The organism is Paenibacillus protaetiae, assembly GCF_004135365.1.
In the GTDB taxonomy this organism is placed as follows: domain Bacteria; phylum Bacillota; class Bacilli; order Paenibacillales; family Paenibacillaceae; genus Paenibacillus_AP; species Paenibacillus_AP protaetiae.
Window position 1 is genome coordinate 2455343 of sequence record NZ_CP035492.1, and the last position, 56599, is coordinate 2511941.

General features: G+C 53.1%; 56 protein-coding genes, 2 pseudogenes and 2 riboswitches (2 of these 60 cut by a window edge). Of the genes and pseudogenes, 24 read left to right on the top strand and 34 right to left on the bottom strand.

Features of this window, described 5'->3' with window-relative positions:
* A protein-coding gene (locus ET464_RS11430; protein WP_129440990.1) for a sensor histidine kinase crosses the window boundary here: on the top strand, nt 1–2148 show its 3' portion. The gene continues 36 nt to the left of window position 1, outside the view; only the last 2148 of its 2184 coding nucleotides appear in the window; its start codon lies off the left edge, out of view; it ends in the stop codon at nt 2146–2148.
* A 136-nt stretch (nt 2149–2284) separates the two neighbouring features.
* Here the strand turns inward: ET464_RS11430 and ET464_RS11435 are convergent, their stop codons facing one another.
* The 3 genes from ET464_RS11435 to ET464_RS11445 form a co-directional block, all read right to left on the bottom strand.
* Nucleotides 2285–4291 carry a copper amine oxidase gene (locus tag ET464_RS11435; RefSeq protein ID WP_129440992.1) on the bottom strand — a complete coding sequence of 669 codons (2007 nt, stop codon included), beginning with the start codon at nt 4289–4291 and terminating at the stop codon, nt 2285–2287.
* A gap of 234 nt (nt 4292–4525) precedes the next feature.
* On the bottom strand, nt 4526–5401 hold the full coding sequence (locus ET464_RS11440) for a DUF8832 domain-containing protein (protein WP_129440994.1): 876 nt from the start codon (nt 5399–5401) through the stop codon (nt 4526–4528).
* Between the two features lie 171 nt (nt 5402–5572).
* Nucleotides 5573–6157, bottom strand: a complete 585-nt coding sequence (locus tag ET464_RS11445) for a TetR/AcrR family transcriptional regulator (RefSeq protein WP_129440996.1) — start codon at nt 6155–6157, stop codon at nt 5573–5575.
* A gap of 149 nt (nt 6158–6306) precedes the next feature.
* On the opposite strand from ET464_RS11445, the gene ET464_RS11450 reads away from it, so the two are divergent.
* A complete protein-coding gene (locus tag ET464_RS11450) occupies nt 6307–7788 on the top strand; it encodes a DHA2 family efflux MFS transporter permease subunit (protein ID WP_129440998.1) in 1482 nt (493 codons plus the stop codon).
* A gap of 204 nt (nt 7789–7992) precedes the next feature.
* On the top strand, nt 7993–8598 hold the full coding sequence (locus ET464_RS11455; RefSeq protein ID WP_129441000.1) for a DJ-1/PfpI family protein: 606 nt from the start codon (nt 7993–7995) through the stop codon (nt 8596–8598).
* Nucleotides 8599–8705: 107 nt separating this feature from the next.
* On the opposite strand, the gene ET464_RS11460 is transcribed toward ET464_RS11455, so the two are convergent.
* From ET464_RS11460 to ET464_RS11480, 5 genes are read right to left on the bottom strand one after another with little or no spacing between them, the layout of a single operon-like run.
* Nucleotides 8706–9497: a tyrosine-protein phosphatase gene (locus ET464_RS11460; protein WP_165279984.1), complete on the bottom strand. Its 792-nt coding sequence runs from the start codon at nt 9495–9497 to the stop codon at nt 8706–8708.
* Nucleotides 9498–9525: 28 nt separating this feature from the next.
* Nucleotides 9526–10311, bottom strand: a complete 786-nt coding sequence (phnC, locus tag ET464_RS11465) for a phosphonate ABC transporter ATP-binding protein (protein ID WP_129441004.1) — start codon at nt 10309–10311, stop codon at nt 9526–9528.
* A 16-nt stretch (nt 10312–10327) separates the two neighbouring features.
* On the bottom strand, nt 10328–11176 hold the full coding sequence (locus ET464_RS11470; protein ID WP_129441007.1) for a PhnE/PtxC family ABC transporter permease: 849 nt from the start codon (nt 11174–11176) through the stop codon (nt 10328–10330).
* On the bottom strand, nt 11176–11973 hold the full coding sequence (phnE, locus tag ET464_RS11475) for a phosphonate ABC transporter, permease protein PhnE (RefSeq protein ID WP_129441009.1): 798 nt from the start codon (nt 11971–11973) through the stop codon (nt 11176–11178). Before phnE ends, ET464_RS11470 begins: the two co-directional genes overlap by 1 nt.
* A 30-nt stretch (nt 11974–12003) precedes the next feature.
* Nucleotides 12004–12906, bottom strand: a complete 903-nt coding sequence (locus ET464_RS11480) for a phosphate/phosphite/phosphonate ABC transporter substrate-binding protein (RefSeq protein WP_129441011.1) — start codon at nt 12904–12906, stop codon at nt 12004–12006.
* A 228-nt stretch (nt 12907–13134) separates the two neighbouring features.
* Between ET464_RS11480 and ET464_RS11485 the strand changes: the two genes are divergently transcribed.
* A complete protein-coding gene (locus ET464_RS11485) occupies nt 13135–13776 on the top strand; it encodes a GntR family transcriptional regulator (protein WP_129441013.1) in 642 nt (213 codons plus the stop codon).
* A gap of 125 nt (nt 13777–13901) precedes the next feature.
* Here ET464_RS11485 and ET464_RS11490 read toward each other — a convergent pair whose 3' ends face one another.
* Entirely contained in the window at nt 13902–14543 is a 642-nt protein-coding gene (locus tag ET464_RS11490; RefSeq protein WP_129441015.1) for a TetR/AcrR family transcriptional regulator, read from the bottom strand.
* Between the two features lie 146 nt (nt 14544–14689).
* On the opposite strand from ET464_RS11490, the gene ET464_RS11495 reads away from it, so the two are divergent.
* A complete protein-coding gene (locus ET464_RS11495; protein WP_129441017.1) occupies nt 14690–16123 on the top strand; it encodes an MDR family MFS transporter in 1434 nt (477 codons plus the stop codon).
* A 171-nt stretch (nt 16124–16294) separates the two neighbouring features.
* Here ET464_RS11495 and ET464_RS11500 read toward each other — a convergent pair whose 3' ends face one another.
* Genes ET464_RS11500 through ET464_RS11510 form a run of 3 tightly spaced genes read right to left on the bottom strand, consistent with a single transcriptional unit; the run spans nt 16295 to nt 19963 of the window.
* Nucleotides 16295–17800, bottom strand: a complete 1506-nt coding sequence (locus tag ET464_RS11500; protein ID WP_129441019.1) for a UxaA family hydrolase — start codon at nt 17798–17800, stop codon at nt 16295–16297.
* Nucleotides 17793–19280: a tagaturonate reductase gene (locus tag ET464_RS11505; RefSeq protein ID WP_129441022.1), complete on the bottom strand. Its 1488-nt coding sequence runs from the start codon at nt 19278–19280 to the stop codon at nt 17793–17795. The genes ET464_RS11500 and ET464_RS11505 overlap by 8 nt, the downstream gene beginning before the upstream one ends.
* The gene (locus ET464_RS11510) at nt 19277–19963 is read right to left on the bottom strand and encodes an amidohydrolase family protein (protein ID WP_341869691.1); all 687 of its coding nucleotides are present in this window, start codon (nt 19961–19963) and stop codon (nt 19277–19279) included. The genes ET464_RS11505 and ET464_RS11510 overlap by 4 nt, the downstream gene beginning before the upstream one ends.
* 264 nt (nt 19964–20227) lie before the next feature.
* Between ET464_RS11510 and ET464_RS11515 the strand changes: the two genes are divergently transcribed.
* Nucleotides 20228–21103, top strand: a complete 876-nt coding sequence (locus tag ET464_RS11515; RefSeq protein ID WP_129441024.1) for an AraC family transcriptional regulator — start codon at nt 20228–20230, stop codon at nt 21101–21103.
* Between the two features lie 38 nt (nt 21104–21141).
* Here the strand turns inward: ET464_RS11515 and wsfD are convergent, their stop codons facing one another.
* Entirely contained in the window at nt 21142–22566 is a 1425-nt protein-coding gene (gene wsfD / locus ET464_RS11520) for a glycan biosynthesis hexose transferase WsfD (RefSeq protein ID WP_129441026.1), read from the bottom strand.
* 424 nt (nt 22567–22990) lie between these two features.
* On the opposite strand from wsfD, the gene ET464_RS11525 reads away from it, so the two are divergent.
* The 3 genes from ET464_RS11525 to ET464_RS11535 are packed head-to-tail and all read left to right on the top strand — an operon-like array spanning nt 22991 to nt 25618.
* Nucleotides 22991–23986, top strand: a complete 996-nt coding sequence (locus tag ET464_RS11525) for an ABC transporter ATP-binding protein (protein WP_129441028.1) — start codon at nt 22991–22993, stop codon at nt 23984–23986.
* Nucleotides 23983–24795, top strand: a complete 813-nt coding sequence (locus tag ET464_RS11530) for an ABC transporter permease (RefSeq protein ID WP_244226510.1) — start codon at nt 23983–23985, stop codon at nt 24793–24795. The genes ET464_RS11525 and ET464_RS11530 overlap by 4 nt, the downstream gene beginning before the upstream one ends.
* A complete protein-coding gene (locus ET464_RS11535) occupies nt 24779–25618 on the top strand; it encodes an ABC transporter permease (protein ID WP_129441030.1) in 840 nt (279 codons plus the stop codon). Before ET464_RS11530 ends, ET464_RS11535 begins: the two co-directional genes overlap by 17 nt.
* A gap of 88 nt (nt 25619–25706) precedes the next feature.
* On the opposite strand, the gene ET464_RS11540 is transcribed toward ET464_RS11535, so the two are convergent.
* The 3 genes from ET464_RS11540 to ET464_RS11550 form a co-directional block, all read right to left on the bottom strand.
* Nucleotides 25707–26177, bottom strand: a complete 471-nt coding sequence (locus ET464_RS11540) for a DinB family protein (protein ID WP_129441032.1) — start codon at nt 26175–26177, stop codon at nt 25707–25709.
* Between the two features lie 209 nt (nt 26178–26386).
* The gene (hisJ, locus tag ET464_RS11545; protein WP_129441034.1) at nt 26387–27247 is read right to left on the bottom strand and encodes a histidinol-phosphatase HisJ; all 861 of its coding nucleotides are present in this window, start codon (nt 27245–27247) and stop codon (nt 26387–26389) included.
* Between the two features lie 67 nt (nt 27248–27314).
* Nucleotides 27315–27659, bottom strand: coding sequence for a winged helix-turn-helix transcriptional regulator (locus ET464_RS11550; RefSeq protein WP_129441036.1), 345 nt, complete (start codon nt 27657–27659; stop codon nt 27315–27317).
* Nucleotides 27660–27811: 152 nt separating this feature from the next.
* Between ET464_RS11550 and ET464_RS11555 the strand changes: the two genes are divergently transcribed.
* Complete coding sequence (locus tag ET464_RS11555) at nt 27812–28534, top strand: DsbA family oxidoreductase (protein WP_129441038.1); 723 nt, start codon at nt 27812–27814, stop codon at nt 28532–28534.
* A complete protein-coding gene (locus ET464_RS11560) occupies nt 28531–29544 on the top strand; it encodes an LLM class flavin-dependent oxidoreductase (protein WP_129441040.1) in 1014 nt (337 codons plus the stop codon). Before ET464_RS11555 ends, ET464_RS11560 begins: the two co-directional genes overlap by 4 nt.
* A gap of 248 nt (nt 29545–29792) precedes the next feature.
* Here the strand turns inward: ET464_RS11560 and ET464_RS11565 are convergent, their stop codons facing one another.
* On the bottom strand, nt 29793–30317 hold the full coding sequence (locus ET464_RS11565) for a hypothetical protein (RefSeq protein WP_129441042.1): 525 nt from the start codon (nt 30315–30317) through the stop codon (nt 29793–29795).
* Nucleotides 30318–30480: 163 nt separating this feature from the next.
* Here ET464_RS11565 and ET464_RS11570 point away from each other — a divergent pair, with 163 nt between their 5' ends.
* On the top strand, nt 30481–30666 hold the full coding sequence (locus ET464_RS11570) for a hypothetical protein (RefSeq protein WP_129441044.1): 186 nt from the start codon (nt 30481–30483) through the stop codon (nt 30664–30666).
* Between the two features lie 212 nt (nt 30667–30878).
* Here ET464_RS11570 and ET464_RS11575 read toward each other — a convergent pair whose 3' ends face one another.
* A complete protein-coding gene (locus tag ET464_RS11575) occupies nt 30879–31343 on the bottom strand; it encodes an acyl-CoA thioesterase (protein ID WP_129441046.1) in 465 nt (154 codons plus the stop codon).
* A 186-nt stretch (nt 31344–31529) separates the two neighbouring features.
* Nucleotides 31530–31634, top strand: a riboswitch (TPP riboswitch).
* Between the two features lie 106 nt (nt 31635–31740).
* Here ET464_RS11575 and ET464_RS11580 point away from each other — a divergent pair.
* From ET464_RS11580 to thiE, 6 genes and pseudogenes are all read left to right on the top strand, one after another.
* Entirely contained in the window at nt 31741–32526 is a 786-nt protein-coding gene (locus ET464_RS11580; protein WP_244226511.1) for an ABC transporter ATP-binding protein, read from the top strand.
* Nucleotides 32504–33277 (top strand): ABC transporter permease, encoded by a 774-nt coding sequence (locus tag ET464_RS11585; RefSeq protein WP_129441048.1) that lies wholly within the window; start codon nt 32504–32506, stop codon nt 33275–33277. Before ET464_RS11580 ends, ET464_RS11585 begins: the two co-directional genes overlap by 23 nt.
* Before the next feature lies 1 nt (nt 33278).
* Complete coding sequence (locus ET464_RS11590; protein WP_244226512.1) at nt 33279–34316, top strand: ABC transporter substrate-binding protein; 1038 nt, start codon at nt 33279–33281, stop codon at nt 34314–34316.
* An 83-nt stretch (nt 34317–34399) separates the two neighbouring features.
* Nucleotides 34400–35208, top strand: a pseudogene (thiM, locus tag ET464_RS11595) (hydroxyethylthiazole kinase).
* 154 nt (nt 35209–35362) lie between these two features.
* Nucleotides 35363–36190, top strand: coding sequence for a bifunctional hydroxymethylpyrimidine kinase/phosphomethylpyrimidine kinase (thiD, locus tag ET464_RS11600; protein WP_129441050.1), 828 nt, complete (start codon nt 35363–35365; stop codon nt 36188–36190).
* 37 nt (nt 36191–36227) lie between these two features.
* Nucleotides 36228–36839, top strand: a complete 612-nt coding sequence (thiE, locus tag ET464_RS11605; protein ID WP_279630134.1) for a thiamine phosphate synthase — start codon at nt 36228–36230, stop codon at nt 36837–36839.
* A gap of 99 nt (nt 36840–36938) precedes the next feature.
* Here the strand turns inward: thiE and ET464_RS11610 are convergent.
* The 4 genes and pseudogenes from ET464_RS11610 to ET464_RS11625 form a co-directional block, all read right to left on the bottom strand.
* Nucleotides 36939–37215, bottom strand: a pseudogene (locus tag ET464_RS11610) (hypothetical protein).
* Between the two features lie 230 nt (nt 37216–37445).
* Nucleotides 37446–37757, bottom strand: coding sequence for a hypothetical protein (locus ET464_RS11615; protein WP_129441054.1), 312 nt, complete (start codon nt 37755–37757; stop codon nt 37446–37448).
* A gap of 151 nt (nt 37758–37908) precedes the next feature.
* Nucleotides 37909–38592 carry a deoxynucleoside kinase gene (locus ET464_RS11620; protein ID WP_129441056.1) on the bottom strand — a complete coding sequence of 228 codons (684 nt, stop codon included), beginning with the start codon at nt 38590–38592 and terminating at the stop codon, nt 37909–37911.
* A 121-nt stretch (nt 38593–38713) separates the two neighbouring features.
* Nucleotides 38714–39661 (bottom strand): hypothetical protein, encoded by a 948-nt coding sequence (locus ET464_RS11625; RefSeq protein ID WP_129441058.1) that lies wholly within the window; start codon nt 39659–39661, stop codon nt 38714–38716.
* 216 nt (nt 39662–39877) lie between these two features.
* On the opposite strand from ET464_RS11625, the gene ET464_RS11630 reads away from it, so the two are divergent.
* A complete protein-coding gene (locus tag ET464_RS11630) occupies nt 39878–40438 on the top strand; it encodes a glutathione peroxidase (protein WP_129441061.1) in 561 nt (186 codons plus the stop codon).
* A 196-nt stretch (nt 40439–40634) separates the two neighbouring features.
* Here ET464_RS11630 and ET464_RS11635 read toward each other — a convergent pair whose 3' ends face one another.
* A complete protein-coding gene (locus ET464_RS11635; RefSeq protein ID WP_244226513.1) occupies nt 40635–41219 on the bottom strand; it encodes a hypothetical protein in 585 nt (194 codons plus the stop codon).
* Between the two features lie 148 nt (nt 41220–41367).
* Between ET464_RS11635 and ET464_RS11640 the strand changes: the two genes are divergently transcribed.
* Nucleotides 41368–41769: an Abi family protein gene (locus ET464_RS11640; protein ID WP_129441063.1), complete on the top strand. Its 402-nt coding sequence runs from the start codon at nt 41368–41370 to the stop codon at nt 41767–41769.
* 134 nt (nt 41770–41903) lie between these two features.
* Here the strand turns inward: ET464_RS11640 and htpG are convergent, their stop codons facing one another.
* Nucleotides 41904–43784 carry a molecular chaperone HtpG gene (gene htpG, locus ET464_RS11645; protein WP_244226514.1) on the bottom strand — a complete coding sequence of 627 codons (1881 nt, stop codon included), beginning with the start codon at nt 43782–43784 and terminating at the stop codon, nt 41904–41906.
* A 287-nt stretch (nt 43785–44071) separates the two neighbouring features.
* The gene (gene pdaA / locus ET464_RS11650) at nt 44072–44854 is read right to left on the bottom strand and encodes a delta-lactam-biosynthetic de-N-acetylase (protein WP_129441065.1); all 783 of its coding nucleotides are present in this window, start codon (nt 44852–44854) and stop codon (nt 44072–44074) included.
* Between the two features lie 174 nt (nt 44855–45028).
* Between pdaA and ET464_RS20330 the strand changes: the two genes are divergently transcribed.
* Nucleotides 45029–45352 carry a hypothetical protein gene (locus ET464_RS20330; RefSeq protein WP_244226515.1) on the top strand — a complete coding sequence of 108 codons (324 nt, stop codon included), beginning with the start codon at nt 45029–45031 and terminating at the stop codon, nt 45350–45352.
* A gap of 1 nt (nt 45353) precedes the next feature.
* Here the strand turns inward: ET464_RS20330 and ET464_RS11660 are convergent, their stop codons facing one another.
* On the bottom strand, nt 45354–45788 hold the full coding sequence (locus tag ET464_RS11660) for a hypothetical protein (protein WP_129441067.1): 435 nt from the start codon (nt 45786–45788) through the stop codon (nt 45354–45356).
* 223 nt (nt 45789–46011) lie between these two features.
* Nucleotides 46012–47580, bottom strand: coding sequence for an L-glutamate gamma-semialdehyde dehydrogenase (pruA, locus tag ET464_RS11665; RefSeq protein WP_129441069.1), 1569 nt, complete (start codon nt 47578–47580; stop codon nt 46012–46014).
* Between the two features lie 143 nt (nt 47581–47723).
* Nucleotides 47724–47808: riboswitch (ZMP/ZTP riboswitch) on the top strand.
* 94 nt (nt 47809–47902) lie between these two features.
* Here pruA and ET464_RS11670 point away from each other — a divergent pair.
* Both ET464_RS11670 and ET464_RS11675 read left to right on the top strand, forming a co-directional pair.
* Complete coding sequence (locus tag ET464_RS11670; RefSeq protein ID WP_129441071.1) at nt 47903–48781, top strand: bifunctional 5,10-methylenetetrahydrofolate dehydrogenase/5,10-methenyltetrahydrofolate cyclohydrolase; 879 nt, start codon at nt 47903–47905, stop codon at nt 48779–48781.
* Nucleotides 48759–49397 (top strand): cyclodeaminase/cyclohydrolase family protein, encoded by a 639-nt coding sequence (locus tag ET464_RS11675; protein ID WP_129441073.1) that lies wholly within the window; start codon nt 48759–48761, stop codon nt 49395–49397. The genes ET464_RS11670 and ET464_RS11675 overlap by 23 nt, the downstream gene beginning before the upstream one ends.
* A gap of 96 nt (nt 49398–49493) precedes the next feature.
* Here the strand turns inward: ET464_RS11675 and ET464_RS11680 are convergent, their stop codons facing one another.
* Nucleotides 49494–49808 (bottom strand): hypothetical protein, encoded by a 315-nt coding sequence (locus ET464_RS11680; protein WP_129441075.1) that lies wholly within the window; start codon nt 49806–49808, stop codon nt 49494–49496.
* Nucleotides 49809–49982: 174 nt separating this feature from the next.
* Between ET464_RS11680 and ET464_RS11685 the strand changes: the two genes are divergently transcribed.
* The gene (locus ET464_RS11685) at nt 49983–50726 is read left to right on the top strand and encodes a GNAT family N-acetyltransferase (protein WP_244226516.1); all 744 of its coding nucleotides are present in this window, start codon (nt 49983–49985) and stop codon (nt 50724–50726) included.
* A gap of 551 nt (nt 50727–51277) precedes the next feature.
* Here ET464_RS11685 and ET464_RS11690 read toward each other — a convergent pair.
* From ET464_RS11690 to ET464_RS11715, 6 genes are all read right to left on the bottom strand, one after another.
* Nucleotides 51278–51751: a hypothetical protein gene (locus ET464_RS11690; protein ID WP_129441077.1), complete on the bottom strand. Its 474-nt coding sequence runs from the start codon at nt 51749–51751 to the stop codon at nt 51278–51280.
* A complete protein-coding gene (locus ET464_RS11695) occupies nt 51748–52722 on the bottom strand; it encodes an ABC transporter ATP-binding protein (protein WP_129441079.1) in 975 nt (324 codons plus the stop codon). Before ET464_RS11695 ends, ET464_RS11690 begins: the two co-directional genes overlap by 4 nt.
* A complete protein-coding gene (locus tag ET464_RS11700) occupies nt 52715–53701 on the bottom strand; it encodes an ABC transporter ATP-binding protein (protein WP_129441081.1) in 987 nt (328 codons plus the stop codon). Before ET464_RS11700 ends, ET464_RS11695 begins: the two co-directional genes overlap by 8 nt.
* A gap of 12 nt (nt 53702–53713) precedes the next feature.
* Nucleotides 53714–54634 carry an oligopeptide ABC transporter permease gene (gene opp4C / locus ET464_RS11705; protein WP_244226767.1) on the bottom strand — a complete coding sequence of 307 codons (921 nt, stop codon included), beginning with the start codon at nt 54632–54634 and terminating at the stop codon, nt 53714–53716.
* Between the two features lie 18 nt (nt 54635–54652).
* The gene (locus tag ET464_RS11710; RefSeq protein ID WP_129441085.1) at nt 54653–55606 is read right to left on the bottom strand and encodes an ABC transporter permease; all 954 of its coding nucleotides are present in this window, start codon (nt 55604–55606) and stop codon (nt 54653–54655) included.
* A gap of 67 nt (nt 55607–55673) precedes the next feature.
* Nucleotides 55674–56599: the 3' portion of an ABC transporter substrate-binding protein gene (locus ET464_RS11715; protein WP_129441087.1), read on the bottom strand. Its footprint extends 799 nt past the window's final position; only the last 926 of its 1725 coding nucleotides appear in the window; its start codon lies beyond the right edge, outside the window; the stop codon is at nt 55674–55676.

A 56599-nucleotide genomic window follows, 5' to 3' on the forward strand; every position in this document is an offset into this window, starting at 1 on the left:
GCGCCAAAAACATTTGCCCTGCAGCTGCTGCTGACCCTGCTTGCCAGCTCTCTCGCGCCGCTGCTTCTCTTGTCCGTATTTGGCGGCCAGACGATTCGCAGCCAGCTTCAACGTTCCAGCGATATGAGCGTAGAACATGCGGAAAGCAATTATATTAACCTGTACCAGCAAAACATTGAAAAGCAGGTTCAAAGTATTGATTACGAGCTTCGCAAAGTGGAGAACGCCGTTCTTGTCGCCAAGGCTATGGCCGAAGCTGTTTTTTCCATCCATAACCATACCGCTGTCGAACCCGTTGCTTTACAGTATGACCCTTTCAAACGAACTTTTTTGGATACCGGACCCGACGAGCAGGGCAAAATCAGCATCCGCTCCGACACCGCTGCCGCCAAGCCGCCGCCGGAGCTCATTTACGATTTGACGAAGAGCCGGGCTTTATTCCCCCTGTTCCAATCAGAAACGGCCCGCAACCCTAACATCGTTTCGATGTACTACATTCATCCGCAATCCGGTTCTTATCACTTTCCCGTATATGACGGGCCGCCCGATCCGGTTCAGCGGAAAATAAACAAGCTGACGACCTATTCCTTTTATACCGACGCGCTGCTTGTTCCGCCTGAAGCCAATCAGGTCGTATGGACCAAGCCGTATTTCGACATTACCCCAAGAGGCTGGATGTTTACAGCTACAACGCCGGTGTATGACGAGAACAAAACACTGAAAGGCGTGGTAGCGGCGGATGTTACGATTACCAATTTTATCGGGAATGTGGTGGATATTAACTTCAACGGGCAAGATGGCTATGCGCTGCTTCTTGACACCGGCTACAACCTGATCGCAGCCCAGCAGCATGGAATCGCACAAATCAATCAAATGAATTTATCCGCCGTATTCGGGAACGCCGGCGCCAGCCGCTCTTTAAACTACCGCAGGCTGGAGCTGAACGGGGAGCAAAAGGCCGTCTTCAGCCGAAGCATCTCCTCGACCCAGTGGACGCTCGGGTATGTCATATCCGAAAAAAAACTGCTTGAACCGGTGAATGCGGCAACCCGGGAGCTTAGCAGGCAAACTGAAAGGAAGCTGGTCGTCCAGCTTGCGTGGCTCAGTGCACTCGCAGTCTTTTTAAGTATCGGCCTTGCTTTTTTTCTGCGGAAACGGATTACGAAACCTGTAGATGCACTTTCGGACGCCTTTGCCAGGATGGGGGAAGGGAAGCTGACAGCCAAACCAAGCGATACGCATGTGATGGAATTTGACCGGCTGCTCGATTCCTTCAGCCAAATGGCGAATAAAATCCGCGAATTAATGGAGCAGCAGTCCCGCTTAAATGCGGAGCTGGAGTGGAAGGTGCAGCAGCGGACGATAGAGCTGCGAGAGATGAATGCGGAGCTGGAACTGCGGGTGAACGAGCTGCTGCGGCTCGAGCAGTGGCGCAAAGAGCTGTTCATGAACATCTCGCATGATTTGAAGACGCCGATTACCTTGATTCAAGGTTATATTGAAGCGATTAGCGACGGCACGATACCCGAGCAGCAAACCGGCATCTTTTTGCAGCGCATTTATGACGGCATCCAGGCGATTACCGTTTTTGCCCGTAATTTAAATGAACTGAGCTTGCTGGAGTCGCGGCAAATCTATGCGGATATGGCTCCTTTGCGCGCCGGCGGCTTGTTTCAGGCGACAGCTGTAAAATGGGCGCCTTATATGGAACTGGAGAATCGCCCGTTTCATATCGAAGAGATGGCTGAAGACAACTTTATCGTTGGCGACGCCCATCTGCTGGGCCGGCTGTTGGACAATTTAATCGAAAATGCGCTGAAATATACGGCGGCGCAGCTGCCCGTCACTTTCCGGAGCGAACGGTCAGGCGATATGATACTGTTCAGCGTCATAGACTCCGGCCCCGGCATCCCGCAGGAGGCTGTGCCTTATGTGTTTACCTCCTTTTACCGGGTAGATAAATCCCGCAACAGCAACACTCCCGGCAGCGGGCTTGGGCTCGCCATCGCCAAAGAAATTGCCGGCATGCATGGCGGCAGCATCAGCCTGCAGGTGCGCGAGAATGCCGGTTGCTGCTTTACGCTGGCGCTTCCGTTAATGAAAGAGCCGGAAGCGCTTATCCGGCCGGAGCTGCCGCCAGCGCAATAGCTTGCAGCCCGCCCGGCGGGATAAGCAGCTGCAAACAATAAACAGCCTCCAAGCGCTTTTTCAAGCGCCGGGAGGCTGTTTGCCGCTTCAAGGAGGCATTCGTTTATTTCTCTCTAAGCCGCCTTGCAATGCGCATTTAAGATGCCGGTTTGTTCAAATCCAGCGTAGGAGTCTCATTAAAAAAGTTCCACGGCTTGATCATCGCCGTTACCCATTCGGTTGGCATAATCGGGAACTCCTCCGCCCGCATGACATGGGTTGTGCCGGTCGTCAGCCATACGACGGTGTCCGTATTTTCGATGGAACGGTTTTGCTGCGTCCATAAACCAAGGCCAGTGTCTTTATTATGCGCAGTATATTTGCCTTCGGAATATTGTTCGTCTTTTTTATACGGCGTTACCCAAATATGATCTTTAATAAATTCAGCCCGCTTCAGCACGTAATCGGTTTTCGTGAACAGCGGCTCTTCCATAAACGGATGGGTGCCGCCTGCGTACGGAATGACCTGGTAGCCGGTTGCATAACCTTGTTTATTTTCCGTCCCTTTGCTTGTAATCAGCACAATTTTGTCCGGGTCGAACTTCTGGATCGCGTCCTGTTCTTTTTTATACGTTTTTTGGAGCATCAGCATTTCACTCCGCGCAAACTCCGGATTTTGCACACTTTCCGCTTTCGGCATAATTTCGCCGACCGAATTCGTCTCGCCGTCGATATCGAGGTCAAGCCGGAAGTTGAAAATATGCTGATGCGTCGGTGCCACGATGTTGGCGTCTACCAGCGTGCCGTTGCGCGTATCTGTTGCAGCCGTCTTGTCGTGCATCGTTTTGGTATCTACGGCTTTCACTTGCGCAAGGCCGGTTGCGCCAACCATCAGCTTGATTGAGCCGTTTTGGAGGAATACCCAATCCAGCACGTAATCGTAGTTGCCGATCGTTGCGATCGAGCGGAAAACAAGCTCGCGGCGTTCGCGCGCTTCACCATTGTGCGACCATTCCGGGTCGGCGTACCGTTCAAATACAGCAAATGCATTTTTGATTACACTCGCTTTCCCTTCCGTGTCATTAACTGCGGCATCGAACAGCGTCGCATTTTTCGGCACATCGGAGCCGATGTTAAGCGAACGCGTGGACATTCCAACGCCGTATTCGCCGGCATCCATAAAAATTTTGTACAGCCAGGCCGGATCCGGATCGCCGTAAGGCACCATCATGCCGCCCAAGTACCCTTCATACATAATTTTACGTTTATTGCCGCCGTCATCGTACGTAACCGTCGATACAATCGGGCCTACGCGCGGATCAAGGCGGAAGTGGAAGTTCCAGTTCTGCCAATCCACCATATTGCCCTTTACATTAAAGCTGGCGCCTTGCGGCTGGGAAATAATAAGCGGCTTCAGCTCATCCGTCCGTTTGGATTTGACGACCTTCGTGTAATCGTTAGGATCCGTTGGCACCGGCGGATTGGCGTAATCGTAAATTTTAAGCACTTTCTTGGCATTCAAGTCGACCAGGAACGCGAGTCCGTCCATCGGATGGGCGAAAGAATTCGCGGCGTTCTTGATGGCCGGCTTTGGCACAGACATGGCAAGGCGGGAACCCGGAGGCGTCAGTTCGGGGCCGTAATCGCCAAGCGGGCCGTCGCTGAACCGGATCTGGCTCAGATCGGTCAAGCCATGCTTTTTCAGCGCGGCGACGGCATTTGGGTCTTTTTTAACAATATCGCCGGTTTGCCCGAATTCGGTATATAGCGGCCAGCCAACCGTCACCGCTTTCCAATCGGCTAATGTTCCTTTGTCCAAATCAACAATTCCCTCATACGGCTTGTCGTTTAAAACTGCGGTAAAAGTGGCTTTTCTCGGCAAATGTTTGCCGTCACCCGAAAATTCCCAATTCCAGACCGCCGCCTTGTCCGGCTCTTCCAGCTTCAGCTCGGCAAAATAAAGGCTCGAGCCTTTCGCCTTTTTCACAATTTGCGCAGCCTTCTCCATTTCACCCGGCGTCAGCGGATTTAACGGGTGGTACACGATAGCTGCAACTTCCGCCGCGCTCAGCTTGTTTACGCCCAACGCGCCGTAACCGATGCCGGTCGAGCCCACAATAAGCGCCGCCGCAACTAACGGAACAATAATTTTTTTCTTGTTCATGTTCTCCCTCCATTACCTGTTAATGTTTAGAAGCTTTATGTTAGAAATTGTAACGCAAGGAGGTAAAATCGGAGGGAGATGAAAGTAAAATCCAGCTGCAGGTTTGCAAAAGATTGGTTATGGCCGGAAATAATGGCGGCTTGGCGCGCCCGATCGGCTCACTTGCCGGAACCGGACGATACAAACAATAAGCCTCTATCCTAAAACGGAAAGAGGCTTCACTTATGTCCTTATTTATTTCACTTGAACGGTAAAAGGGACTACTATCACTTGCCCTTCCCGCTGGAACTGCCCCCACATTTGATAGAGGCCGCTGCGCGGAAAGCTGACGCCAAATACTGCCTGCGGACCGGAGGAAGCCCAGTTAAGCGGATGAATATGCAAATAGTCGTTTAAACCTTCGTCTACCGCAACGACATGGCCAATCGCTCCCAAATAAAGCTCCATATCCCTCAACGGCTCCCCCGACCTGGCATCTGTAAATGTATAAGTCAGCGTTAACGCCTGCCTGGCCTCCAATTCCTGGTCAAATGCCGCTTCCACATGTATACCGTTTATGTCCGCCGATCGTTCCGGGCTTGCGGCGAGACGCCCAGGCGGCAAGCTTTGTCCGGCTACAGCAACGCTTGACATCCGCGTCAGCTCATTCATGCCGGAAGGTTGAAAATCGGCATACAGCCGGTATTCGCCGCCGGTATTAAACTGGACAGGCAGTTCATACTTTCCGCCTCCCTTATATTCGGGATGGATATGCTGAAACTGCTGCAAATCAGCGCTGACGATAACAAGATGGATCAGCTTTTCGTTTACTATATCGAATTGCTCCACCGCATTGCCGCCTTTGTCCTTAACGGACATGACAAGCCTCGACTGCTCTCCCGCCCGGGGCTTGCCGTCCGGCCATTCAAATGCCATCGTAACCCCTTGTTCCGCTGCCGTTTCCATGCCCGGCCCGGAATGGCGGTGTGCAAGGCTCATTGCAAACGGATCGAGATAAGGATCTGCCAGATCGCCGGACGCTTTCGATTTGCCCGCTCCTTGCAGCACATTCGTTAATGCAAAACCGATGATGAGCGCCCCGCCCAACATAACCCATTTCATAGATTTCAACGGCCACCCCTCCTTTTGCTATCCATTGTAGCGTTGTCCGGTAAAGGCTCCCCCGCAGCAAGGTAAAATTCCGGTAAAATGACTGGACGGATCGTAAAACTCACCTATACTAGACAAAAATCCGGCACGCAAATCGCGGCCGGACTTTCTATTTAATATGAAAGAAAAAATTCAGTTTAGCGGCTTTTCGCCCAGTTCGAACAGCTTCTGGTTGGTCAACAGCCGCAAATAATCGTCAATCTGCGCGGCGGATTCCCGGCGCCCGTTCTCGATCCACCAGGCGGCCAAAGCGATTCTCGCCCCGGAGTAGAAGGCCGCGATAATATCCAGCGGGAGAGGGAATTTAACGCCCTCGCTCTCCATCTCCTTCAGGTCTTTCTTGATGCCTTCCAGGCCGTGCTTATACATAAGCTGGGAGACTACTCCGTTCGATTCGCATGACATTAGAGAAATCAGATTGTTATCGTTAATAATGGCTTCCGTCGTTTGAATCGGATAAAGCAATCGTTCCCGGGCCGTTTTTTGGCCAAACAAGTTTTCAATCTCGGTTAACCCATATTGGAGAAGATGGTCTTTATCCTCGAAATGATTGTAAAAAGTCGTTCGATGAATCATCGCCTTGTCGCAAATTTCCTGGACCGTTATCGACTCATAAGCATGATCCTTTAACAATGCAAGCAAAGCTTCCCATAAAAGCTTATGCGTACGCCGCACCCTCATATCCGTTGAGGCGGCTGATACCTTTTTTTTCGACATTTTCTCCCTTTCTGTGGAATACTCTACAACTTCGTATATTTTGGCTCTTGAGTTGAGGACGTACTACCTAGTATATTAGACACTATACATTTGTAGAGATAAACATACAACTGTAGAAAAAATACAGAGAGGGAGAGATAACTCAACATATGGATGCTTCAGCTACAACTACTAACAGCGGCTTAGGAATTGATCTTAGCAAGATCAAACGCGGCCCTATTGTCGTCGCGCTTATTATTGGAGCTTTTGTCTCTATTCTTAATGAAACGCTGCTCGGGAACGCGCTTCCCGATCTCATGAAACAATTTTCGGTGTCTGCATCTACGATTCAGTGGCTGACGACCGCGTATATGCTCGTGATCGGCGTGCTTGTTCCCGTAACGGCTATTTTACAGCAGTGGTTCTCGACCCGCCAAATGTTTCTAACAGCTATGACATTATTCCTGATTGGCAGTATCGTATCCGCAGTCGCGCCTGAATTCGGCGTCCTGCTGGTCGGACGAATTATTCAAGCTTCCGGTACCGGCCTGATGCTTCCGGTTATGATGAACACGATTCTCGTCATTTTTCCGCCGGAGAAGCGGGGCGGCGCTATGGGACTCATCGGCTTAGTCATCATGTTCGCACCGGCCATCGGCCCAACCATCTCCGGCTTGATCATGGACTCCTTGACCTGGCGCTGGCTGTTCTACCTTGTAATTCCGCTTGCCGCTTTCTCGGTCGCTTTCGCGGCTGCATTTTTGCAAAATGTATCGGAAGTTACGAAACCAAAGGTGGACGTGCTGTCCATCCTGCTGTCGACCATCGGCTTCGGCGGCATTGTGTACGGCTTCAGCAAATCGGGTGAAATCGGCTGGTCCGATCCTGAAGTGTATTGGATGATTATCGCAGGCTGCGTCGGCCTCTTGCTGTTCATCTGGCGCCAGCTGGTCGTCAAGTCTCCGGTGATGGATCTGCGCGCATTTAAGTACCCGATGTTTTCGCTCGTCGCCGTGCTTATGCTGGTCTTGATGATGACGCTGTTCTCCACAATGACCATGCTCCCGATGCTGCTCCAGGGCGCATTGTTCATGACCGCATTCAAATCGGGAATAACGATGCTTCCGGGCGGCGTAGTGAACGGGATTATGGCGCCGGTCTCAGGCAAGCTGTTCGACAAGTTTGGCCCTCGGGTGCTCGTCATCCCTGGCTTAGTCATTACGGCTTTGTCGGTATTTCTGTTTACGACGCTGGATGAGGCGTCCAGCACGGGTTATGTCATCTTTATTCATATCGTAATGATGATCGGGCTCTCGATGGTTATGATGCCTGCGCAGACGACAGGCCTGAACCAGCTTCCGCGTCACTTGTACCCGCACGGTACGGCGATTCTGAATACGCTGCAGCAGGTTTCCGGCGCCATCGGCACGGCGCTTTTCATCAGCATCATGTCGAACGGGCAAAAAGATTATTTGAAAACATCCAGCGATCCTGCGGCTCCGCTGGAGCAAGCGAAAGCCCTTGTATCCGGGGTCAACAGCGCTTTCTGGGTCGGCCTTATCATCAGCATCATCGCTCTTGCGGTCGGCCTCTTCATTCGCAGAACAAAAGCGCCTGAAGGCGAACATGCCGGCGGCGGTATGGGGCATTAAATACAAGAAAAGGGTTATCCCGCAAGCTACGGCTTCGGGACAACCCTTTTTTTTTGCGTGACAACTAATCCATTCTTTTTCATTCGACAAAAATAGAAGCGCTGTCCTCCTTTTGTTCCATTGACATGCCATGTAAGGAATCAGATAATAGGATTGAATTGAAACTATTGCCTTATTATCCCATTATTTGAAGGAGTGAAGCCTATGTCGAAAAAGATTTTGTTTCTGACCGGCGATGCGGTGGAAGTGCTTGAAGTTTATTACCCGTATTACCGTGTGCTGGAAGAAGGCTACGAGGCTGTCATCGCATCTCCGAAGCAAAAAACGCTTTATACCGTTGTGCATGATTTTATTGACGGATGGGATACATACACAGAAAAACCGGCGCATCAGCTCCAGTCTCACATCTCGTTTGTAGACGTTGACCCTGAAGATTATGCCGCCGTCATTATCCCCGGCGGCCGCGCGCCAGAATATATTCGTTCGGATGCCGAGCTGCCTCGCATCCTGAAGCATTTCATCGACGCGGATAAGCCAATCGGCGCCATTTGCCACGGCCCGCAAGTGTTCCTGTCGCTGCAGGATAAAAGCTATTTCCAAGGCAAAACATTAACCGCCTACAATGCATGCCGCCTTGAAGTGGAGCAGCTTGGCGCAAATTATGCCGATGAAACGCTGCATGTAGACGGCAAGCTGGTTTCCGGCCATGCATGGCCGGATCTCCCGGGCTTTATGCGCGAATTTCTGAAGCTCGTCCGCGAGGACAGCCGCGCTTCCGAAGAAGAAAACAACGAAGCTTATTCGGTATAACTCACATCGCTTGCTGAATAGGATAAAGGCCTGGACGCTTATGGTGCGTCCAGGCCTTTATCCTATTCAATTCCAAATGCCGTGCCGAAGTCCAGTAAAGCGTTCGCCTATTCCAGACAGCGGCTGCGGATCGACTCGATTTTGTCCTCGGTGAGTCCAAATTCCTCTTCGAAATAAGCTTCCATCGTGCCGTATTTGCTTTCGATCGCACGGAATGCCGCTTCCAGAAACTCAGCGCTTGCACTCATCATCCGTGAGAAAATCGCCATATGCGCTTCGCTTACTTTGCCGGCCAGATGGCCCAGCATTTGCTCATGCATACCGGACAGCGTTTCGTTCGTAATCAGATAGTCTTCGATAATAATGTCCCTCGGCACGCCAAGCAGCGACAAAATGATCGCGGAGCCGACGCCCGTACGGTCTTTGCCCGCGGCGCAATGATGGACTAGCCCCAACCGTTCCGGATCAGCGAGCAGCTCGATAAGCCGCTTGTAGGACGCGTTGCCGATCGCCATTTCGCCGTACAAGTTGTCCAGCTTGCCGTTATCGAACTGCTCCAGGAAGCTGTCGCTGAACAAATCTTCCGGCGAGCGGTACTGGTTGCCGGCAATGGCCGGAACGCGCACGTTCAGCACGCCTTCCATAACCGGGTCCGGCTTCATCTCCGCTTCGTCGTCGCTCCGGTAGTCAAATATCGTCTTGATGTTCAGCGTCTTCATAAACGCGATGTCCTCTTCCGTCATGACCGACAAGTCATCGGCGCGGAACAAAATGCCGTATTTCACTTTGCGGCCGTCCGCCGCCGGATAACCGCCCATGTCGCGGAAGTTGCGCGGCCCTTCAAACGGGATAACCCGCTCTGCCGGATAAGTCGAGAAACGCTCCAATACTTGTGTCATTTTCCATTCTCCTTCGTACGCTTTATTTTTATACCGCTTCCGCAGCTTTGCCGTGCATCTCGTGCTCTTTGCCTTCATAAATGTTGAAAATCATTTCATCCGTCAGTTGTTCCGGCGTGCCGTCGAATACTTTCATCCCGCCTTTAATGCCTACAATACGCGTCGCGTATTTTTTGGCCACGTCCACCTGGTGGAGATTGACGAGGCATGCGATGCCTTGCATGCGGCAGTTGTCATAAATCGTATCCATCACGACTGCGGATGACTTCGGATCCAGGGAAGCGATTGGTTCATCGGCCAAAATCAGCTTCGGCTGCTGCATGAGTGCGCGGCTGATGCCCACCCGCTGCTTTTGCCCGCCGGACAGCTCATCGGCGCGCTTGTACACCTCGTTCTCCAGGCCGACCTTGGCCAGCAGCTCAATAGCTGCAAGCTTGTCCGCTTCGCTGTACCGGCTGAATACGCCTGCCAGCGGGCTCATGTAGCCAAGACGGCCATGCAGCACGTTTTCCAGCACGCTGGAACGGTTAACGAGATTATAATGCTGGAAGATCATGCCGATTTGCGAGCGCCAGCGGCGCAGACTGCTTTTGCTCCGGCTAGTCATCGCTTCGTCCAGAAACGAAATCGTCCCGTCCGTCGGCTCGATCAGCCGGTTAATGCTGCGCAGCAGCGTCGATTTGCCGGCGCCGCTAGGCCCGATAACCGCGATAAATTCGCCCTGCTCTACGGTCAAATCAATTCCCCGCAGCGCAAACGTTCCGCCGTTGTACGTTTTGGTCAAACCTTCTACCTTCAATATCGTTGTGGTCATGGCGTTCCCTCCCGGTTTATCGTCTCGCCAAGCGGCTGCGGACGCGATTGGATATTAATTCGACAGCAAATATAGTCACAAATACAATCACAATGCCCATTCCCAAATTGGCAAAATCATAAAAGGAAATGTAATCCTGCAGCAGGACGCCGATGCCGCCTGCTCCCACCATGCCAAGCATGACCGTCTCCGCCACTTCCATTTCGAAGCGGAATGACAAGATCGCCAGAAAAGGTAAAATCAAGCCGGGCAGCAGCCCTTTAAATACGATCTGCAGCCAGGATGCGCCAACTGCACGCATCGCCTCGATCGTATCGCCGCCGGTTTCTTCAATTTGGGCGGCAAACGATTTGACCAGATAGGAAGATGTCGGGAACAAAAGCCCCAGTACGCCTGCCATCGACCCGAAGCCCATGCTGGCCACCGCCAGCAGTACCCAGATCGTGGTAGGAATGGTGCGGATGATCAGCAATAAATAGCGGAGCAGTCTCCCCGCCCACTTAACGGGCGTAATGTTTTCCGCGATCAAAAAGGATAAGAGCACCGAAAACAACACGCTGATCGTTACGGTCAAAAAGGCAATAATAATCGAAGTCACCATGCCGTCTGCCAAATCGCCAAACGATTCAAACGAAATCGCCATAAATTTGGAGGCGATATTCGGAATGCTGGACAAGCCATTCGTAAACTGATGCCAGCTTAAATCCAGAAATCCGAGGCATACGACAAACAGCAGCGTTGCCGTGCCAAAAAACAGTCTCGTCTGCAACTTGGTTTTGCGGTGCGATATCGGAATTTTTTTTCCCCGCTTGCGGGCAGGCCGCTCGGATGGAGCGTACCGCGAAACGAACGTATTGGGCTGCATTATAAAATACGCTCCCTTACTTTTTGTGTCGTAAATTCAACCGCCAGAATAAGGACGATCAGGATGACGATAATCATCGAAGCCCTGCCGTACTGGAACAAGTCCATTGCCTGCTTCAAATTGCTGCCGATACCGCCCGCCCCGACAAGGCCCAATATAGCGGAAGAGCGGATATTGATTTCAAACATAAACAGCGTCCAGGAATAATAACCGGGCATGAATTGCGGAATAATCGCGTGCTTGATAATTTGCAGGTACGTCGCTCCGCTTGCAGACAACGCTTCTGTCGTTTCTTTGTCCAGTTCTTCAATGGATTCGGCATATACCCGGGCAAGAAAACAAGCGCCAAACAGGACTAATGCGAACAGGCCGGGCATCGTGCCGACGCCAAAGATGACGACCAGCAGCGAAGCCCATACGAGAAACGGAACGTTGCGGACAAACGAGATGATACCGCGGAACACAATGCGGACAGCCGGATGCGGCGATGTATTGCGCGCCATCAGAAAGGCGACAGCGAGTCCAAACGCCGAAGCCATGAAGGTACTGACGACCGAAAAGATAAGCGTATCCAGCACCGGCTTAAAGTAGCTGTCCATATGGGTCATCTTCGGCGGCAAAAAGTCCGAAAATATAAAGTTGAAAAACAACGGAATGCCATTGATAAATTCAGTGAAATCAAATTTGATATACCAGATGGAGAAGACCAGCGCTGCTGCCAGCAGGGCGAGCGACATCAGCCGCTTGATCCTCTTTTGCTTTTGAAATAACGGCGATGCCGCTGTCCCGTTTTGCATGCCTTCATGGCCTCCTTTTGTTGCGGCTTCTTATTTAAGCAAATCTTCAGAGCTTAATTTCAGCTGCTTCGCCACATCACGGATGTTGTCGAAATCGCTGTCTTTGACTTCTACGAATTTAGCGTCTGCCATACCAAACAGGTTTTGGAAATATTCAGGGTTGTTGTAGCCCAGCAGGAATGCTTTTACTTTCTGTTTCACTTCATCCGGAACAGTGGAGCGGATGCCGACAGGCGTTGCATTTAACGGGCCGGACTGCGCGATGACACGGTAAGAATCTTTCGGAATAAGCCCTTTTTGCACAAGCATTTCCGGGTACATGCCCGATACGCCCGCTGCATCATATTGGCCCTTCACGACGCCCAGCACAGCGGTATCATGTTTGCCGGCAAACTGAATGCTTTTGAAGAAACCAGACTCAAGCTCTTCCGGATCAATGCCCAGCTCATCAACGATCAGCGATTTCGGGAACAGATGCCCTGTTGTCGATACCGGATCCACGAAGCCCATCGTTTTTCCTTTCAGATCGGCAACGGTTTTGATGTCGGAATCTTTCGGCACGATAATGACGGATGCCGGCGAGTTCGCAAGCGACGGCATGCTGATGCCGACGATCGGCTCAACCTTCGCGCGGTCTACTGCAACGATATAAGAGAACGGGCCAAACGTCGCCATATCGGCTTTGCCGTTTTTCATCGCTTCGATAGCTGCGTTGTAGCTGGTTGCTTTATACGACTCGACAGGCAGGCCGATTGCGGCAGAAAGCTTGTCCTCGAAATCTTTATTTAATTTTGCCGATTCATCGTTTGCTTCCCCCGGCAAATACGCAATTACGAATTTTTTCATGGTGCCTCCGGACTGGCTCGATCCGCAAGCCGACAAAATCGAAACGGCTGCCATCAGGAGCAATACAATGCTTGCAATCTTCTTCACGTGGTTACCCTCCAATGAGTTGTTGTATTTCCTCTCGAATACAACTTGAATACTAGACGTATTTTGTTAACGCGGTGTCATCTGCTTTTGGATGTTTTGTAAAATCAAATTTCGTAAATTTACACATATATTTACGTTTTTTTAACTTTTCGCCTGGCGGGCATTCATTTTATACTAGCCACACAGGTAACGGAAAAATGGAAGCAGGAAAGGACGTAGGTTCACGTTATGAAAGAAGGAGCACCCACATTAGTAGAAACGGCGTACCGTCACCTCCGTCTTCAACTGATCGACGGGCATATTTTGCCGGGGACGATGCTTTCGGAAAATGATATTGCTTCAGAATTGGGGATGAGCAGGACACCGGTTCGCGTCGCGATTTCGCGGCTGGAATCGGACGGACTTGTCCAGTCGCTGCAAAAAAGAGGCGTGCTGGTGAAGGAGGTTTCCTACCGGGAATCCATCGAGCTGCTGGAGCTGATCCTTGCCGCGCAGCTATACGCCGCGTCGCTGATGGAGACAGAAGGATTCAAAGAGCTTGCCCGGCTGCAGGACATATTCCGAAGCCAAGAGGCCGCTACAAAATCCGGCGATTACGCAGCGTATGTGCAGTGCAACCTGAATTTTACGCGCTGCTTTATTTCCAATATCGCAAATGTTGCGATGCTGAAGGCGCTTGAAGGACCGTTTAATAAAGCCGCTGTGTTTGCGATGGTCAATTACCACAAAACGCCTGATGCGCCGCATTACAGCGCAACGCCGTTTAACGAAAGCTTGCTGCGGGCGGTAGAAAAAGAAGATTACGCCGAAGTCAGAGCTATTTTGCAGCGATTCTCGCTTAAAGTCCGTGAGATGCGGACGTTTTATTAAGCGAAGCTGTCTCCTGCGGGGACCGGCCGCTGGTATTCGCGCAGCGATACCGATGGCCAGCATCGGGAGGGCCGCTCATGCCATGGCCAAAAGCAAAACAAACAAGGCTGATCCGGGAAACCGGATCAGCCTTGTTTGTTTTGCTTTTGTACAAGAGGCAGAAACAGGACATCGACAATCTCGATAACCGCCTCATCCGTCAGCGGCGTATGCGTGGTAAGCAGCTCGAACCGCAGCAGGTCGACGGGAAGGGCTATGACACGTTCCGGCAGACCTGCGAGCGTTACTTCTCCCCGCTTCTCGGCGTTCTGCAAAATGTTTTTCATCGCGATCGCGAGCGGATCTTTCGACCGCGGCGGCAGCGTCAGCTTGGCAGGCAGATCGTCTCCGTGGTACTCAATCAGCAAGCCGTGAATCGTCTCGGCCCCAATCATTTGTACCGGCTTGATGATCCGATTCAGCAGATCGAGTACGTCCTCTCTCAAGCTTCCCGTATCGGGCGCGTCAAAGGAAGGCTTGGGCAAATGCTTCATGATGGCGGCCACGATCAGTTTCGCCTTGCTCGGCCACCTTCGGTAGACAGCCGTCTTATTCGTTTTCGCCCGGACGGCGACCGCTTCCATCGTCAGCTTGGCATAACCGGTCTCCCGCAATTCCTCCCATGCCGCCTGCAGAATGGCGTTCTCCAGAACCTCTCCGCGCCTCCGCGATCCCGTTGTTTGTTGTTTCTCTTTATTGGAGTTGTGCTCGTGGGACTGTTCCGACATATGTTGTTCCTTCTCCCGCAATGTTTTTCATCTGGCAATGCCTCTTTCCTGTAAATAGTATATTGCATTTTCGCTAGAATTATAATATTGTATTGAAATAAGGTACGGTACGTACTGTACCTTAAATAGCGAAGAGGTGAACTGGAATGGCTAAAACTCAAGCGGAGACTACTACGCCTCCCAAAGAAAAAATCGACCCGGGCCTATTAAAAGTCGCACTTATTCTTGTTTTTGGCGCGATCGCTTCCCAACTGGATTCAACGATGGTCAATGTAGCCATCAACTCGCTTGCAATCGACTTGCATAGCACCGTGTCTGCCATTCAATGGGTAATCACAGGTTATGTGCTGGCGATGGGGCTGACGGTTCCGGTTTCGGGCTGGGCGATACAGCGCTTTGGCAGAAAAAAAGTATATATCTTTTCGCTGTGGGTGTTTCTAATCTCTTCGATTTTATGTTCGCTGGCCTGGAACACCGGCAGCCTGATCGGCTTCCGCCTGGTTCAAGGGATTGGCGGAGGTCTGCTCGTTCCGACGATGCAAAATGTGCTTGTGCAATCCGCAGGCGGACGCAGTCTCGGAAGGCTGATTTCGATTATTAGCATACCGGCGCTGCTTGGACCGATTCTTGGACCGGTCATTGGCGGGCTTTTGATGGACAATATGAGCTGGCGCTGGATTTTTTACGTGAACATTCCAATTATGCTAATTGCACTCTGGCTGTCCTGGAAACATATTCCGAAAGACGAAACGGCCAAAAGCAAACCAAAGCTTGACGCCATCGGTCTGCTTCTATTGTCGCCTGCGTTCGCAGGATTAATATACGGCATCTCGAAAATCAGCTCTCACGGAGGGTTGTCCTCTGCAGGCGTGCTTGTCCCTCTGGCGGCCGGGCTGGTCCTGATGGCTGCCTACATCGTATACGCTTTGCGGGCAAACCGTTCTCCGCTGGTCGATTTGCATTTATTCCGTTCCCGGAATTTCCTGGCGTCTAATATTACGCTGTTTCTATCGGGCATGGTGATGAACGGGGCGCTTCTGCTGCTGCCGCTTTATTACGAACAGGTCCGCGGAGAAACTGTGCTGGCGACAGGGCTTCTCTTAATTCCGCAAGGGGTCGGAATGCTTCTCACAAGGAGCTGGATCGGAGGAATGGCGGATCGGATCGGTTCCCGCAATATCGTATTAGCCAGTCTCGGCGTGACGCTGGCGGCTACTGTACCGTTTGCCTTCGCGGGAACGGATACAAGCTACTACTTGCTGGGTGCGGCGCAACTGGTGCGCGGAGCAGCTTTAAACGGCATATTAATCCCGATCATGGTTTCAGCGTATGAAGGGCTGCGGAAGGAGCAAATTCCTCATGCAAGCATTTCGACACGGATCTTTCAGACGATTGGCGGCGCGTTCGGCTCGGCTGTTCTGGCGACCGTTATCGCGCATCAATTGACGGGCGGAACAGCCGCGCATTCCATCGCCCATGCCTATCAGCTCGCATTCTGGTGGTCGGCCGGATTTACAGCCGCTTCATTCCTTCCGGCAATATTTTTAGCTAACCGCCATTCCGTTAAAGGGAAATCGTAATGCGCGCCACTGCAGCGGCGGGCAGGGGTAAACTTGAATAAAGAACCGCCTTAAAAGCGAAACGGCGGCCGCAGAATAACTATTCCTGCGGCCGCCGTTGTTTCATTTGCCGGTATTTTTTTGCCATGCACAGGCCATGCTAAACAGCAACAATAATGGCGAACAGGATCGTTACAACATAACGCCGTCCTTGAATATGGCGATTTCCTTGAAACCGTTGCGCTCGTTATGCGTTTCCGCTTCGCCCGAGGCCAACGCAAAAATTTGGTCCCACAGCTCGTCGGTCAGCTCCTCCATGCTTTTGTCCTCCAGCAGGCGGCCGGCGTTAAAGTCGATCCAGTTTTTTTTGCGCTGGGCAAGCTCGCTGTTCGTTGCGATTTTGACGGTAGGCACCGGACCGCCAAACGGCGTCCCGCGGCCGGTCGTAAACAATACGATATGCGCGCCCGCGGCCGACAACGCCGTTACCGATACGAGATCGTTGCCCGGCGCTTCCAGCAGGTTTAAGCCCGGCTTCGATACCCGCTCGCCGTACGCGACGACATCGGTCACGATCGCATGTCCGCCCTTCTGCGTGCAGCCAAGCGACTTCTCCTCCAGCGTGCTGATGCCGCCGGCCTTGTTGCCCGGCGAAGGATTCTCATAAATTTCCTGGTTATGGCGGAGAAAATATTGCTTGAAATCGTTGATCAAATGGACGATGTCGCCAAATACCCGCTCATTCGCCGCACGGTTCATCAAAATCGTCTCCGCGCCGAACATTTCCGGCACCTCGGTCAGGATCGCCGTGCCGCCCGCCGCAACGAGACGGTCCGCCACCGAGCCGACGAGCGGATTGGCCGTAATGCCGGAGAGGCCGTCGGAACCGCCGCATTTCAGCCCCAGCTTCAGTTTGGATGCCGGAACGGGCTCGCGTTTAAACGCAGAAGCGTACGCGGCAAGCTCGTCGATCCGCTCCAGAGCCGCTTCGATCTCGTCTTCTTCCTCCTGCGAACGCATAAACTTTACGCGGTTCGGATCGTATTCGCCGATCGCTTCCTTGAACGAGTCGATTTGATTGTTTTCGCAGCCAAGCCCAATGACAAGCACGCCTCCGGCATTCGGATGGTTCACAAGCGCAGCCAGCAGCTTTTGCGTATGCGTCAGATCGTCCCCCAGCTGCGAACAGCCAAACGGATGGGCAAAATGGTACACGCCGTCGACCTGCCCGCGGTATATTTGATCCGCCCGCCTGGCGATGATTTCGCATGTTTTGTTGATGCATCCGACGGTGTTAATGATCCAAATCTCATTCCGGATGCCTGCTTCCCCGTTCGAGCGGACATAGCCGTTAAAGGTTCGGGATGCATATACAGGATCTGCGGAAGGCTCCCGCTCAGCAGCGCCGGAAGGCTCGTACGTATAGTCCAGAATGCCGGACAAGCCGGTTTTCATATTATGCGTATGAACCCAGCTTCCCGCCGGAATGTCCGCTTTGGCTACGCCAATTGAGTAGCCGAACTTCAGAATATGCTCGCCTTGCTTGACGGCAGAGGCAAGCACCTTATGCCCTTTCGGCACATCATCGAGCAGCGTGAGCGTAACGCCGCCTTCCAGCTCCAGCTTGCCGCCGGCCTGCAAAGGCTGCAGCGCAATAACAACATGGTCCTTATCGTTCAGGCGCACCCAGCTATTCATGAACCGCCGCTCCTTCCAATGCGGCGAGTTCAGCCGCAAGCGCGTCCGCAAGTCCGCTCCAGCGCGACAAATCCTGCCCCCATACTTCGGCGCGGGACAGCAGCCGTTCCGCCGTCTGCGCAACCGTCTGGCCCGGACGCGCCCACTCTTCTGCGAGCGCGGCAAGCGCCTCTGCATCGTCGCGGACCGTATACGCCTTGCCTTGCAAATCGGTGCCGGCGTAGCCGCCGTCCGCCGTCTGCGACACTTTGTAATAACGCAGCAAGCCGGCAAAACCGCGGACAAGCCGCTGCGGCGGCCGCCCTCCCGCTGTCTCGTAATGAAGCAGCGAAGGCAGCAGCCTGACCTTAAACTTGCTGATGCTGTTCATCGCAATATCGTACAGGCGGTGGCGGATAAACGGGTTGAGGAACCGGTCGTAGACGTCATGGGCATACGCTTCAAGCTCCTCCCGGTCCATTGGCATCGACGGAATAATTTCCTGCTCGACCGCCTCGCGGATCCATCGGCCGAGTTCCGGATGCTCCATAACTTCTCTCACCTGCTCCAGCCCCAGCACCAGCGACAGCGGCGTCATCAGCGTATGCGCGCCGTTCAGAATGCGCACCTTGCGCAGCTGGAACGGCTTCAAATCATTCACCCAATGCACATTCAACCCTGCCTTGCGCAGCGGCAGCAGCTCATCCAGCTCCGGCTCGCCTTCGATCGCCCACAAATGGTACGGCTCCGCCGAATTCAGCATGTGATCCTCATAACCCCACGCTTCGAACCAGCCTTCCGCCTGCTCCGCCGGATAACCCGTTACAATCCGGTCGACCAGCGAGTTCAGGAACCGGTTGCTGCTTACGACCCATGCTTTGAACTCCTCCGAATAACCCCAATCGTCGCTGTATTGCAGCACGCAAGCCTTCAGCTCGTCCCCGTTCCGGTCCAGCAGCTCGCACGGCAGGAAAATAAGCCCCGCTTCCGGGCTGCCGCCAAACGCTTCGAACCGCTTATGCAGCAAGTAGGCGATTTTGCCCGGGAACGACTGGATCGGCTGCCCTTCGTTCAGCGGCTCCGGACGGTACTGCAGCCCGGCTTCCGTCGTGTTCGACACAACGAACTTCAGCTCGGCGCTTGCTGCGCAGCTCTCCCATTTGTCCCAATTCCCGTACGGGTCAAAAGCTTCGCGAATAACGGAGATGATCTCTTGGCGTTCCACCGGCTGGCCGTTCTCCAGACCGCGGACGACCAGCGTATACAATCCGTCCTGCGCCGCCAGCGTCTCGATTTTCGCTTTGCCGCCGGGGCGCGGCTGCGTTACGGCGACGCTGCCGTTAAACAGCCCTTGCGCCCGGCTTTGCTGCAGCATCCAATCCACGAATCCGCGCAAAAAATTGCCTTCCCCAACCTGCAGCACAGTGACCGGGCTTTGCCGTACAGCTTCATAAGCGAGCAAATCCTGCTCCGAAAGGCATTGCGATCGTAAAGGTGTCATCGTTTATAAAACTCCTTTGCGTTTAGTCCAAACAGTTTTGCCGTATCCCAGCCGGGAGGAAGCGCATTGTGCAGCAGCTCCACTACTTCTTTATACGTCGCCGCCTGCAGCGCAACAGGCCAGTCGCTTCCGAACATGACCCGGTCCGGGCCGAATTCATGCAGCACATGCCCGATATAAGCGGTAAAATGCTCCGGCTTCCAGCTGGCATGGTCCGCTTCCGTCACCAGGCCGGACAGCTTGCAGTACAAGCGCGGATAGCGGGCCAGCCTGCTCATTTGCGCCCGCCACGGCTCTACGATGCCTTCGGCAATACGCGGTTTGGCCAAATGGTTAATGACGCCGCGCAAGTTCGGCACCTGCTCCATCAAGGCTGCCAGCGTGTCCAGCTGGTCGGAAACGAGCAGCAGATCCACCGGCACATCCAGCTTCTCATATTGCCGCAGCGCATCGATAAACGCCGGGCTGAGCGCTTCTTCACCAGACGGAATCATCAGCCGGAAGCCCGCATATTTCGGGTGGCGGCTGAACCGCTCATAATGCAGCAGATGGTCCGGGTCCAGCAAATCAAGCCAGCCGACCACTCCCGCTACAGAAGGAGTACGCTCCGCCAGCTCCAGCATAAACGCCGTTTCGGCAAGCGTTGGCGCCGCCTGAACAAGAATGGTATGATCAAACCCCATTCGGCGAGTTCCGGCTCGAGCTGCCCGGGCATATAATCCTGATGCAAAACGGCGTTATGCGGCTTGATCCAGCCGTAATCCCCCCGTCCGATTTGCCAATAATGCTGATGCGAATCTATTTTCAATTACAACTCATCCTTCCGTTTCAGTCGCAGCACCTTATGTTATACTTTTTATTATAAAAGCCAAATTCCGACTTAAAAATAGCGTAATCCAGCATATTTATACTCTTATTTGATATTCATATCCCAAAGGAGCTGTCCGATGAAATTTGCCCGCAAGCCTTTTGAAGCCGGTTCCGCCTTTCCGTTCGATTACGACTATCGCCAGCGCAAAAACATGAAAACCGAGCTGCCCGATCATCTGCATGACTGGCATGAAATCGTCTATGTCCATGAAGGAAAAGGGACTTTTTTTATCGACCAGACGCTGTACGACATGCGGAGCGGCAGCCTGTTCCTTATTCCCGGCAACACGATCCATCAGGCGTTTCCCGATCCGGAGGAGCCGGTAACGACAACCGCCGTTTTTTTCAGCACCTCCCTTGTGCAGGTTCCTCAGCTGGACGGCCAATTCTCTTATTTAAGCTGCCTGCAGCATGCCAAAAAATATAAAAGCTACAAATACGAGCCTCCTGCGTCTGAACAGTCCGCTATGGAGCAGCTGCTTGACGATATGGCGCTGGAACGGAAGCAGGAGCAGCAAGGATACCGGCAGGCTATGCTGCTCCTGCTTGAGCGGCTGCTGCTGCAGCTTGGCCGCAGCATCGTGCCTCCGGGGGAAGCCGGGGCTGCCTCCGCTGCGGTTATCGGCCCGCCCTGGATCCGGGACATATTGCGCCATATCGACGAGCAGCCGGAGGCCAGCTTGCCTCTGACGAGTCTGGCGGAGCGCGCCTCCGTGACGCCGGCGCATTTTTCCCGCGTATTCAAGCAGCTGACAGGCATGAACGTCACCGATTACGTAACTACGAAGCGGATTATCCGCGCCAAGGAGCTCCTCCGTGCCGAAAGCGATTCCGGCATCCGGGAAATCGCCGAACGTTGCGGCTTCGAGACGCTGCCGCATTTTCACCGCATGTTCAAGAAGCTGACCGGTACGACGCCGGCCGCATATAAAAAAAGCGCTCCCCCGCATTAATGGCGAGGGAGCGCGGAAAGCGCATCTTGGCGCTTCTATTACCGCTTGTACACCAGCTTGATCAGTTTGGAAGCGGCGTATACGACAGCCGCCGATGCCATCATATCAAAGCATACATTAAACAAAAACAAATGTTTGCCCAGGTCGGCTTCGCCGTCGCCTGCGAGCGGAATCGAAAAGGCAGCCAGCCCAACAAGCCCAAGCAGCGCAAACAATTCGATAAATATTTTGGTTTTGAGCAGATTGCTCCGCACATATTCCACCAGCAGCACTGCGTAATAAACCGCATAAAACCATGCCAGGAAGGCCAGGCTGTCCGGCATATGCTTATGCTTCAGCTCGCTCCAGCCGCTCAGCTTATACGCTATTGCACCGTACGGCTTGCCCGCCGACTTGTCGTAGCTGCCGAGATAATAAGGACGGATCGACATGCTGCTCGCGGCGCCGGCACGCATTTTATCAACAAAACGCGAAGGATGCTTCAAGTAATACAACACGACATCTTTGTGGCTCAGCTTGTCCAAATAGGACGACAGCTCGGGATCATCCTGCTTGATGACCGTATCCTTCTGAAAATAGTTGGTCCCTGCGTTGACGATAAATTTTTGCGGCAGGCCAAGCTCCTTCAAATCTTCCGCGGGATGCGGCGAGTTTTTTAAGATGCCGAAGAAGATCGTCTGGTACAGGTTCACATGCTTGAAGCCTTGCGGCGCCGCTGCATACATCGCAACCGATGCAAGCAGCAGGGCGCAAATGCCGGCAAGCGCGCCTTTGCGCCATTTGTTGTCCGGACGGACTACGCGCAGCCGCAAACCAAATAATGCAAACAAAAGGCCGATCGGCGCATTTTGCAGCTTGGTGCACGCGATAAAGGCGGCTGCCGTAAAAAACAGCGCAAGCAGCCAGCCGCTTGGCTTTTTCGCCCGGAGCACGCCCGCCGCCGCTCCAAATGCCAGCAGCATGGAAATAAACGTGACCGGTTCGCCAAAAAAGGAGTTAAAGTACGCAATATAAGCGACATCCAAAAATACAAATGCAAGCACGGCGACTAGCACCGTATTGGCCGGGACCGAGCGCTGCTTGAAATATTTGGCCGCCAAATATAAAGCAGCCAGGAACAAGACCGAATACAAGCCCGATAAAACGCGGATGTCAAACACATGCGGATTGATAAGCCGGCCGATGCCGCCGGCCAGCAGCACCAGCAGCACCTGCAGCGATACGTATCTGCCCAGCTGGAACGGACCGTAGCCGTATTCCGAATGCGCGTAGCCGAAATACCGGTCCTTGTAGCTTTCATCGGGATTCGGGTAATCAATGCCGGCCGCCGACATCAGCCGCAGAAAATCCCCGTTATCGGCTACGCCAACCAATGGTTGTGCAAACAGCGTAACGATAAGCACCACAAGCGCAATCGCCGGGAGCACCCATTCGCTTTTGAGCGAAAATCTCTTTTTTCTCAATTCCTTATCCTCCAAACCGTAAAAAAACAATTCCGGCCAAAGCGCCGCCGCCTCCGTATCTCTCCCCGGAACATATACGCGATCAGCATATCCATGCCGGAGGAAGCACCTTCCATATAGCAATCATAGTCAGTAATGCCATAGGATGCAATCCATCTTTACGCCGAAAAAAGCGATTGCCACACCTGACATATCATGTTAATATATGGGAAATCTATATTCGGAAGGGCTTCTAGGGATCCGACTCCATCGGGATGGCGAACCAAGCGAAGCCGGCTTGCTGCTGCGGCAGTTAAGCTACACCGTAAAGAATAAAAGACCTTCGGAAAGTTCCGCCTGCAACTAGGCGAAACGGACCGGGGGTCTTTTTCGCTTTATTGCAGCAAAGTTTCATCATCCACTCGATAAAGGAGAGTTGTCTGTTATGTCCATCCGGGTTGAGCAGCTGGAGAAATCGTTCCGGCTGAAACACAAGAAAGCCGGCATTGCCGGAAGCCTCAAGGCGCTGGTTCATCCGCAATATGCCGACAAAATAGCGGTAGAAGGCATAACCTTCTCCGTAACCCAAGGCGAAACGGTCGCCTTCCTTGGTCCTAACGGCGCGGGCAAATCGACCACCATCAAGATGCTGACCGGCATTCTTCACCCGTCGTCCGGCACGGCCGAAGTGCTTGGCTGCTGCCCCTGGACGGAGCGGACGAAGCTGGCTTACCGGATCGGCTCGGTATTCGGGCAAAAATCGCAGCTCTGGTACCATCTCCCGCCAATCGACACATTTGAGCTGATGAGCCGCATTTACGAGCTGCGGAGAAGCGACTATTTGCAGCGCCGTGATGATCTGATCGAACGATTCGAGCTCGGCCCGTATTTGCATACAGCCGTGAGGAAGCTGTCGCTGGGCGAACGGATGCGCTGCGAGATTGCCGCTTCCCTGCTGCATCGCCCGCAGGCGCTGTTTCTCGACGAGCCGACGATCGGGCTTGACGTCGTCGTGAAGCAGCGAATCCGGGAGCTGATTCTGGAATTGAACCGGGAGGAAGGGACGACGGTGTTTCTCACTTCCCATGATGCGGGCGATGTGGAGAAGCTGTGCGACCGGGCTATTGTCATCAATCACGGGCGGCTTATCTACGATGACCGCGTCGATGATATGAAGCAGCAGTTTCTGACGCACAAAACGGTACAGCTCGTGCTGGAGGAAGATCCGGGAGAGCTGGAGCTTGCTGGCGTATCGGTTGTAAACCGGAACGGAGCGCGGCTGACGCTAAACGTAGATACGGCGCTTACAAGCATCGAGGCGGTATTGTCCGCCCTGATGGCGGCACACCGCATTGTCGATATGACCGCACAGGACCCGCCGATGGAGGATGTCATTACGCAAATGTACGCCACGTTTAACGGAAAGGAGGCATTTGGATGATCCGAATGATCAGCTTGTCGAAGCCGTCCAAATATCTATTTATCGGTAAAATTACACTTCGCAATCAGCTCGCTTATATCGCCGATTTCCTTGTGCGCTCACTGTTCCTGATTCTGATCCTGTATATTTTCATGCAGCTGTGGCAGACGACATTTCATGGCGAAGGCTCCTCCTCCATCAGCGGCTATACGTTCCGGCAAATCATGTGGTACCTCGTCGTTACCGAGTCGATGGTCATTGCGACGCCCAGCTTGTGCACCCGGATTGAAGGAGAAGTCAAAAGCGGCGATGTGGCGTTTAAGCTGATCCGTCCGGTCAGCTTCCTGGCGTTCCATTACGTGGAATATATGAGCGAGGTAGCTCTCCGGTTCGTGATTAATCTGGCGCTTGGCTCCGCCGTCGGTCTGCTGCTTGTCGGCTCTCCTCCTGTCAGCGCCGGTTTGCTGTGGCTGCCGCTGATCGCGTTCGGCGGATTTACGGTCAATTTCATGCTAGGCATGCTGGTTGCGTTAAGCGCGTTTTGGGTGGAGGAAACAAGAGGGCTTGAATTTGTTTATAACAAAATATTGTTTACCGTCGGCGGCATGCTGATGCCGCTGGAGCTGTTTCCCGAAAAGCTCCGGCAGATCGGGCATTTTCTCCCTTTTCAAACGATCGTCTATTTTCCAGCCAAAACGGCCGTCGCTATGCAGCCGGATGCGCTTGCCGGCATGCTGGGCTTACAGCTGCTGTGGGTGGCGCTTATCGGAACAGCCGTATGGCTCGTATACAGGAAAGGAGTGCGAAAGCTGAATGTTAACGGCGGATAAACGGGCGGAACTAACGGAATATGGCAAGCCGGGCAAGTTCGGCCGGCTGCTCCGTTTTATAGGGTTAAGCTGGAAGCTGAATTTGGCAGGGGCGATGGAGTTTCGCGCGAGCTTCCTGTTGACGGTAGGCACCATGATTGCCAACAACATCGTCTGGATTATTTTTTGGGGCATGTTTTTCGGGCGCTTCCCGGTGCTGAACGGCTGGACGCTGCAGGATGTGATGATGATGTGGGCGGTGGCGTCAGCCGGCTTCGGCATCATGTCGGTGTTTTTCGGCAACGCGACAAGGCTTGCAACTCTTATTGCAACGGGGCAGCTCGATATTTATTTGGCTCAGCCAAAGCCGGTGCTGCTGAACGTGCTGATCAGCCGCATGTCGGTCAGCGCCATCGGGGACATCTTGTTTGGGCTTGGAATCTTTGTTTGTTTCGGGGATGTATCCTTGCTTGGCATCGCCAAGTTTGCACTGTCGCTTGCGGTCTCCGCTCTTATCTTCATCTTTTTTTGCGTCATTGCCGGCTGTTTGTCCTTTTGGCTGGGCAATACGGAGGGGTTAAGCTTCCAGCTGTTTAACGCCCTGCTCACGTTCGCCACGTACCCGACCGGCATCTTTAAAGGATTTGGCCGTCTGGTGCTGTTTTCGGTCATCCCGGCCGGATTCATCAGCGGCATGCCGGTCTGGCTCATCAAGGACGTCAACCCGGCGTTTCTCGCCGGAGCGACCGGCGTATCAGCGCTGCTCTGCGCAGGCGGTATTGTGCTGTTCTACGCGGGACTGCGCAAATACGCTTCGGGCAATATGATGGGGCTGCGGCAGTGAAGCAGCTTCCGTCCCTTTAGCCAGCAAAAAGCAAACAGCGGCCGTCTTGAGCATGAAGACGGCCGCTGTTGCTTTTTGTTATTCCGGATTAAAACAACCCCCGCCGGATAAAATTGGCCGTTACGGGCACTTTGCCAAGCTCTCTCGACCATACGGACAACTGGCCGATATGGTGAATTTCATGTGCGATGACATGCCGCATGATTTCCCCGTATTTAAAGCTGACCTTCTCCCCGTTGGGCCAAGTATCTGTTAATACCTTTTGCTCCATATCCTCGGTCCAAGCTGCTGTGAAAGGGCGGACTTCCTTGTGAAACTCCGCGGATAAATCCATCACCTGCTTCAGGCTGGCATAGGCATCAAAAGGTTCCTTAAATTCCGGTTTCCCTTCCAGCCCGCAAATCCAGCTGTATTCCACATCTATAATATGAAATAAGGTGTGCAGAATGCCGCCGACCCCGCCTGTCCGCTTCTTGAGCAGTTCTTCTTCCGGAACGTCCCTGCACCAGTCGAACCAATCTTGCCGTACTTGCCAGTTGTATTCGAATAATTTCAGCACGCGCTAGCCTCCTATTGGTTTATAGCCGGTAATGAAAATAGCAGCGGGGTTATCCTGCATCATCGGACACCGCCTTCTTCCTTTATAATAGTATTGTAACGGAGCAAAAGCCGGGTTGGCGGGCGAAATCAATTATGCAGAAAAAAAGCCAGGCACCGGTTATATGCCGGCGCCTGGCTGATGTACTTGCCATATTTACGTATGCCGCGTTACGCCCGTTCGCCGTGCAGCTTGTGCATCAGCTGCTCGTATACATCATAACCGCGGCCAACATGGCCGGGGTTATGGGAATCCGAGCCGTATACAAGCGGGATGCCGCGTTTGACGGCTTCGCGCAAAATCCATTCCGGCGGGTATACTTCCCGGCATGCCGGCTGGTACAGCCCTGCCAAATTGACATCAAGCTCCATCCCTTTGGCCTGCACTTTGTCCAAAATTCGCAAAATGGCATCGTTGCAGCAGTCGGGATCCGCCGGCGCTGCAGCATCTTTAAATTTATGAATAAGCGTCAAATGCCCGACCCGCTTCGGCTTGTACAGCCCGAGGTCGGCGTCGATGCTTTGCTCGACAGCTTCGTAATAAGCTTCATAAACCCGTTCGGCACTGCCGTAATAATCAACAAGCCCTTCCTTAAAATCTTCCGCCGTATAATCGACACAGCGCCAGCCGCCTTTGCCCGGCAAATAATGAACGGACAAGAGGCTGTCCTCCAGCCGTCCGGCACATTCGTCCAGCATGCCTTTGGTCCATTGCTCCATGCCCGGTATATAGTCGACTTCGAGTCCGGCCATCAGCCGGATCGAATCTTTGTACTGCTCCCGCAGCGATTCGGCCATATCCAGGTATTCGCCCAGCCGCTTCATCGGCATCGCCAGCTCATCAATTAAAGCCTGCCCGTTTGGAATTCGGGAAGTCAGCGCCTCCGGCAGCGGCGGATGTTCCGTTATGCTGTAAGTTCGAAAGCCTTGCGCAATCGCATTTTGCACGTACAGCTCCGCATGGTCTCCGGAACCGTGATAACAAAAATGGGTATGGGTATGCCCATCCCGCTTGTCCATTTGCCCTGCCATTTATCTCATCGCCTTCCGTTCAATATAAACCTGCTACACGCATTATAGGCACCGGCCGGATTGATCGTCAACGATGGCCGGATGCATTCCGGGCCAAATATTTGGCGCCCCACGCATCCAGCTGCTCCAGCACAGGCAGCAAATCGCGGGCGATCTCCGTCAGCGAATATTCCACTCTGGGCGGTACCTCCCGGTATACTTCCCGGTGCACCATGCCGTACTTCTCCAGTTCGCGGAGCTGCTGGGTAAGCATCGACTGCGTCACATGCGGAATGGCGCGCTGCAGCTCGCTGAACCGTTTCTTTTGCTCCCGAAGCTCCCATAATATAATAATTTTCCATTTTCCGGAAATGACATTTTGCGCATGTACAATCGGGCATTCCTCAAATGTGGCAATATGATTGGCAGCCATCCGGGCAATCTCTCCTTCATCCAATAGTACACAAAAGCATACTACCTTTGGATTTGCATAGTACTTGTGCTTTTGATGCTTTTTCTATAATCTTAGAGTAATTTGCGGGCGCTGTCACCTGCCGCCTGGGAATAAGGGAGGATATATAGACGATGGAAATCGAAGTTTGGTCTGATTATGTATGCCCGTTTTGTTATATCGGCAAAAGACGATTCGAAGCTGCGCTGCAGCAGTTTAGACATAAAAATGAAGTGAACGTTATATACCGGAGCTTCGAGCTTGACCCGACAATCAGCCGGGACGGCAATCCCGGCGTATACGATATGCTGGCTGCCAAATACGGCATGAGCCGCGAGCAGGCAATTGCCAACACCAGCCATATTACGCAGCAAGCCAAAGAGCTTGGCCTGGACTATTATTTTGACCGCACGATTCTCACGAATACGTTTGATGCGCATCGTCTGTCGCATTATGCTGCTTCCAAAGGCAAACTTAGCGAAATGACGGAGCGTTTGTTAAAAGCGCATTTTACCGATACGCTTCATATCGGCAATCCGGAGACGCTGGCGGATTTGGCTGCGGAAGTCGGCCTTGACCGTGCAGAAGCACTCGCGGTGCTGGAGAGCGAACAATTTGCCAATGAGGTGCGCGCAGACGAAAACGATGCCGCGTCCATTGGCGTAAGAGGCGTGCCGTTTTTTGTATTTGACCGCAAATACGCGGTTTCCGGCGCACAGCCAAGCGAAGTGTTCCTGGATGTGCTGCAAAAAACATGGAACGAAGCCCATCCGCTTACCGTTGTCGGCTCCGCTGACGGCGTCGTATGCGGTGAAGACGGCTGCGTCATTCCGGGAAAAGAAGGCGCAGGCCAATGATTAAGCTTGGCGTATTGGATCAGGTATATGTCAGCGAAGGAAGAACCGCAACAGACGGTTTATATGAAGCGGCACGGTTAGCGCAGGAAGCGGAGCGCCTTGGTTATTCGCGCTTTTGGGTGTCGGAGCATCATGCGATGCGGGCGCTTGCTTTTTCCAGCCCGGAGGTGCTGATTGCTCACCTCGCAGCAGCGACCAAACGGATCCGGGTTGGCTCCGGCGGCATTATGCTGCCGCATTACAGCGCGTACAAGGTGGCGGAGAACTTCCGGCTGCTTGAAGCGCTGCATCCGGGCCGCATCGACCTTGGCCTCGGCCGCGCGCCGGGCGGCATGCCGCTGGCAACAAGAGCGCTGCAGCAGGATAAATACGTCGATGTGAATAAATTTCCGCAGCAGGTGCTGGACCTGATTGGTTATTTGCACGATGCGATGCCTCCCGGCCACCAGTTCGAGAAGCTGGTTGCTTCGCCGGTGGTGCCAACCGCTCCGGAAATTTGGCTGCTCGGCTCGAGCGGCGAAGGCGCACGAATTGCCGCTATGCTGGGCACTAACTACGCGTTTGCGGAGTTTTTCGGGACTCCTGGCGGGCAGGAAGCAACCCACTATTACAATAATCATTTTGAACCCAATCACGTGCTGGAGGATAAGCCGCGTTCCATGATTGCAACGCTGGCGATTTGCGCCGAAACGGAAGAAGAAGCGGACCGCCTTGCCAGAAGCGCGGACCTGTTGTTCCTCGGCATCCGCACCGGGCTTGAAATGCCCTATATGCCCTCCGTCCAAACGGCAACGGATTACCCGTATACGGAAATGGACCGGCTCCATATTCAGCAAATCCGCCAGCGGCGCATCATCGGCACGCCCGAGCAGGTGAAGGAACAGCTGCTGCGCATGGGCGAAGAGTATAACGTAGGCGAAATTTTGATCAACAGCCCGATCCACGATCCGGAGGCGCGCATCCGCTCTTACGAGCTGATTGCCCATGCATTTGGGATGCGGGGCGAATAATAGCGGAGCTGAATTTCAGCCCTGAGCTATAAACAAGCGGCAGCACGGGACATCCCGGTCTGCCGCTTGTTTTGTTGTTATGCGAAGGCCGGCAGCAGGCCTGACGGCTATGTAAACGCCTCAAGCCACTCGCAGCCCTCAGGAAACTGCTGCGATAAAGCGGTTTTCAGCCAAGCTTGCCGCTCCTTGGCTAGCATTGTAAAAAAAACATCTTCTGCATTACCTTTTGCCGCATGTTCCGCACGGGCTTACCAGCCTTGGGCCTGCAGCCGCTCAAGCGTCTCAACCGCATAATCGACCAGACGCCCGACGTCCTCCATCTGCTCTTCATTAATCGTCCGGTTAAACCGGATTTCCGCCGCATTGCGGTAAACCGGCGGCTCGTGCCCGTACTCATAGCTGATCGTCTGAACAGGCGGCAGCGCCGGATTCCATATTTCCTTCAATATTTGATCAATCGTACGGCAAGCCTGTTCGGTTTCCTCCAGCTCCAGATGGAACACGACGCGGAGAACGCAGCCTGGACTAGCCCCCTCCTGCTCCAATATTTCAGCGGCAAGCTCCTTCAGCGATGCATCCAGCACGATTTCCGCCACAGCGTTCCCGCCTCCTTCCGTCAGCCGGAAAGCAATTGCAAAACGCCTCGACATGACGGCCATCTCCAGCAGATCGCTTCTGCCGGTCGCAAGCACCTTGCCGTCCAGATTATCCAGATCGTAAACGGCGTTCTCGAACGCCACTTTCAAATTGTCAAACACAGTAGGATCAAACATGCTGTTTTCACTCCAAGTCATTAATTCATTGTGCAGCTGTATTCCGCTTTGATCCGGTATCGCTGGTACGGGATAATTGGCCGGGTTTCTTCGCGTAGCAACCGGCCGCCGATTTACGTATAATATAGTTCTAACCAATATCGAACGACAGGAGAAAGTTGTGATGAAAATTTACGTCATTCTTTCCTTCCATGAAGATGGAATGGATAATGTATATGTCGGTACGGATGAAGAAAAAGCGCTGTCCTTGAAGCCCGAAGATTTCGAACCTTGCGACGCGCTGTTTGTTGAAATTTGGGAAGACGGCGAAAAAATCGACGACTACCGCCTGGAAACAAAAGTGCAGTAAGCCTGCAGCCCTTCCGCTCCGGCTGCGCTTGCCGCAAATGCAGCTAGCGCTGAATTTACACCGTCCAGCCCGGGCGCTGGTAACAGGTGCGATGCTGCGCCAATCGCCATGCCGCTAATGCCGGCATGGCAGCGGCCTATGTCTTCTCCGGCGCAGCAAACAGCCGCCCGGATCAATGGGCACTATGGCTCCGCACTGGCGGCGCGGACAAGCTATTGCTCCAGGCTGCCGCCTTCAAATGCCGCAATCCGCTCGCGGGCGGTGTCGGGGATTGGCGTGCTTTTGCCAGTGCCTGTATCAATCAGCACGATAGTGCCGCGGCCAGCCGCTTTCAGTTCGCCGTTTGCGGCAAGCGCGTAATGAATGTCGATCGAGGACCGGCCAAGGCGAGCCGCACGCACATGCAGGCGCAGCGGATCTTTTAAATACACCTGCGCCAAGTATTGGCATTCCAGGTCCGCGACCACCGATACCCTTTCCTTCCCGAACAGTGCATCCGTCAAATCCAGATTCTCAAAATAATCGATTCTTCCTTGCTCAAAATACATAAAATAGCTGACATTATTCACATGGCCCAGCATATCCGTCTCACAATAACGAACCTTGATCGGCACATCAAAATGAAACTTTTGCAGCCAGCCTTCCATATCCGGTTGAATGAAGCTGATTTTTTTCATAATCCGCAATCTCCTTCATGCTGCCAATTGTTTACTTGCTTTATTGTAGTGCGATTGCGCATGTTTCGCAATGAACGGCATGCCGAGGATACAAACCCGCTCGCCCTCCGCGCGTGAATGTGTTATAGTGTAAAAGCTGAACAAGTATTCGCGATGCTTGATGTTTTTCCAAAAAGTTCATATCGACTGATTCACTAGGGGTGTCTAACGGCTGAGATGGAGCGCTTGCGTTCCGAACCCTTGGAACCTGATCTGGATTATACCAGCGAAGGGAAGTGGAGTGAGCATGCCTGGTTAGGCCGTCATTTGCGACGGTTTATTTCAAACGGCCCGTTCCTTTCCTTTTGCGGAAAAGAACGGGCCGTTTTTATTTTTTTGACTTGGAGGTACACGAGAAGTGGCAGACACAACGCTGGAAATCGAACAGCTGGACTTCCGCTATGCCGGACGCGGGGCGGAAAGCCGGTATTTGCTCCGCGATGTAAACCTGCATGCGGACGCGGGCGAGTTTGTTTCGTTAATTGGTGCAAGCGGCTCCGGCAAAAGCACGCTGTTTAAGCTGATTGCCGGACTGCTTCAGCAGGACGGCGGCATAATCCGGCTAAACGGCAAGCCGGTTCACAACCGGCTTGGCCAGGTCGCTTACATGCCGCAAAACGACCTGCTGCTGCCATGGCGGACGGTGCTGGACAACTGCCTGCTGCCCATGGAGCTGGCCGGCCGAAAAAAACGCGACCGTGAGCCAATGAAGCAGCAAGTTCGCGGTGTGCTCGCAAGCTTTGGGCTAGCCGGCGTAGAAGCCGCTTATCCCCGGGAACTGTCCGGCGGCATGAAGCAGCGCGCCGCTTTGGCGCGGACGCTGGCCTGCGGCCATGAGCTGCTGCTGCTGGATGAGCCGTTTGGCGCGCTGGATGCGATGACCAAACGCGGCATGCACCGCTGGCTGCTGGAGCTATGGGGCGGCATGAACCAGACCGTGCTGTTTATTACGCATGATTTGGAGGAAGCGCTGCTGCTCAGCGACCGGATTTACGTGCTGGGCGGCGATCATCCCGGAGGCGCAGCCGAAGTGAAGATCGGACTGCCTCGGCCGCGGGATTACCGGATGATCTATGAGCCCAAGTTTATGGAGATGAGACAACAATTGGAGCGGATGCTGGATGAACAAGCGATTTTTTCATAGATGGGCGGAAAATTACGGCCTGTTTCTGCTGCTGCTCGCCGCATTGCTTGCTGCCTGGGAAATGGCGGCCCGCCTCGGCTGGGTCCCTTCGTTTATTTTACCCGCGCCTACTTCCGTCGGCCAGGCGCTGGCGGATGACCGTTCCCTGCTGCTGGGGAAGCATCTGCCTGCAACGCTGCGGGAAGCCGGCTTAGGGTTCGCCGTTTCCGTTGCCATCGGCACGGTATTGGGCGTACTGATGCATACGTCCCGTCTGCTGGCCAAAGCGCTGTACCCGTTTATCGTCATCAGCCAGACGATTCCGCTTATTGCGCTGTCGCCCGTGCTCATCATGTGGCTGGGCTACACCATATGGGCCAAAGCGGCGATCGTTTTTTTGACCGCCTTCTTCCCGGTTGTCGTCAGCACGTACGACGGCCTGTCGCGCAAAAACAACGGATACGCGGAGCTGCTGCTGACGATGGGCGCGACCCGCGCGGAAATATTCCGCAAAGTCAGCGTCCCGCTTGCTCTTCCCGCTTACTTCTCCGGCTTAAAGCTGGCGATCGTGTATTGCGTCGTAGGGGCTACGATCGGCGAGTGGCTTGGCGGCACCGAAGGGCTGGGCTACTTCAGCAAGCGGATGTCGGGCAGCCTCCACACCGATTCCATGTTTGCGGCTATCCTGCTGCTGTCGCTGCTGGGCATTGTTTTATTTGCCGCGGTTGCGGCGCTCGAGCGGCTTATTTTACAGAAAAGGGGTTATGAATGAAATGATAAAATCTTATTTTTACCGAACCGGACCAACCCTGCTTTTATTGCTTGCATGTATGCTTATCCTCGGGGCTTGCGGCACAAACAACGGCAGCACCGCGGGGGCTGGCTCCACTTCTGCCGGGGAGCAGCCGAAACCAAAAGACAAGCTGACCATCATGCTGGACTGGTACCCTAACGCTGTCCACTCCTTCCTGTACGCCGCGCAGGAGCTGGGTTATTTTGCAGACGAAGGGCTGGACGTGCAAATCCAGATGCCTGCCGATACGAATGATGCGCTGAAGCTGGCGGCTGCCGGCAAAGTCGATCTGGCGCTCAGCTACGAACCGCAGGTGCTCATGGCACGCGGCGAAGGCATTCCGGTCAAGTCGGTTGGCGCCGTTGTCCGGCATACGCTGAACCACCTGTTTGTGCCGGAAGGCGGACCGATCCAGTCCCCTAAAGACCTGGAGGGCAAGACGTTGGGCTATTCCTCCATTCCGCTGGAGGAAGCCGTCATCCGCACGATGGTTCAAACCGACGGCGGCAACCCCGACAAGGTGAAGCTGGTTGATGTTGGTTTTGATCTGATCCCGGCCATCGCGACCAAACAGACGGATGCCATTATCGGCGGATTCATTAACCACGAGAAGCTGCTGCTGGCCAAAGAGGGCCATCCGGTAGCCGACCTGGACCCGGCCAAATACGGCGTGCCGGATTATTATGAGCTTGTATTTACGGCAAGCGACGATACGCTTGCTTCCAAATCGGATGCGATCAAACGTTTTATGGCGGCGGCAGCCAAAGGCCAGCAATACGTTAAAGACCATCCGGCGGAAGGCCTCGGCATTCTACTGAAACATGAGGACAAAACAAGCCCGCTGGATAAAGACGTCGAAACCGAAAGCCTGCAAATTCTGCTGCCGCTGATGGATGCCGGAGACAAGCCGTTTGGTTACCAAGATCCGGAATCGTGGGCGAAGGTGCAGGCATGGCTGCAAAGCAACGGCTTGCTGGACCCGTCCGTAAAAGCCGAAGATGCATTCGTCAATTTATAGGATGGTGCAGGCCGGCCATTTTGCATGGTCATAAATCCTCATCCCTTTACAATACGTAACACCATTATAAGGAGGCGTTATTGATGTCTTATTTGAACCTCGTACGTGAACGCAATCCGCTTGTGCACAACATTACGAACCTCGTCGTCACCAACTTTACGGCCAACGGCCTGCTTGCTTTAGGAGCTTCGCCGTTTATGGCTTACGCCCCCGAAGAAGTCGAAGATGTTGCCCGGATATCCGGCTCTGTTGTGCTGAATATCGGGACGCTGGACGAAAATATTATCCATGCCTGCCTGCTTGCAGGGCGTTCTGCGAATACGGCTGGCGTGCCCGTCGTGTTTGATCCGGTTGGCGCAGGCGCAACGCCGTACCGCACGGAAGCGGCCGAAACGATTATCAAGCAGGTCAAAGTAACTGCGCTGCGGGCAATGTCGCGGAAATCGCCAACGTTGCCGGAGAAGAGTGGTCCATTAAAGGCGTAGATGCCGGCGAAGGGGATGGCGATGCTGCCGCCCTTGCCAAACGCGCCGCGCAAAAGCTCGGCTGCATCGTAGCGGTTACCGGCAAAGAAGATATCGTGTCCGATGGCCTGCAAACAGCTGTCATTAGCGGCGGCCACCCGATTTTGACCAAAGTAACGGGCACCGGGTGCCTGCTCAGCTCGGTTATCGGCGCTTTTCTCGCGGTTGCCGGAACGGACGCGCCGAATCGTTTTGATGCGGTGACGGAAGCACTGGCTTTTTACGGCATGGCTGCGGAAGCGGCCTATGAGCGGGCGGGCAGCCAAGGCCCCGGCAGCTTCCAAACCGAGTTTCTGAACCAGTTGGCGCTGCTTGCGCCGGAGGAAACTTCTCTACAGTCCAAAATCCGCCATTTATCCGTTAAATAACAAGCTTATGCTTCCGGAGCAAGATTTTACTGCGGTGTAGTTTCTGTGAAGCAATGCTTCGTAAAACTTTTAGGCTTATGCTTCCGGAGCAAGATTTTACTGCGGTGTAGTTTCTGTGAAGCAATGCTTCGTAAAACTTTTAGGAGGGATAAGCATGACCGTTTATCAGGCACTTACGATTGCCGGCTCCGACAGCGGAGGCGGCGCAGGCATACAAGCCGACCTGAAGACATTTCAGGAGCTTGGCGTATACGGCATGAGCGCGATTACCGCCATTACGGCGCAAAATACGCTGGGCGTGCACGGCGTTTACCCGATGGATCTGCTGGCGGTCGAAAGCCAGCTGGATGCAATTGGCGCCGACCTGAACCCTGGCGCGGTGAAAACCGGGATGCTGTTCAGCGCCGATATTATCGGCATCGTTGCCGATAAGGTAAAGCAATACGGCTGGAGCAAGCTGGTCATTGATCCGGTGATGGTCGCCAAAGGCGGCTCCGCGCTGCTCCAGCAGGAAGCGATCCGCGCATTGAAAAAGCAGCTCATTCCGCTGGCGCTTGTCACAACGCCCAACATTCCGGAAGCCGAGCTGCTGTGCGATATGCCGATCCGGACGCTCGCCGACCGCGAAGAGGCAGCCCGGCGCCTCGTGCAAATGGGCTCGCGCCATGTCGTCATGAAAGGCGGCCATGATGCCAATACGGAGCAGCTCGTCGATATGCTGTATGACGGAACGGAATTCATTTATTTGGAAAGCGCCCGTATTGATACGCGGCATACGCATGGCACGGGCTGCACGTTTTCCGCAGCGATTGCGGCGGAGCTTGCTGCAGGCAAAACAGTGGAAGAGGCGGTTCGCACCGCCAAAGCGTTTATCCAGGCAGCGATTGAAGACGGGCTTGGCATCGGCGGCGGCCACGGGCCTACGAACCATTTTGCCTACCAGCGCCGCTTAAGGGGGATGAGCCGTGCCGACGTGGAATGAAGAAGCGATTCGCCGCGCGCTAAAGCTGTATTTTATTATGGGCAGCGTGAACTGCAGGAGTGCGGCTGCACCGGCTGAGGTGCTGAGGGAAGCTATTCGGGGCGGCATTACCCTGTTTCAGTACCGCGAAAAAGGAGCCGGGGCGCTGACGGGTGAAGCGATGCTGGCGCTTGGCGCCGAGCTTCGCGATATATGCCGCGCATCCGGCATTCCGTTTATCGTCAACGACGATATCGAGCTGGCCATTGCGCTGGATGCCGACGGCATCCATATCGGGCAGGACGATGCTCCTGCGGATGAAATCCGGCGGCGCGTCGGCGAAGGCCGGATCGTAGGCGTATCCGCCCATACGATAGAGGAAGCCCGCAAGGCGATTGCCGACGGCGCCGACTACTTGGGCATCGGGCCGATCTACCCGACATCGTCCAAGGACGATGCCAAGCCGGTGCAAGGCACCCGCCTGCTTGAGAAGTTAGCGGCTAACGGCATCCGTATCCCGCTGGTTGGCATCGGCGGCATTACAACAGCCAATGCGGGCGAAGTTATGCGCGGCGGCGCCGACGGCATCTCGATCATTTCAGCCATCGCTGCTGCCGGCTCTCCCGCCGAAGCAGCACACGAACTGCTTGCAGCCGTTCAGAGACCATAACCAGAAGAAGCTATCGCCCGTTTACAGGCAATAGCTTCTTTTTTTAGATTGTTTAAATACCACGGTGCAGCTCTGCGGATAAGAGCGTTATTGCTTACATTACGCTAACGATTCCGCCAGCTCGTTCAAGCGGTCCCATGTTTCGGTAATGCCTTGCAGCATGCCCATATCCAGCACGGTTTTGAGCGCTTCCTCCGATGCGTGGGAAAATCAACGAGGCAAGCCGGGACTTCCCAGCCTTTTGGCCCCCACCAGCGATTCAGATGCTCCGCTCTTTGAACAAGCTGTACACAAGATTGCGGGGCGCATGAAATACACGCTCCAGCACCAGCACGCGTCCGTCCTCTACTTTGGACACCGTTTCATTCGTAAACATCATTATTCCTCCTTTTAGACAGGTTTCATATGTTCGCTTGTTGTTTTCCTTCTGCAGCTCCAGCAAGTAATTTTCCAGGTTGTCAAACCGTTTTTCCATCACATGCCTAAAGGGCTTCAGTCATACCGTCAGCGGGCCGTCGCGCAAAAGTTTCACCACCCGCATCCGGGGCGGCTCTGCCCATGCGCATAGTTTCCTATAAATGACATTTTAACTTTAAAGATAATGTATTACTCCTGACTCTGGCGTTCCTTCCACTTTTGCACGGCCTTACGGGAAGCCGCATATAATTTCACGGCTAATGCGTTTACTTCATTTTCAAAAGTGCCGTACATGAGCAGCAAAAAGCCTATAACAATAAAAAAGATAGAATAGCGGGTCGGGGCAGTTCCTCCCATGTCCCGTAAGGCGGTCCCGAGCTTTCCAGGAGGCGTTGACCAGCCTCCCAATTCAGCTGCATATTTAGCAGCGGGAATATGAATCGCTAAATAGAAAATAATCCCTACTAAAAATAAAAAACCGCCGACCAGCATTTTTTTCAACCCGCTCGCTCCTCTTTTTCCGTTTTCCCTCTTCATACTAAACGGAATTTTTTACCAAATGTTGCGGGGGTTACAGCAGAAAAAAAAACAGCCCCGGCGGGCTGCTTTCTGCGGCATGATGCAGGCTCCTGCTTCATGCTCCAACTCTGTTCTACACTAAACGCCCGCCTGCTGCGGCGGCTTCCGCTTTGGCCAGGCGCGATGCCTGCACGACCCGGCTGATTTGCGCGATAATACCGTCCAGCGATGCCGGATCATGAACATCGTATTCGTCGATGTTCAGCTTCAGGACGGGACAAGCGTTAAACTCCCCGATCCATGCCGCGTAACGCTGGTGCATCCGTTCCCAATAAGTGCGTTCGGTCTGGATTTCCATCTCGCGCCCCCGTTCTTCGATCCGGTTCAGAATGGACGGCAGGCTGCCCTCCAAATAAATAAGCACATCCGGATGCGGAAAATACGGCGTCATCACCATCGCTTCAAACAAGCCGGTGTAAGTCGCATAATCGGTTGCGGTCATCGTGCCTTGATCCGCGTGCATTTTCGCAAAGATGCCGGTATCCTCGTAAATGGAACGATCCTGCACGAAACCTCCGCCCGCTTCATAGATCGCCTTCTGTTCCTTGAACCGTTCGGCCAAAAAATAAATTTGCAAGTGGAAGCTCCACCGTTCAAAATCGTGGTAAAACTTCTCCAAATACGGATTATGGTCGACCTGCTCCAGCGAGGTCCGAAAGCCAAGGCGTTTCGCCAGCGCGGCCGTCAGCGTCGATTTGCCGACACCAACCGTTCCGGCTACGGTGATCAATGCGTTAGAAGGAATAGAATGCTCCATATACGATAGCTCCTTTGCGATAACAACGTTCCGTTACAAAAACGACCTTCCTATTGTACCATATGGAAAGCCGGGAGCAATGGATGATTATACCGCGCCGCGCCTTTTCCCCGGCTGCCGGCTACTCCGTTTTTTGCTGCTCCAGCCACATCGTACGCTCGTTTTTCATCAGCTGAAGCTTTGCCTGTGCCGCTTGGTGCTGCCCTTCGATTTTTTGGACGGTCATCCGGACCTCATGCGCCGCATCAAGCGCCTGCTGCTGGGCTTCCTTCACTCGTTTCTGCACTCTCATATCCGAAAAGAAATCGTCAAACCAAATGTCGCCAATCTTCATCCAGCTTCCGATATTCACTTCAATGTCGATCGTTTGTTTGACATCTGCCAGCTCATCTTTAAACGTCTGCATCAAGGATTTGGCCGTTTCAATGGAACGTTTCGCATCATCGATATAGTTGTGCTTGTTGATCGAGCTTATCATACCGCCGCCGCCCCAAGTATCCCAGTTGCCCCATTTGATCGCGCTCTCGAAGCTTTCAATAGCCGGCTCCAGCGAAGCCAATACCCGTTTCCCGGCTGTCAGCGCTTCGCTTAGCTCGCGGACATGTGCCGTCTGCTCTGCGATTTGGCTTTCCATCTTCTCCAGTTCAGCAGATGCTTCCGGTTGCGCTCTTAGCAGCTGCTCTTTTTCCGCCAAAAGCCGGCTATAGTCCTGTTCCGCATACTGGATAGCATTAATCTGATCCACTGCCTGTGCAATTGCTTCCTTCAGACGTGCGCATTCGTCCTGGACCTCCTGCAGCTTCAGCCCCGCCGCTAACGCTTGCTGGCGCTCCAGCTCCAGCTGCTCCTCTTTGCTGCGAAGCAGCGTGTGCCACACATTGGACCACGATAACCGGTTCAGCTTATCGACATCGGCCTGCTCCGCGTCCAGCTGCACCTCCAGCCCCGGAATAAGCCGCTCCTGCTCCCTCAGCCTTTGCCGCAGCTGCTCATATCTGCGCTCTGCCCGTTCCAGCTCATGCTTCTTCTCTTTTGCTTCCAGCAGCCGTTCAAACAATCTCTCCGTCATGCGCCAACCAGCTCCCCGCTTAAAATGATTTTCCATTTATACGCCAAATGTTTAAAGATGTTTCGTCCTATGCGTTTATGGCTTTATGGAAATGACCTGGTCTATGAAAATAACTTATTGGATTAAACTATATACTTCATTTTATTTATATATTATACCAATAGAATTTCCTGTGTTATCCTGTCATCATCACACTGATGGGGGTGAAACTTGGATATGTCTATCTATGATTTTCGCGTGAACAGGATAAACGGCACACCGATTGATTTGTCCGTTTATCAGGGGAACGTTCTGCTCATCGTCAATACGGCCAGCCGGTGCAGTTATTCCCGCCAATTTGTCGGCCTTCAACAGCTTTACGAACGTTATCCAGGGCTCGAAATCCTTGCGTTTCCATGCAACCAATTTAACGACAAAGAGCCGGGAACTAGCTCCGGCATCCACAGCTATTGTGAAAGCAGCTTTGGGATAACATTTCCGTTGTTTGAGAAAATCGAGGTCAGGGGCCAAAACGCACATCCGCTGTTTAATTATTTGACTGAAAAGGCTCCCTTTCAAGGATTTAATGTTCAAACTCCCGACGGTGAAAAAATGCAAAAGTTTTTACAGGAAAAATACCCGGAGCTGTTAGCCGGTCATGGAGTGAAATGGAATTTCACCAAGTTTTTAATCGATCGAAACGGCGAGCTGTATGGACGATATGAAACGACGACGGAACCATGGGAAATAGAATCCGCCACTCAAAATTTGCTTTCCGCCCAGGTAGACCGGGTGTAACCGATTCGCATGCCTGCCCGCTCCATATTGTTTTGGCTCGTTGAGCCATAGGCGCATTGGCCGACCACTAGCCCGCAGTTCTCCAGCGCTGCCTCAAATATCCGCCTGCGCAAAAAGGCCGATTGCAGCCCTTGCCTTCTAAATGCCGGAAGTGTAGCGGCAAACGTTAACGACGTGATACCGTTATTCGCATACATTACAGCTGCACCGGCTGGCGTTCCATCCACGAACCCAAGAAATATCCGCCAGCCCGGGCGGTTATACAACACTTCATTGTTGGCGGCAACATACGGAGCGCCGCTTTCCGGCAATCCGGTCCCCAAGCAGTGCAGCTTTCCATATAGCGCAAACTCATCCTCCTGAATTTCGCGTATAGTGAGGTTTGGCGGGTACTGGGGGCGGCTGCAGCCGGAAGCCCGTACATCGTAGTATGAAATCCTTGCTGATGAAATCCTTTGCTTGCCAAAACCTGCAGCAGCTTGGGGCTTGCTTTGGAAGGAATGATCTCGAATTGGCAAGACCTGTCCCGCTCGCGGTAAAATTGAATCATATCGTCCACGTGCTCCACATCGTCAGCCGTCAGCCCTTTTACCGTATTGAATGTCCCCCAAGGCATTGTCCGGACATAAAAAGCTGTAGCTCCGCCAAACTGCATAATCTCCGCACCTTCCGGGTTGCCTTCCCGTTCTCGGATGGCGTTCACTCTGGAAACCATATATTCCGTCTCGGATTGCTCGAGGCGTTCCGCCAGCTCGGCTGTTACAACAGGAAATTGCTCCACGTTAATCCCCCTTGTCTTTTATAGAGAAATGCGATTTACAAATTCTCTCAAATCAACTATTGTAAATTTAACAGATCTCGCCGAGCCTCTGCTTTGAAAAAAGCAAGCGTAATACGGGCGAGCCATTTTTTATTTGGAGAGTACTTTGATGAGTAATGATTCTATCTATCCTCAAGTTAAACCTCCTCTTCCATATGAAGAACAACTCCAGCTCCTTAAATCACGTGGATTAATCGTTAATGATGAAATAGCTGCTTTAAACATCCTTAAGCGAATAAGTTATTACAGATTAACTGCATATACACTTACATTTAAACAACAAGACATATTTACTTCTGGGACAACCTTTGAAACCATTTATCGACATTATGAATTTGATAGTAAACTTAGAAATATTGTGATGGAAATTATAGAACATGTCGATAAATTCAGACCAGCTGATCGAAACTTCGAACTGCAGAATCGCACTCTGTTCGCAATCATATTTAATATGAAGTATTTAATCCTATTCGTTTATTGGGATTTACTGAAGATTGGTACTCATTGTTAAGCACAAATAATTAGATACCTCTTCCATTAAACTTCAACAACACAAAAATCCCCTCCCTAAAATTCTAGGCGTTGTAACGCCTGTGATCCAGAGAGGGGATTTTCATTTTCATTTATACCTGTGAAGCTATGCGGTTAAGCCATTATTTTGCAAATGTCGTTCGTGAACGCAACCGGGTCCTGGATAGGCAGCCCTTCGATCAGCAGCGCCTGATTGTACAGCAGGTTGGTGAACAGCGCCAGCTTCTCTTCGTCTTGCCCAAACGCTTTTTTGAGCGATTGGAACACTTCGTGGTTGACGTTGATTTCAAGCACCTTGTCGGCTTTTACTTCCTGGCCGTTAGGCATCGCGTTCAAAATTTTCTCCATCTCGATTGTGAGCTCGCCTTCCGAGGACAAGCAGACCGGATGGGATTTCAGGCGCTTCGACGCCTTAACGCTTTTCACTTTGCCGTCCAGCAGCTGCTGCATCCGCTCGAACAGCTCTTTGCTGTCCTGCTGCTCGTCAGCCGCTTGATCTTCCGCATCGCTTTCGATGCCGAGATCGCCGCTGGATACCGACTTGAATTCCTTCTCCTTGTATTTCGCGATGATTTTAATCGCAAATTCGTCGATGTCTTCGGTCAGGTACAGGATTTCGTAGCCTTTATCCGACACAAGCTCGGTTTGCGGCAGACGGTCGATCCGTTCGATCGAAGAACCGGTTGCGTAATAGATAAACTTCTGGTCTTCCGGCATGCGGGAAACGTATTCGTTTAACGATACAAGCTTGCGCTCCTTGGACGAGTAGAACAGCAGCAGATCCTGCAAGTCGTCTTTGTTCACGCCGTAATCGTTATAAACGCCAAATTTCAGCTGGCGGCCAAACGCGCTGTAAAACTTCTCGTAGCTGTCGCGCTCATCCTTCAGCATGCTTTGCAGTTGGCTTTTAATTTTGTTTTTAATGTTTTTGGCAATCAGCTTCAGCTGGCGGTCATGCTGCAGCAGCTCACGGGAAATGTTCAGGGAAAGATCCTCCGAATCCACCATCCCTTTCACAAAGCTGAAGTAGTCCGGCAGCAAGTCGCCGCATTTGTCCATAATGAGGACGCCGTTCGAGTACAGCTCCAAGCCTTTCTCGAACTCTTTTGTGTAATAGTCAAAAGGCGTGTTCTCCGGAATAAACAGGATCGCATTGTAGACGACCGCACCGTCCGCGCTAATATGAATATGCTTCAGCGGCTTGTCGAAGCCGTAACGCTTCTCGAAGTAGAAGTTCTCGTAATCTTCGTCCTTCAGCTCGCTTTTGTTTTTGCGCCAGATCGGCACCATGCTGTTAACGGTTTGTTCTTCCGTATACGACTCAAATTCGCCTTCCGCATCCGCTTTCGGACGTTGCCCGGAAATCTCCATCTTGATCGGGTAACGGATAAAATCCGAATACTTCTTCACGATGGCGCGAAGGCGGTACGTTTCCAGGTACTCGTCGTACGAATCCTCTTCGGTGTTGGCCTTGATATGCAAAATAATATCCGTGCCGGCCGTTTCTTTGGACGCCGGTTCAATCGTGTAGCCTTCCGCGCCTTCGGAATGCCAGCGGTACGCTTCATTTGCGCCCCATGCCTTCGAAATTACAGTCACTTCGTCCGCCACCATAAACGCGGAGTAGAAGCCAACGCCAAACTGGCCGATAATGTTGTGGCCGTCCTTTTGCTCGGTTTCCTTTTTAAAAGCAAGCGAGCCGCTTTTCGCGATGACGCCCAGGTTGTTTTCCAGCTCTTCCGGGGTCATGCCGATGCCGGTATCGGAGATCGTAAGTGTCCGCTTGTCCTTATCGGCTGTAATTTTAATGAAATAGTCTTCTTTGTTAAACGTCAGACCCTCTTCGGTCAACGCCTTGTAGTACATTTTATCAATCGCGTCGCTTGCGTTAGAGATGAGCTCCCGGAGGAAAATTTCCCGCTGCGTATAAATCGAGTTAATCATCATTTCCAGCAAACGTTTCGATTCGGCTTTAAACTGCTGCATAACGGCCATTGAAATGAAGCACTCCTTTCGAATGATCAAATTCGTTAGCACTCTCATTCACTGAGTGCTAAACATCTACCTCTTATATACCATATCCTAAATTTTGCTGTCAACAACCCGAATGCTTACAGCAGGGCAGCCGGACCGGGCGCAGGCTATGCGGATAACAAGACCAAGCCTGCCGTTCCGCAAAAAAGAAGCTTGCAAGGCTTATGCGGCCTAGCAAGCTTCTTGTTTCATATGTCACCGAACCTGCACATGCATGGTACTGGAAGCAGCCTGTCGCAAGGAGCCCGTTACGCCTCCGGCGTATGAGCTTTCATCTCATCCAAGCTTTTAAACACATATCCTTGCGCTCTTGCATCATCAATAATGCGCCCCAGCGCCTCCGCATTGTCCTTCGACACCGAATGCAGCAAAATAACCGCACCCGGATGAAGCTGGGACATGACGCTCCGGTAAGCAAAATCCGCCCCTCTCTGCATGGCGGTATCCCAGTCCTTGTACGCAATCGACCAGAACACGTTCGTATAGCCCATTTCCTTGCTGACGGCCAGCGACCGTTCATTAAAAATGCCGCGCGGCGTACGCAAGTAGGTCATCGTCTGCTGGCCGGTCACAGCGGTAACGCCATTTTTCACTTTATCCAGCTCGGCCCGGATCTGCTCGCGCGGAATTTGGCTCATATCCGGATGGCTCCACGAATGGTTGCCGATCAGATGCCCTTCCTTGACCATCCGGTTCAGCAGCTCCGGCTCGGTTTTAATGTAATGGCCGGTTACAAAAAAAATCGCCGACACCTGCTTTGCCTTCAGCACGTCCAAAATTTTGGCCGTATAGCCGTTTTCATAACCGTTGTCGAACGTCAAATACAGCTCCTTCGAGCTTACATCCCCTGTAAACACAGCGCCGTATTTGGCGAGCAGCTCTTTGAACCCTTCTTCATCAATAGAAGGAAGCTGGCCTTTTACGCTTTTTTTAAACCCAAAATGAAAAGCGCCGTCCGCATAAACCGCCGGCATTTGGCCAATCATCACAAGCATGGACAGCAAAGCAACGGCGACTCGCAGCCGCTTCATCGTCTCCACCCCTTTTTTTGCCGCGCCTATTCAGGCGACTGCTCTTTCTTTTGCCATAACCTTCATCTGTTTATTATCCTCAGAAGCAAAGGAAATATGTAGCGACGGCAAAAAAGTTACCTTTCACGCGCATCGTGGGTTATTATGGAAATATGGGCAAAAGGAGGAGATCCGATGAGCGATAACGGACACAATAATGATACAGGATTTAACCAAGGGCAAGGGGAGCAGCAGCATTTAACAGCTGAAGGCTCCTTGTCCGAACCGTCTGAACTTGAAAAAAAGACGGCCCTGCATACGGAAACCGCTGCGAGCCGTTCGGAAGTGCCTGTTTTTAACGATGCCACTGACCATTACCGGAACATTATGGGCGCCCCAAGCCAAAAAGCGAATCTGAATCAGATGCCAAAGCCGCTTCGCTGGTTTGGCTATTTCTTTTATACGGTCATTGCCCTGATGGTTGTTTCTTTTGTTATATCCTATCTGATGAACCGCTAAATCAAGGCGTGTCAGCAACAATTTTCACATAGCTGTTCCCGCTTTTGACAGCAAGCGCTGCGCTTGGGCTTGTGCCGGGAATCGACCACACTTCCGTACCCGCGGGAAACGTGTTGGAGGATCTTGCGCCTTCCTCCAGTCGTTCCTCCGAGTGGCGCTCCGCAATTTCCCCCAGCTTCTCGCTAACATTCAGCACCGTCTCCGCTGTTATCCGGTAAATCACATTGTCCCATTTCACGGATGCAAATGCGTACGATTTTTGCTCGCTTGATAGGGTTACGGAATGATCGTCCCGAAGGGGGGCAAGCTGATGCTCCAGGTCAGACGGGCCAGCTGGAACGTTGGCCGCTTTCACCTCTGAATGCGAGGATTCGCTGGAGCAGGCGGCCAGAATTATGCAGGCTGCTATCCCTAACAGCATGAAGGTTTTTTTCATACCAATCACCTCATCCTCTTAACGCAAGCTGCCTGCAAAAGGTTACCAGCATTACCGGAATTGTTCGGTATTCAGTTTGGAACGAAATGGTAGATTGTGAATCCCGCAATCCGTCTTGCGGGGTTCAAGACGCACCAAAAGTCCCCGCTGCCCTTGCTGCAAAGGGGTGCGGGGACTGCAAATGACGGCGCACAGCCGCATACAGCCGGTAAGACGTTCCTGCTTACAGCTTCCGGGAAAGCGCCTTGGCTTGCGTAAACAGCAGCAAATAATCATAACCTCCGGCTTTCGAATCCGTGCCGGACATATTAAAGCCTCCAAACGGATGAGCGCCAACCAGCGCGCCCGTACATTTGCGGTTAATATATAAATTGCCGCAGTGCATCTCTTCAAGCGCTTCGGCAATACGACCCTCGTCAGCGGAAAAAAAAGACCCGGTAAGGCCGTATTCCGTATCGTTGAATAAAGCGATTGCCTCCTTATAATCTTTGGCTTTGCCCATCGCCAGCACCGGGCCAAAAATCTCCTCCTGCATAATGCGAGCTTTGCCGTCCACATCCGCAAATATCGTCGGCTCGATATAATAACCGTTCCCTGCCGCTTTGCCACCGCCGGCAATGAGCTTCCCTTCCGTTTTGCCGATGTCGATATAACGGAGAATCCGCGTATAGGAGCTTTGGTCAATAACCGGCCCAATCCGGTAATTACGCTCCGGCAGGCCAATCTCCAGCTTTTGGGTAAGCGCGGCTGCTTTTTCCACCACCTGGTCGTACACCGCCTCTACAATAAATGCACGCGAGCCGGCGGAGCATTTTTGCCCCTGGTAGCCAAAAGCCGACGTCACGATTGCTTGCGCCGCCGCATCCAGATCCGCCGTTTCGTCGACAACAATCCCATCCTTGCCGCCCATCTCGGCAATGACGCGTTTGATCCAGATTTGGCCCTCCGCCGTCTGCGCGGCAAGCGCGTTAATATGAAGGCCAACCTCCTTGGAGCCGGTAAAGCTGACAAAACGGGTGCGCGGATGAGACGTTAAATAATCGCCGATTTCCGCGCCGCTGCCCGGAATAAAATTCAGAACGCCGTCCGGCAGGCCAACCTCCTTCATCAGCTCCGCAAAGTGGTAAGCCACAATAGCAGACTGCGAGGACGGCTTCAGCAGCACGGTGTTGCCCGTCACAATCGCTGCGCACGTCATGCCGGTGCAGATCGCATTCGGAAAATTCCACGGCGGCAGAATTACGCCTACGCCAAGCGGAATATAATTCACTTTGTTGACCTCGCCCAGCACCGCCGTTAAAGGAAGCGTCTCGTTAATGCCCTCCAGCCTCATCATTTCCCGGGCGTAAAATTCCATAAAATCAATCGCTTCCGCCGTATCCGCATCGGCTTCCGCATAGTTTTTACCGGATTCCAGCACCATCACCGCCGAGAACAAATGCTTGCGCTCGCGCATCCGCTTTGCCGCCTGCAGCAAATATTCCGCCCGCTCCCTTGCGGGAGTTTTCCGCCAGCTTTCGAACGCGGCAAGCGCCGTTTGCATCGCTTTTTCCGCCAGCCCCACATCGGCTTTGCTGACATAACCAACCACTTCATCCAGGTTGCCCGGGTTGATGGAGACGATGTGGTCCTCCGTCACGATACGTTCGGAACCAATCAGCAGCGGATATTGCCGCCCGAAGCCGGTTTTTACCTGCGCAATCGCAGCTTCCATCGCCTTCCGGTGATGCTCTTGCGTAAAATCAGTTAACGGTTCGTTTGCAAACGGCGTTATACGGGCATATAATCCCATCGGTCCAGCTCCCCTCTCTGTGCAGAACGCTGCACACTGCTCATTCCTTTTATTGTATGTATAGATAAATACGCCCGTTTTGTGAGTACAGAACGAAAATGGCTTGAAGAAGCCCCTCTTGAACGGGTACAATAAAAGAAATAACAGCGGTATGCGACTGGCGATGAAAGTGGAATCAACCACAAGGAAGCATACGGCTTGATCGTGCCGTTCGCCTGGGGAAAGTATTTGCGTGGCCTACGTCTGCCATAGACGAGGCATGCGAATGCTTTTTTTATTTATCCGGAGGTTATCAATCGCTCAACAAGGAGATGGATGAAACATGGCGGACATATACAAAGCCAAGGAAGCGGCGGAAGCCGTATATGAAACGATAAAACACGGAGTGGCAGACTGGAAAAGACAGGGGATCACGCCGCGTATCGCTACTCTGCTGGTGGAGGGCGACCCGGCTTCGGCTTATTACGCGGAAGCGAAACGGAAAACTGCAGGCAAGCTGGGCATATCCTTTGAGCTGCATAGCTTTAAAGCGGACGTATCCGAAGCGGAGCTGCTTCAGTGCATCAGCCGGTTAAACGAGAACCCGGATGTGCATGGCATTATGCTGGAGCTGCCGCTGCCGAAACATTTGAATCCCGGCACGATTGAAGCTGCGATTGCGCCAACGAAAGACGTGGACGGCGTAACGCCTGCCAACAAGCTGGCGACCGTGACGGGAGCCGCCGGCTTGTACCCGGCCACGCCGCAAGCGTGCATCAAGCTGGTGAAGCATTACGGCCATAAGCTGGAAGGCGTTAACGTGACCTTGGTCGGCTGCGGCCGAACGGTCGGCCTGCCGCTGTTCCATTTGCTGCAGCGGGAACACGCAACCGTGACGGTATGCCATGCGTATACGCCGGACCTTACGCCGCATCTAAAGCAGGCGGCTATTTCCTTTGTTGCGGTCGGCAATCCCGGCACCGTAACGAAAGAGATGGTCCATCCGGGTCTTGTGCTGATCGACGCAGGCATTAACGAGACGGCGGACGGCTCCATCGTTGGCGACGTTGCGGCGGATGCCGGGCAGCATGCCGCTGCCTATTCCCCTGTGCCGGGCGGAGTCGGCACGCTTACGACTGCCGTTCTGTTCGAAAACCTGCTGAAAGCCATTCAGCTGCAAACCGAAAGGAATGTTAACTATGAGTACGCCCATTTCGTTTGATCAATCGATTCGCAGCTTCCTTAAGGAAGCTGGAAGCGCAAGCCCGACGCCAGGCGGCGGGAGCATCGCCGCTGTTGCCGCTGCGCTAGGCGCGGCCATGACCGCGATGGTCGGCAGCTTGTCGCAAAGCAGCAAATTCGCCGAAGTAAAACCGCAGATGGACGCCGCTCTTGCGAAAATGAACGCCTTGACGGCGGAATGCGAGCAGTTGATGGGGGACGACATCACTGCATTTGATGCATATATGGCCGCATTAAAGCTGCCGAAAGAAACGGAGGAGCAGAAGCTCCTCCGCAAGCAGGCGCTGCAGCAAGCAGCAGCCGGTGCGATCGCTGTCCCGCTCCGCCTGCTGGAGGCCTGTGCCGGAGGGATCGCCGTTGCCGGCACGATCGCCGAGATTGCGAATGCCAACGTCATCTCTGATCTTGGCATCGGTGTCCTTATGCTTGAAGCAGCCGCGCAGTCTGCATTGCTGACGGTCGAAATCAATTTACCGCAAATCAAGGATGAAGGGGAGCGCAGCCGCTGCTTCACGCAAGCCGATTCGCTCATCCGCCAAATGGAAGCGCAAAAAAACAGCCTGCTGGCTGTTGTCCGTAAACGTATGAACGAATAAGCGCTGCAACTGTGCCGGAGCGGCTGGATTTACGCTGGCAGGCGTTGCGATCGCTGTCGAGCATCAGCCGGGATTCCTCCGGCCGGGGGCGATGACCTAGTTCACATCGGCCGAAGCCGCGCTGACCGGTGTTGCGATGGCTGTGCTCGCATCAGCCGGAATTCCACCGGCTGGGGTTACGATAGGCAAGCTGGAGTAGCTGCTTTCGCCGGCGTGATACGGGCTGGATCTCGCGTGATGGAAAGAGGGCGCCACTTCATTGGCATCCGAATGGAAGGGGAGTTCGCTTTCCATCCCTTTAAACTCGTAACTGGCCTGAAACAAAATTTGTTTCAATAGATTATCCGCATAAATAACCAACGCGCAGGCAAGCGCAATTCCGCACACCAGTCCGACTGCCTTTTTCCTCATCTTCATTCTCCCTCAATCTCGAATCATTCCGTTATCTCCGCCCAACTGAAACCGACACTTTTTAGACGCACCGTTTGCTGGATTAGTTTCTAGTTTTTTTAAAACTTTTGACGGCGGCAACAAGAAAAATAATATTGTATTGTTATTCATTATATTGAATGGAAGGAATAAACGATGATGGAACTGAAACACGTGGAAGAGCTGGCATTAAATCAATGGCCGGCTTTATCGGCCTTGCTGTATGACGGCTGGCTGCTTCGTTTTGCCGAAGGTTATACCAAAAGGTCCAATTCGGTCAGCCCCATCTTTGGCTCTTCCTTGGATACGGCCGCCAAAATTGCCGCCTGCGAAGAACTGTATGCCAGCCAGCAGCAGCCTGCTATTTTTAAAATTACGCCGTTTGTGCAGCCGGAGGGGCTGGACCAGCAGTTGGCGGAACGGGGATATGTACGGGTGGACTCGTCCTTTATTCAGACGCTTAGCCTGGATCAATTGCAGCAGCCCCGCCTGGGCGGCGCCGTCATTCGGGAGACATTGACCGCAAACTGGCTGGTCGACTTTTGCAGGTTGAATCCGGGCAGTGCTGCACACCGCTCTGTGATGGAGCAAATAATTACCCGGATCATCGGCAAAACCGGCTTCATATCACTTGTTCAAGACGGCCGGACAGTGGCATGCGGCTTTGGGGTTATCGAACGGGGCTGCATCGGACTGTATGACATTGTAACGGATGAGGCATGCCGGAACAAAGGCTACGCCGAGCAAATGATCACCCATCTGCTCCACTGGGGCAAAAGCAACGGTGCCGCCAGCAGCTATTTGGCGGTCATCGCACAGAACAAGCCCGCCCTGCGGCTTTACGAGAAGCTGGGGTATAAGACGGCTTACGAGTACTGGTACCGGGTACGCCCGAATTAAGTTTCTAGCAGCCATAAGCAAGGGCTAGCTGCAGATTTCTCCCCCTTCATGCACTTCGTATTGTGTAACTTGAACCACCGGGTAAAATATGCGCCTGCAAGAAGCAGATTAGCGGTGCTGCGGAACGGCACGCACGGCTTGTTGCGTTGCAGATAACACGATGGCTGTGGCCAGGGAATGCCCGATGTGTTCCGTTGCAAGGTTGCACGATGGGCTATGTATGAGGCACTCTGCCAATGTCGCAAATGTAAATATGCATTTGTTTCTTCTACATTCCTAATTAATTTCACTTTAAAATGCATTTTTGCATTTGTTTTAATTGAAAATAGCCGAAAATGAGCATTTCAAGAAAAATCACCTGCATATTTGCATTTAATTCGTAAATTCACCGCTTTTCATTAAGAATCAAATGCATTTTTGCATTTGCGCGCAATGCCTCTCACAAGTTGCTCCACACACGGCGAATTGGGCTGCGCACTGCCACGGCGTGCTGCGTCCAAAAAAGGCGGCGCCCCCATCGTGTTTGATGGGGGCGCCGCCTTTCACTACAATTACTCCACAATAACAGCAAGCTCTTCCTGCGGCTGAAGCGCAATGGAAATCCGGATGCGCTCCGCTTGCTCCACAACATCGCCGCTGAAAAAACGCCAATATAACGGAATCATGCTGCGTAACAGATTATATTCCGCGCTGCTAAGCGAAAGCTCCTCAATCCGGTCGCCCTGGAAGCGGTAATCCGTCCCCTCCCGCTTGCCGAATTTGATCGCCAGCAAATTTTTAATGCCGCCGATTGTAATAAACGGGAACCGGTACCCTTCCCGCACCGCAGTCTCCACCGCCTGCCAGTTATCCTTGGCAAAGCCAAGCAGCCGGTCCCATTTCACCTCGGGATCAATCTTCTCCGCCAGCTCCGCTTCGCTGCCTCTGCGAAGCATCGCCACAATATCGTCCGCCGCCAGCCCATTGGCGGCAATCCGCTCCAGCTGCAATGCGTACAGCTGCGGAACCGTTACTTTACGGCTCATACGAGATGGCACGCGACATAATGGTCGCTCCCCACATGGCGGAATTCCGGTTTTTCCTCTTTGCAGCGGGCTACTGCAAACGGGCAGCGCGTATGGAACTTGCAGCCGGCAGGCGGATTAGCAGGGCTGGGCAGCTCCCCGCTTAATACGATCCGCTCGCGTTTCAGCTTCGGAATCGGGATCGGCACAGCCGACAGCAGCGCTTTCGTATACGGATGCAGCGGATTGCGGAACAGCTCGTCCCGCGGAGCCGTTTCCATCATCGAACCCAAATACATAACGCCGATTCGTGAGCATAAATGCTCCACAACGCTTAAGTCATGGGAGATGAACAGGTAAGTCAGCCCTTTTGTATCCTGCATTTTGCGGAACAGGTTAATGATCTGTGCTTGAATCGATACGTCCAGCGCAGATACCGGCTCGTCGGCAATAATGAGCTCCGGGTCAAGCGCCAGCGCCCGGGCGATACCGACGCGCTGACGCTGGCCGCCGGAAAACTCATGCGGGAACCGGTCGATATGATACGACGACAGGCCGCATGCTTCCAGCACTTCGAGCACGCGGTCGCGAACTTCGGCCTGCGGCACAAGGCCGTGGTCGAGCAGCGCTTCGCCAATCGCATCGCCAATCCGCACGCGCGGATTGAGCGAGCTGTACGGATCCTGGAAGATGAGCTGCATCTGCGGGCGCAGCTTCCGGAGTTCCTCCGGCTGCAGCGTATGCAGGTCAATCCCTTTAAACGTAACAGTCCCGTCCGTTTTGTCCGTCAGGCGCAGAATCGTCTTGCCAACTGTGCTTTTTCCGCTGCCCGACTCGCCGACCAGGCCAAACGTTTCGCCTTTGCGGATCGAAAAGCTGATATCGTCTACAGCTTTAACCTGTCCGACCGTACGGCTGAACAAACCGGATTTGATCGGAAAATATTTTTTAAGCCCGTTTACCTCAAGCAATGGCTGAACGGTCTCAGACATGGGCTATCGCCTCCTCCTCGTACAACCAGCAAGCCGCCTTCTGCTGCCCGCCGACCTGCTTCAATGCAGGCTGCTTCGTCCGGCAAATGTCCATGCAATGGGCGCAGCGGTCATGGAAATAACATGACGGTACCAGCTCCAGCGGATTCGGCACCTGCCCCGGAATGGAATAAAGTTCGTCCTGGCGCTGGTTAATGATCGGCTTCGACTTCAGCAAGCCTTGCGTATACGGGTGTTTCGGATTTTCGAACAGCTCGACTACTTCGCCTTCCTCCACGACCTTGCCTGCATACATTACAACAACGTAATCGGCCATTTCGGCCACAACGCCCAAGTCATGCGTAATGAGCAAAATAGACGTATCGGACTCTTCCTTGAACTTGCGGAGCATGTCCAATATTTGCGCCTGAATCGTTACGTCCAGCGCCGTTGTTGGCTCGTCGGCGATCAGCAGCTTTGGTCCGCACGAAATCGCAATGGCGATCATGATGCGCTGCAGCATGCCGCCGCTCAGCTCATGCGGATAGCTGTCCGCAATTTGCTCGGCGCGGGGAATGCCAACTTCGCCGATCAGCTCGATCGCCCGCTTCCGGGCCGCTTTTTTGCTGAGCTTCTGATGCTCCATCAGCGGCTCCATAATCTGCTCGCCAATCTTCAGGACCGGGTTCAGCGACGTCATCGGCTCCTGGAAAATCATCGCGATCTCGTTGCCGCGTATCGTGCGCAGCTCATTGCGGCTCAGCTTCAGCAGATCCTCGCCGTCAAACCGGATGCTGCCGCCGGCAACACGGCCGGCCGGACCTTCAATCAGCCCCATAACCGACATGGCAGTGATGCTTTTGCCGCTGCCCGACTCGCCTACGATGCAGACGATTTCGCCTTTGCGCACGTTCAAGCTAATATCATCAACGGCACGTACCGTGCCTTCTTCCGTTTTAAAATGCGTCTGCAAATGTTCAATCTCAAGCAAGTTGTTCATGATGGCATGCACCTACCTTTTCTGCTTCGGATCCAGTACATCCCTGAGCCCGTCGCCAAAAATATTGATGGCAATAACCGTGGCAAAAATCGAGAAGCCTGGCGGAATCCATAGCCAAGGATGGTCTTGGAAATCAATCATATTGTTCGCCGCGTCGATCATATTGCCCCAGGTTGGCGTAGGCGCCATAACGCCGAGGCCAAAATAACTAAGCACCGATTCACTTAGGATCGCGCCGCCGATATTGAGCGTTGCGATAACGATCAAGAGCGGCACCAGGTTCGGGAGCAAATGGTTAAACAGCTTGCGGCGGTCGCGAAGGCCAAGCACGACAGTCGCCTGCATAAATTCGCGCTCCCGCAGGCTGAGCATCTGGCCCCTCACCATCCGGGCGAGGCCCGGCCAGCCGACGATGCTGAGCATCAGCATGACGATATACATCCGGTAATCGGTCGGCACCTTCCATTCCGACAGCAAAGCGCCGAATATAAACAGCAGCGGCAAGCTAGGAATGGTCAGAAGCAGATCGGCAATACGCATAATCACTTGATCAACAACGCCGCGGTAATAACCCGCAATAACGCCAAGCAGCGATCCTACGAATACCGACAGCACCATCGAGGCGATCCCGACCGTCAAGCTGATCCGGCCGGCCTGCAGCACGCGGGTCATTACATCGCGCCCAAGCTGGTCCGTGCCGAGCCAATGCTTCAGGCTTGGCGGTTTATTCATATAAGCCATATTGATTTTGTTGTCCGTATAAGGCGAGAAGAACGGGCCGATAAAGCAAGCCAGAAACATAAACGCTACGACAACAAAACCAATGATGGCCAGTTTATTTTTAAGCAGCCGGCGCAAAGACTGTTTCCACAGCGACGTATGGGCAGCCTTGCGCGGCTGAACAGCGGAAGATTGGGCTTGTCCGTAACTCATTGACATCGTGTTAACCTCCTACAATCTGACCCGCGGGTCGGCCACATGGTACAAAATGTCCGATATCAGCGTGCCGATGACGGTCAAAATGGCGATAAACAGCGTAAAGCCCATCAGCAGCGGATAATCCCGCAAGGAGAAGGATTGCATATACAGCTGCCCGATGCCCGGCCAGTTGAATATTTTCTCAATAATAAGCGATCCGCCAAACAAAGCCGGCAGTTCAAAGCCTACCAGCGTAATCGCCGGCAGCAGCGCGTTGCGGAGCGCGTGGGTAAACAGCACTTTCCGTTCCTTCATCCCTTTGGCGCGCGCCGTACGGATATAATCCTGCTTAATAACGTCAATCATATTACTGCGGAAGTAACGCGTCAGCGATCCGACGCCCAGCAGCGTCATGACGATGACCGGCAGAATCATATGGTGGATCACTTCCTTATAATAAGCAATGCCGGTCGCATTGCTGCCGGTCGTCATCATGCCGCCCGGCGGCAGCCATTTCCAGTCAACAGCCAGCATTTTGATCAGAAATAACCCGATAAAAAAGGATGGGATTGACATCGCGGCAAATACACAAATCATGACCAGCGTGTCAAACCACGAGTATTGCTTGTACGCGGCAACAACACCGATGACAACCGCCAGCAGCCACGTCAGGAACGTGGAGACAATCGCCAGCAGGAACGAGTTCCAGATGTATTGATTAAACAGCGTAAGCACCGGCTTCTGCTGGGACAGCGAATACCCGAAGTCCCCGTGGAACGCATTGCCCATCCATGTGAAATACCGTTCAATGACCGGTTTATTTAAACCGTAAATTTCCCGCAGTTCCTCTTTGCGTTCCGGGGTCAGCTTAATATTGCCGCTGATAAAATCGCCCGGCGTCAGCGCGTACAGGCAAAAAATAAGGAAGGAAGCCGCAAATAAAATAAGGATCATATAGACGATCCGCTTCGTAATATAAGTGCTCATAATCGACTCCTTAAACCTGCCATTCCCTGCCCGAAAATCGAGGCAGGGAATGGAGTTTTTTGTATCGTTATTGGCTGATGTCGCTTAATGTCCAGTTCGGCAGGCTTGGCGCAAGACCGTTGAACGGGCTGACGCTCAAGTTTTGAATCCGGCCGTTGTAGGCATATACGCTTTTCTTGTAGCTTGTATAAATAATTGGAAGCTCATCGTTCAAGTATTGGAACAGCTCTTTGTACACCGCTTTGCGGGCTTCAATATCGTTTGTTGCCAAACCTTTGTCGTACAGCTCTTTGAACTTCGGATCGTTGTAGCCTTCGATCTCGCCGTCGACGAATTGGATGAGGCCGTCGGCAGGGTCTGTCAGCAGCGGTGTGGAGAACGATACCATATCGTAGTCTCCGCCTTCTACCTTCGATACAAGAGCGTTAAAGTCAGCGAATACTTCCGGTTCAAACTTGATGCCCAGCGCTTCGTAATCTTCTTTCGCAACCGCGATAAAGATGTCGGTTTCCGGCTTTTTCGAACCGAGGTAATGGATGGTCAGCTGTTTGCCGTCTTTCTCGCGGATACCGCCTGCGCCAACTTTCCAGCCAGCTTGATCCAGCAGCTCTTTCGCTTTCTCTTGGTCGAATTTATACGGGTTGATGCCCTCTTCCGTATAAGCCCACGAAATTTTCGAAGAAGGAATGTTCGCGACTTCGCCTGCGCCTTGGCTAGCATCCACATAGATGCTTTGACGGTCCAGTCCGTACGTCAGCGCCTGGCGTACAAGCTTGTCCTGCAGAGCCGGATGTTTCAGGTTCAGCTGCAAGTAACCGTAGTTGCTTGGCGTGTAAGGCAAAATGTTTACGAAGCCAAGACCTTTCAGCTTATCAATATTTTCTTTGGTCGCACTGAACGAAGCATAGTCCACTTCGCCCGTTTCCAGGTACTGCCAAGTGTCGCCTTCCGACGTTTTATAAATAAAATGTTCGGTTTTAGGTTTTCCTGCAA

Bases quoted from the DNA above. Each gene is read 5' to 3' on its own strand.
- ET464_RS11435 (WP_129440992.1), bottom strand. From the start codon at position 4,291: ATGAACAAGAAAAAAATTATTGTTCCGTTAGTTGCGGCGGCGCTTATT.
- ET464_RS11445 (WP_129440996.1), bottom strand. From the start codon at position 6,157: ATGTCGAAAAAAAAGGTATCAGCCGCCTCAACGGATATGAGGGTGCGG.
- ET464_RS11450 (WP_129440998.1), top strand. From the start codon at position 6,307: ATGGATGCTTCAGCTACAACTACTAACAGCGGCTTAGGAATTGATCTT.
- ET464_RS11455 (WP_129441000.1), top strand. From the start codon at position 7,993: ATGTCGAAAAAGATTTTGTTTCTGACCGGCGATGCGGTGGAAGTGCTT.
- ET464_RS11460 (WP_165279984.1), bottom strand. From the start codon at position 9,497: ATGACACAAGTATTGGAGCGTTTCTCGACTTATCCGGCAGAGCGGGTT.
- phnC (WP_129441004.1), bottom strand. From the start codon at position 10,311: ATGACCACAACGATATTGAAGGTAGAAGGTTTGACCAAAACGTACAAC.
- ET464_RS11470 (WP_129441007.1), bottom strand. From the start codon at position 11,176: ATGCAGCCCAATACGTTCGTTTCGCGGTACGCTCCATCCGAGCGGCCT.
- phnE (WP_129441009.1), bottom strand. From the start codon at position 11,973: ATGCAAAACGGGACAGCGGCATCGCCGTTATTTCAAAAGCAAAAGAGG.
- ET464_RS11485 (WP_129441013.1), top strand. From the start codon at position 13,135: ATGAAAGAAGGAGCACCCACATTAGTAGAAACGGCGTACCGTCACCTC.
- ET464_RS11490 (WP_129441015.1), bottom strand. From the start codon at position 14,543: ATGTCGGAACAGTCCCACGAGCACAACTCCAATAAAGAGAAACAACAA.
- ET464_RS11495 (WP_129441017.1), top strand. From the start codon at position 14,690: ATGGCTAAAACTCAAGCGGAGACTACTACGCCTCCCAAAGAAAAAATC.
- ET464_RS11500 (WP_129441019.1), bottom strand. From the start codon at position 17,800: ATGAATAGCTGGGTGCGCCTGAACGATAAGGACCATGTTGTTATTGCG.
- ET464_RS11505 (WP_129441022.1), bottom strand. From the start codon at position 19,280: ATGACACCTTTACGATCGCAATGCCTTTCGGAGCAGGATTTGCTCGCT.
- ET464_RS11510 (WP_341869691.1), bottom strand. From the start codon at position 19,963: ATGGGGTTTGATCATACCATTCTTGTTCAGGCGGCGCCAACGCTTGCC.
- ET464_RS11515 (WP_129441024.1), top strand. From the start codon at position 20,228: ATGAAATTTGCCCGCAAGCCTTTTGAAGCCGGTTCCGCCTTTCCGTTC.
- ET464_RS11525 (WP_129441028.1), top strand. From the start codon at position 22,991: ATGTCCATCCGGGTTGAGCAGCTGGAGAAATCGTTCCGGCTGAAACAC.
- ET464_RS11530 (WP_244226510.1), top strand. From the start codon at position 23,983: ATGATCCGAATGATCAGCTTGTCGAAGCCGTCCAAATATCTATTTATC.
- ET464_RS11535 (WP_129441030.1), top strand. From the start codon at position 24,779: ATGTTAACGGCGGATAAACGGGCGGAACTAACGGAATATGGCAAGCCG.
- hisJ (WP_129441034.1), bottom strand. From the start codon at position 27,247: ATGGCAGGGCAAATGGACAAGCGGGATGGGCATACCCATACCCATTTT.
- ET464_RS11550 (WP_129441036.1), bottom strand. From the start codon at position 27,659: ATGGCTGCCAATCATATTGCCACATTTGAGGAATGCCCGATTGTACAT.
- ET464_RS11555 (WP_129441038.1), top strand. From the start codon at position 27,812: ATGGAAATCGAAGTTTGGTCTGATTATGTATGCCCGTTTTGTTATATC.
- ET464_RS11560 (WP_129441040.1), top strand. From the start codon at position 28,531: ATGATTAAGCTTGGCGTATTGGATCAGGTATATGTCAGCGAAGGAAGA.
- ET464_RS11565 (WP_129441042.1), bottom strand. From the start codon at position 30,317: ATGTTTGATCCTACTGTGTTTGACAATTTGAAAGTGGCGTTCGAGAAC.
- ET464_RS11570 (WP_129441044.1), top strand. From the start codon at position 30,481: ATGAAAATTTACGTCATTCTTTCCTTCCATGAAGATGGAATGGATAAT.
- ET464_RS11575 (WP_129441046.1), bottom strand. From the start codon at position 31,343: ATGAAAAAAATCAGCTTCATTCAACCGGATATGGAAGGCTGGCTGCAA.
- ET464_RS11585 (WP_129441048.1), top strand. From the start codon at position 32,504: ATGAACAAGCGATTTTTTCATAGATGGGCGGAAAATTACGGCCTGTTT.
- ET464_RS11590 (WP_244226512.1), top strand. From the start codon at position 33,279: ATGATAAAATCTTATTTTTACCGAACCGGACCAACCCTGCTTTTATTG.
- thiD (WP_129441050.1), top strand. From the start codon at position 35,363: ATGACCGTTTATCAGGCACTTACGATTGCCGGCTCCGACAGCGGAGGC.
- thiE (WP_279630134.1), top strand. From the start codon at position 36,228: ATGGGCAGCGTGAACTGCAGGAGTGCGGCTGCACCGGCTGAGGTGCTG.
- ET464_RS11620 (WP_129441056.1), bottom strand. From the start codon at position 38,592: ATGGAGCATTCTATTCCTTCTAACGCATTGATCACCGTAGCCGGAACG.
- ET464_RS11625 (WP_129441058.1), bottom strand. From the start codon at position 39,661: ATGACGGAGAGATTGTTTGAACGGCTGCTGGAAGCAAAAGAGAAGAAG.
- ET464_RS11630 (WP_129441061.1), top strand. From the start codon at position 39,878: ATGTCTATCTATGATTTTCGCGTGAACAGGATAAACGGCACACCGATT.
- ET464_RS11640 (WP_129441063.1), top strand. From the start codon at position 41,368: ATGAGTAATGATTCTATCTATCCTCAAGTTAAACCTCCTCTTCCATAT.
- htpG (WP_244226514.1), bottom strand. From the start codon at position 43,784: ATGGCCGTTATGCAGCAGTTTAAAGCCGAATCGAAACGTTTGCTGGAA.
- pdaA (WP_129441065.1), bottom strand. From the start codon at position 44,854: ATGAAGCGGCTGCGAGTCGCCGTTGCTTTGCTGTCCATGCTTGTGATG.
- ET464_RS20330 (WP_244226515.1), top strand. From the start codon at position 45,029: ATGAGCGATAACGGACACAATAATGATACAGGATTTAACCAAGGGCAA.
- ET464_RS11660 (WP_129441067.1), bottom strand. From the start codon at position 45,788: ATGAAAAAAACCTTCATGCTGTTAGGGATAGCAGCCTGCATAATTCTG.
- pruA (WP_129441069.1), bottom strand. From the start codon at position 47,580: ATGGGATTATATGCCCGTATAACGCCGTTTGCAAACGAACCGTTAACT.
- ET464_RS11670 (WP_129441071.1), top strand. From the start codon at position 47,903: ATGGCGGACATATACAAAGCCAAGGAAGCGGCGGAAGCCGTATATGAA.
- ET464_RS11675 (WP_129441073.1), top strand. From the start codon at position 48,759: ATGAGTACGCCCATTTCGTTTGATCAATCGATTCGCAGCTTCCTTAAG.
- ET464_RS11680 (WP_129441075.1), bottom strand. From the start codon at position 49,808: ATGAGGAAAAAGGCAGTCGGACTGGTGTGCGGAATTGCGCTTGCCTGC.
- ET464_RS11685 (WP_244226516.1), top strand. From the start codon at position 49,983: ATGATGGAACTGAAACACGTGGAAGAGCTGGCATTAAATCAATGGCCG.
- ET464_RS11690 (WP_129441077.1), bottom strand. From the start codon at position 51,751: ATGAGCCGTAAAGTAACGGTTCCGCAGCTGTACGCATTGCAGCTGGAG.
- ET464_RS11695 (WP_129441079.1), bottom strand. From the start codon at position 52,722: ATGTCTGAGACCGTTCAGCCATTGCTTGAGGTAAACGGGCTTAAAAAA.
- ET464_RS11700 (WP_129441081.1), bottom strand. From the start codon at position 53,701: ATGAACAACTTGCTTGAGATTGAACATTTGCAGACGCATTTTAAAACG.
- opp4C (WP_244226767.1), bottom strand. From the start codon at position 54,634: ATGAGTTACGGACAAGCCCAATCTTCCGCTGTTCAGCCGCGCAAGGCT.
- ET464_RS11710 (WP_129441085.1), bottom strand. From the start codon at position 55,606: ATGAGCACTTATATTACGAAGCGGATCGTCTATATGATCCTTATTTTA.